The organism is Mesorhizobium sp. B2-7-1, assembly GCF_006440735.1.
Lineage (GTDB): Bacteria > Pseudomonadota > Alphaproteobacteria > Rhizobiales > Rhizobiaceae > Mesorhizobium.
On sequence record NZ_VFUA01000039.1, the window covers coordinates 1 to 51824 of the forward strand.

At 64.1% G+C, this 51824-nt stretch carries 45 protein-coding genes and 1 pseudogene; 25 read left to right on the forward strand and 21 right to left on the reverse strand.

The window, feature by feature from the left end; genetic code table 11:
• Positions 1 to 962: inorganic phosphate transporter (locus FJ471_RS16315; RefSeq protein ID WP_140804730.1), on the forward strand; the 962-nt coding region annotated here is incomplete at its 5' end.
• An 84-nt stretch (positions 963 to 1046) separates the two neighbouring features.
• Positions 1047 to 2075: a transporter gene (locus FJ471_RS16320; protein WP_140804733.1), complete on the forward strand. Its 1029-nt coding sequence runs from the start codon at positions 1047 to 1049 to the stop codon at positions 2073 to 2075.
• A gap of 98 nt (positions 2076 to 2173) precedes the next feature.
• Here FJ471_RS16320 and FJ471_RS16325 read toward each other — a convergent pair whose 3' ends face one another.
• From FJ471_RS16325 to FJ471_RS16335, 3 genes are all read right to left on the reverse strand, one after another.
• A complete protein-coding gene (locus FJ471_RS16325; RefSeq protein ID WP_140804735.1) occupies positions 2174 to 3181 on the reverse strand; it encodes an ABC transporter permease in 1008 nt (335 codons plus the stop codon).
• Positions 3178 to 4677, reverse strand: coding sequence for a sugar ABC transporter ATP-binding protein (locus FJ471_RS16330; RefSeq protein ID WP_140804737.1), 1500 nt, complete (start codon positions 4675 to 4677; stop codon positions 3178 to 3180). The genes FJ471_RS16325 and FJ471_RS16330 overlap by 4 nt, the downstream gene beginning before the upstream one ends.
• 139 nt (positions 4678 to 4816) lie before the next feature.
• Positions 4817 to 5782 carry a sugar ABC transporter substrate-binding protein gene (locus FJ471_RS16335; RefSeq protein WP_140804739.1) on the reverse strand — a complete coding sequence of 322 codons (966 nt, stop codon included), beginning with the start codon at positions 5780 to 5782 and terminating at the stop codon, positions 4817 to 4819.
• Positions 5783 to 6035: 253 nt separating this feature from the next.
• On the opposite strand from FJ471_RS16335, the gene FJ471_RS16340 reads away from it, so the two are divergent.
• Genes FJ471_RS16340 through FJ471_RS16350 form a run of 3 tightly spaced genes read left to right on the forward strand, consistent with a single transcriptional unit; the run spans position 6036 to position 9666 of the window.
• A complete protein-coding gene (locus FJ471_RS16340) occupies positions 6036 to 6401 on the forward strand; it encodes a hypothetical protein (protein ID WP_140804741.1) in 366 nt (121 codons plus the stop codon).
• The gene (locus tag FJ471_RS16345) at positions 6401 to 8473 is read left to right on the forward strand and encodes a hypothetical protein (protein ID WP_140804743.1); all 2073 of its coding nucleotides are present in this window, start codon (positions 6401 to 6403) and stop codon (positions 8471 to 8473) included. The genes FJ471_RS16340 and FJ471_RS16345 overlap by 1 nt, the downstream gene beginning before the upstream one ends.
• Positions 8470 to 9666: a BREX system ATP-binding domain-containing protein gene (locus tag FJ471_RS16350; protein WP_140804745.1), complete on the forward strand. Its 1197-nt coding sequence runs from the start codon at positions 8470 to 8472 to the stop codon at positions 9664 to 9666. Before FJ471_RS16345 ends, FJ471_RS16350 begins: the two co-directional genes overlap by 4 nt.
• Positions 9667 to 9709: 43 nt before the next feature.
• Here the strand turns inward: FJ471_RS16350 and FJ471_RS16355 are convergent, their stop codons facing one another.
• Positions 9710 to 10729: an LLM class flavin-dependent oxidoreductase gene (locus tag FJ471_RS16355; RefSeq protein ID WP_140804747.1), complete on the reverse strand. Its 1020-nt coding sequence runs from the start codon at positions 10727 to 10729 to the stop codon at positions 9710 to 9712.
• A gap of 241 nt (positions 10730 to 10970) precedes the next feature.
• Here FJ471_RS16355 and FJ471_RS16360 point away from each other — a divergent pair, with 241 nt between their 5' ends.
• From FJ471_RS16360 to FJ471_RS16385, 6 genes are all read left to right on the forward strand, one after another.
• Positions 10971 to 11873 carry a MurR/RpiR family transcriptional regulator gene (locus FJ471_RS16360; protein WP_140804749.1) on the forward strand — a complete coding sequence of 301 codons (903 nt, stop codon included), beginning with the start codon at positions 10971 to 10973 and terminating at the stop codon, positions 11871 to 11873.
• An 85-nt stretch (positions 11874 to 11958) separates the two neighbouring features.
• Complete coding sequence (locus FJ471_RS16365; protein WP_140804751.1) at positions 11959 to 12963, forward strand: extracellular solute-binding protein; 1005 nt, start codon at positions 11959 to 11961, stop codon at positions 12961 to 12963.
• A gap of 16 nt (positions 12964 to 12979) precedes the next feature.
• Positions 12980 to 14770 (forward strand): iron ABC transporter permease, encoded by a 1791-nt coding sequence (locus FJ471_RS16370; protein WP_140804753.1) that lies wholly within the window; start codon positions 12980 to 12982, stop codon positions 14768 to 14770.
• The gene (locus tag FJ471_RS16375; protein WP_181179458.1) at positions 14767 to 15810 is read left to right on the forward strand and encodes an ABC transporter ATP-binding protein; all 1044 of its coding nucleotides are present in this window, start codon (positions 14767 to 14769) and stop codon (positions 15808 to 15810) included. Before FJ471_RS16370 ends, FJ471_RS16375 begins: the two co-directional genes overlap by 4 nt.
• Before the next feature lie 25 nt (positions 15811 to 15835).
• Entirely contained in the window at positions 15836 to 16591 is a 756-nt protein-coding gene (locus tag FJ471_RS16380) for a COG4280 domain-containing protein (protein WP_140804755.1), read from the forward strand.
• Positions 16588 to 16803, forward strand: a complete 216-nt coding sequence (locus tag FJ471_RS16385) for a hypothetical protein (protein WP_140804757.1) — start codon at positions 16588 to 16590, stop codon at positions 16801 to 16803. Before FJ471_RS16380 ends, FJ471_RS16385 begins: the two co-directional genes overlap by 4 nt.
• A gap of 201 nt (positions 16804 to 17004) precedes the next feature.
• Here the strand turns inward: FJ471_RS16385 and FJ471_RS16390 are convergent, their stop codons facing one another.
• Positions 17005 to 17637, reverse strand: coding sequence for an isoprenylcysteine carboxylmethyltransferase family protein (locus tag FJ471_RS16390; RefSeq protein ID WP_140804759.1), 633 nt, complete (start codon positions 17635 to 17637; stop codon positions 17005 to 17007).
• Positions 17638 to 17846: 209 nt separating this feature from the next.
• On the opposite strand from FJ471_RS16390, the gene FJ471_RS16395 reads away from it, so the two are divergent.
• From FJ471_RS16395 to FJ471_RS16415, 5 genes are all read left to right on the forward strand, one after another.
• A complete protein-coding gene (locus FJ471_RS16395; RefSeq protein ID WP_140804761.1) occupies positions 17847 to 18104 on the forward strand; it encodes a hypothetical protein in 258 nt (85 codons plus the stop codon).
• Between the two features lie 30 nt (positions 18105 to 18134).
• Entirely contained in the window at positions 18135 to 18920 is a 786-nt protein-coding gene (locus FJ471_RS16400) for a hypothetical protein (protein WP_140804763.1), read from the forward strand.
• 188 nt (positions 18921 to 19108) lie between these two features.
• Positions 19109 to 19786, forward strand: coding sequence for a winged helix-turn-helix domain-containing protein (locus FJ471_RS16405; RefSeq protein ID WP_140804765.1), 678 nt, complete (start codon positions 19109 to 19111; stop codon positions 19784 to 19786).
• Positions 19787 to 19825: 39 nt separating this feature from the next.
• Positions 19826 to 21202, forward strand: coding sequence for a HAMP domain-containing sensor histidine kinase (locus FJ471_RS16410; protein WP_140804767.1), 1377 nt, complete (start codon positions 19826 to 19828; stop codon positions 21200 to 21202).
• Between the two features lie 158 nt (positions 21203 to 21360).
• Positions 21361 to 21615, forward strand: a complete 255-nt coding sequence (locus tag FJ471_RS16415; RefSeq protein ID WP_140804769.1) for a DUF1344 domain-containing protein — start codon at positions 21361 to 21363, stop codon at positions 21613 to 21615.
• Between the two features lie 53 nt (positions 21616 to 21668).
• Here the strand turns inward: FJ471_RS16415 and FJ471_RS16420 are convergent, their stop codons facing one another.
• Entirely contained in the window at positions 21669 to 22538 is an 870-nt protein-coding gene (locus FJ471_RS16420; RefSeq protein WP_140804771.1) for a helix-turn-helix domain-containing protein, read from the reverse strand.
• Between the two features lie 106 nt (positions 22539 to 22644).
• Between FJ471_RS16420 and FJ471_RS16425 the strand changes: the two genes are divergently transcribed.
• The 5 genes from FJ471_RS16425 (at position 22645) to FJ471_RS16445 (ending at position 29014) form a co-directional block, all read left to right on the forward strand.
• The gene (locus tag FJ471_RS16425; RefSeq protein ID WP_140804773.1) at positions 22645 to 23913 is read left to right on the forward strand and encodes an ABC transporter substrate-binding protein; all 1269 of its coding nucleotides are present in this window, start codon (positions 22645 to 22647) and stop codon (positions 23911 to 23913) included.
• 214 nt (positions 23914 to 24127) lie between these two features.
• Positions 24128 to 24988: a sugar ABC transporter permease gene (locus FJ471_RS16430; RefSeq protein ID WP_140804775.1), complete on the forward strand. Its 861-nt coding sequence runs from the start codon at positions 24128 to 24130 to the stop codon at positions 24986 to 24988.
• 31 nt (positions 24989 to 25019) lie between these two features.
• Positions 25020 to 25856 (forward strand): carbohydrate ABC transporter permease, encoded by an 837-nt coding sequence (locus FJ471_RS16435; RefSeq protein ID WP_140804777.1) that lies wholly within the window; start codon positions 25020 to 25022, stop codon positions 25854 to 25856.
• 12 nt (positions 25857 to 25868) lie between these two features.
• Positions 25869 to 26948, forward strand: a complete 1080-nt coding sequence (gene ugpC, locus FJ471_RS16440; RefSeq protein WP_140804779.1) for a sn-glycerol-3-phosphate ABC transporter ATP-binding protein UgpC — start codon at positions 25869 to 25871, stop codon at positions 26946 to 26948.
• A 35-nt stretch (positions 26949 to 26983) separates the two neighbouring features.
• The gene (locus FJ471_RS16445; protein WP_140804781.1) at positions 26984 to 29014 is read left to right on the forward strand and encodes an aldo/keto reductase; all 2031 of its coding nucleotides are present in this window, start codon (positions 26984 to 26986) and stop codon (positions 29012 to 29014) included.
• A 218-nt stretch (positions 29015 to 29232) separates the two neighbouring features.
• Here the strand turns inward: FJ471_RS16445 and FJ471_RS16455 are convergent, their stop codons facing one another.
• Positions 29233 to 29661: an Lrp/AsnC family transcriptional regulator gene (locus tag FJ471_RS16455; protein ID WP_140804783.1), complete on the reverse strand. Its 429-nt coding sequence runs from the start codon at positions 29659 to 29661 to the stop codon at positions 29233 to 29235.
• Here FJ471_RS16455 and FJ471_RS16460 point away from each other — a divergent pair.
• Entirely contained in the window at positions 29654 to 30895 is a 1242-nt protein-coding gene (locus FJ471_RS16460) for a saccharopine dehydrogenase family protein (protein WP_281408537.1), read from the forward strand. The genes FJ471_RS16455 and FJ471_RS16460 overlap by 8 nt on opposite strands.
• A gap of 40 nt (positions 30896 to 30935) precedes the next feature.
• Here FJ471_RS16460 and lpdA read toward each other — a convergent pair whose 3' ends face one another.
• The 4 genes from lpdA to FJ471_RS16480 form a co-directional block, all read right to left on the reverse strand.
• On the reverse strand, positions 30936 to 32333 hold the full coding sequence (gene lpdA, locus FJ471_RS16465; protein ID WP_140804787.1) for a dihydrolipoyl dehydrogenase: 1398 nt from the start codon (positions 32331 to 32333) through the stop codon (positions 30936 to 30938).
• Between the two features lie 198 nt (positions 32334 to 32531).
• Complete coding sequence (locus FJ471_RS16470) at positions 32532 to 33827, reverse strand: dihydrolipoamide acetyltransferase family protein (protein ID WP_140804789.1); 1296 nt, start codon at positions 33825 to 33827, stop codon at positions 32532 to 32534.
• A 17-nt stretch (positions 33828 to 33844) separates the two neighbouring features.
• Entirely contained in the window at positions 33845 to 34858 is a 1014-nt protein-coding gene (locus FJ471_RS16475) for an alpha-ketoacid dehydrogenase subunit beta (protein WP_140804791.1), read from the reverse strand.
• Positions 34859 to 34860: 2 nt separating this feature from the next.
• The gene (locus tag FJ471_RS16480) at positions 34861 to 36093 is read right to left on the reverse strand and encodes a 3-methyl-2-oxobutanoate dehydrogenase (2-methylpropanoyl-transferring) subunit alpha (RefSeq protein WP_140804793.1); all 1233 of its coding nucleotides are present in this window, start codon (positions 36091 to 36093) and stop codon (positions 34861 to 34863) included.
• Between the two features lie 465 nt (positions 36094 to 36558).
• On the opposite strand from FJ471_RS16480, the gene holA reads away from it, so the two are divergent.
• Positions 36559 to 37602, forward strand: coding sequence for a DNA polymerase III subunit delta (holA, locus tag FJ471_RS16485; RefSeq protein WP_140804795.1), 1044 nt, complete (start codon positions 36559 to 36561; stop codon positions 37600 to 37602).
• Positions 37603 to 37703: 101 nt separating this feature from the next.
• Here the strand turns inward: holA and FJ471_RS16490 are convergent, their stop codons facing one another.
• The 7 genes from FJ471_RS16490 to mnmE all read right to left on the reverse strand — a co-directional run bounded on the left by FJ471_RS16490 (position 37704) and on the right by mnmE (position 45291).
• Positions 37704 to 38486 (reverse strand): DUF2182 domain-containing protein, encoded by a 783-nt coding sequence (locus FJ471_RS16490; RefSeq protein WP_140804797.1) that lies wholly within the window; start codon positions 38484 to 38486, stop codon positions 37704 to 37706.
• Between the two features lie 31 nt (positions 38487 to 38517).
• Positions 38518 to 39144, reverse strand: coding sequence for a DUF1326 domain-containing protein (locus FJ471_RS16495; RefSeq protein ID WP_140804799.1), 627 nt, complete (start codon positions 39142 to 39144; stop codon positions 38518 to 38520).
• A gap of 391 nt (positions 39145 to 39535) precedes the next feature.
• Positions 39536 to 40423, reverse strand: coding sequence for a ParB/RepB/Spo0J family partition protein (locus tag FJ471_RS16500; protein ID WP_140804801.1), 888 nt, complete (start codon positions 40421 to 40423; stop codon positions 39536 to 39538).
• A 62-nt stretch (positions 40424 to 40485) separates the two neighbouring features.
• Complete coding sequence (locus FJ471_RS16505) at positions 40486 to 41283, reverse strand: ParA family protein (protein WP_112098354.1); 798 nt, start codon at positions 41281 to 41283, stop codon at positions 40486 to 40488.
• A gap of 4 nt (positions 41284 to 41287) precedes the next feature.
• Positions 41288 to 41935 (reverse strand): 16S rRNA (guanine(527)-N(7))-methyltransferase RsmG, encoded by a 648-nt coding sequence (gene rsmG / locus FJ471_RS16510; RefSeq protein WP_140804815.1) that lies wholly within the window; start codon positions 41933 to 41935, stop codon positions 41288 to 41290.
• A 5-nt stretch (positions 41936 to 41940) separates the two neighbouring features.
• The gene (gene mnmG / locus FJ471_RS16515) at positions 41941 to 43815 is read right to left on the reverse strand and encodes a tRNA uridine-5-carboxymethylaminomethyl(34) synthesis enzyme MnmG (protein ID WP_140804803.1); all 1875 of its coding nucleotides are present in this window, start codon (positions 43813 to 43815) and stop codon (positions 41941 to 41943) included.
• A gap of 168 nt (positions 43816 to 43983) precedes the next feature.
• Positions 43984 to 45291, reverse strand: a complete 1308-nt coding sequence (gene mnmE, locus FJ471_RS16520; RefSeq protein ID WP_140804805.1) for a tRNA uridine-5-carboxymethylaminomethyl(34) synthesis GTPase MnmE — start codon at positions 45289 to 45291, stop codon at positions 43984 to 43986.
• 77 nt (positions 45292 to 45368) lie between these two features.
• On the opposite strand from mnmE, the gene FJ471_RS16525 reads away from it, so the two are divergent.
• Positions 45369 to 47384 (forward strand): thioredoxin domain-containing protein, encoded by a 2016-nt coding sequence (locus FJ471_RS16525; protein WP_140804807.1) that lies wholly within the window; start codon positions 45369 to 45371, stop codon positions 47382 to 47384.
• 190 nt (positions 47385 to 47574) lie between these two features.
• On the opposite strand, the gene rho is transcribed toward FJ471_RS16525, so the two are convergent.
• The 3 genes from rho to hemE form a co-directional block, all read right to left on the reverse strand.
• Positions 47575 to 48840 (reverse strand): transcription termination factor Rho, encoded by a 1266-nt coding sequence (rho, locus tag FJ471_RS16530; RefSeq protein WP_140804809.1) that lies wholly within the window; start codon positions 48838 to 48840, stop codon positions 47575 to 47577.
• A 256-nt stretch (positions 48841 to 49096) separates the two neighbouring features.
• Positions 49097 to 49633, reverse strand: coding sequence for a protoporphyrinogen oxidase HemJ (hemJ, locus tag FJ471_RS16535; protein ID WP_140804811.1), 537 nt, complete (start codon positions 49631 to 49633; stop codon positions 49097 to 49099).
• Positions 49630 to 50658 carry a uroporphyrinogen decarboxylase gene (gene hemE / locus FJ471_RS16540; RefSeq protein WP_140804813.1) on the reverse strand — a complete coding sequence of 343 codons (1029 nt, stop codon included), beginning with the start codon at positions 50656 to 50658 and terminating at the stop codon, positions 49630 to 49632. The genes hemJ and hemE overlap by 4 nt, the downstream gene beginning before the upstream one ends.
• A gap of 403 nt (positions 50659 to 51061) precedes the next feature.
• Between hemE and FJ471_RS16545 the strand changes: the two are divergent.
• Positions 51062 to 51712 (forward strand): annotated as a pseudogene (locus FJ471_RS16545) (pyruvate, water dikinase regulatory protein); the annotation flags it as partial.
• Positions 51713 to 51824 lie beyond the last annotated feature (112 nt).

Consider the following 51824-nt stretch of genomic DNA (forward strand, 5'->3'; position numbering starts at 1 on the left):
TCATCCTGCTTTATGCGATGAAGCTCCTGGTTCGCAACAAGGCTCTCTACGAGGCGCCGAAGGGCAACACGCCGCCGCCATGGTGGATCCGCGCGCTGCTGATCTTCACCTGCACCGGCGTCAGCTTCGCGCACGGCTCCAATGACGGCCAGAAGGGCATGGGCCTGATCATGCTGATCCTGATCGGCGTCGTGCCGACGGCTTACGCGCTCAACCGCACGCCCGACATCAACTATCTCGACGCCTACAAGACGGCTTCGGTCGGGGTGGAGACGGCTTTGGCCAAATACGCCAAGCCCGGCGTCACCGTCGCGGACGCCAATGCCGCAAAGGCGGCCGTGCAGGAAGCCGTGCGCACCAAGACGTGGAACGATCAGACGACGATCGCGCTGCAGACCTACATCCACAACACCACCGCCGAACTGGGGCCTTACCCCACGGTCGAGAAGGTGCCGACCGACCTGGTCAGCAACGCGCGCAACGACATCTACCTGATCGGCGAGGCGCTGAAGCTGATCGACAAGAAGCAGCTGCTGCCGATGCAGCCCGACGACCTCAAGGCCGTGACCGACTACCACAAGGCGGTCGACAACGCGACAAAGTTCATCCCGCTCTGGGTGAAGGTTGCCGTGGCGCTGGCGCTGGGGCTCGGCACCATGGTCGGCTGGAAGCGCATCGTCGTCACCGTCGGCGAGAAGATCGGCAAGAGCCACCTCACCTACGGCCAGGGCGCCGCGGCAGAGCTGGTGGCGATGGTCACCATCGGCATGGCCGATCGTTTCGGCTTGCCGGTGTCAACCACCCATGTGCTGTCTTCGGGCGTCGCCGGCACGATGGCGGCCAACGGCTCCGGCCTGCAGTGGTCGACCGTGCGCAACCTGCTGCTGGCCTGGGTGCTGACGCTGCCTTGCTCGATCGCCTTGGCTTTCGTGCTGTTCATCATCTTCCGCCAGGTGTTCTGAGCGGCGGTCGATGCACCGGTAACAACGATGACGGCGCCTGTTCTGGCGCCGTCTGCTTTTTCGGCATGAGCAGGGGCGGCGGCGATGAATGACGCATCACATCCGGCATTGCTTGCCTGGGACGACAGCCGCCATCATGCGCCGGGACTGATCTGGGCTTATCGCGGCGGCGTCGGCATGCCGACCGAGCCGATCGCTCCGAAGGATATCGAGGCAGCGCTTGGCGAGCCGGACGGTTGGGTGTGGCTGCATGTCGACCTGATCGACCAGCGGGCGCATTCCTGGATCAGCCACACCTGCGCGCTGCCGCAATCGGCGCATGCCATCCTCGAAGGCCATGAGGACAGCATGGCGCTGGCGCATGAGAGGGGCGTCGTGCACGGTATCGCCGCCGATCTGCATGGCGAGATCGGGCGCAGGTCAACCACTATCGGCAGGCTGCATTTCGCCGTGACGGACCGGTTGCTGGTGACAGGCCGGCGCCACCCGCTGGCAGCCGTGGAAGCGGTGAACAAGGCGCTTTCGGAAGGTTTTGGGCCGTCGACAGGGTTCGAGCTGTTCGGTGCGATCGTGCAGGCATTCTGCAAAAGCGCGAGCGCACGGCTGGCGCTGGCGACGAAGCAACTGGATGAGGTCGAGGACCACCTCGTCACTGAACGCCTCGCCGACGAACGAAGGCGGATCAAGCAAGTGCGCCGCCTGGGAGTCTCGCTGCACCGGCCGATCTCGGCGCAGGCCGCGCTGTTCCTGGAGGAGAACCGGGCCGGGTGGGAGCTGTCGGCAGGCGCGCATGACATCCTTTCGCAACTGTCGGCCCGCCTCAAAAGGCTCGACCGCGAAGTTGTCATGGTCAATGACCGGGCAAGGCTGCTGCAGGAAGAGGTGGCGGCGGAACTCGCGGACGAATCCAACCGCAGCCTGAAGGCGCTGGCGGTGATGAGCGCGCTGCTTTTGCCGGGAACGCTGATCGTCGGCATTTTCGGCATGAACACCGAGGGACTGCCGCTGACGCACACGCATGGCGGCTTCCTGCTGGCGATGCTCTTGGCGGGAGGCGCGACCGGGCTGTTCTACTGGCTGCTGCTGCGGGCCGGCGCCGATCTCAAATTCTAGAGCATTTCACCGTTTCACGGAAACGGCGAACCGCTCTATCTCTTTGTTTTTACGCAATTCCGGACGGAAAACCGTGTGATACTTTTCCTGGAATTGCTCTAGCGAATCTTCCGCAACAGCCTCTCCCGGTACGCGTCTAGGATGACCGCGAGCACGATGACAAGGCCGATTACGATGGGTTTGAAATTGTCGCCGACGCCGAGCAGCTGCAATCCGGTGGAAAGCACCTGCAGGATGCAGGCGCCGACCAGCGTGCCGATGATCGAGCCCTTGCCGCCGATGAGGCTGGTGCCGCCGATGATGACGGCGGCGATCGCGTTGAGCTCGTAGCCGACGCCGGCGATCGGACTGCCGATGTTGAGGCGCAACAGATAGACCATGGCCGCGATGCCGGCGGTGAGCCCGCTGATGGTGAAGGCGGCGACCTTGTAGAAGTCCGGATTGTGGCCTGACAGCCGCACCGCCTCGTCATTGGTGCCGACGGCGAAGATCATGCGGCCGAAGACGGTGAAGCGCAGCACGAACCAGCCGGCCGCGATCACCAGCACCGCCACCAGGAAGATCGACGGCAGGAAGCCGCCGATGATCAAATTGCCGAAATCGACGAAACTCTGCGGCAGGCCGGTGATGGTCGAATTGTCGCTGACGACGCGCGCCGCGCCCGCCGCCATGTTGAGCATGCCGAGCGTGACGATGAAGGACGGGATCTTCCAGCGCGTCGAGATCCAGCCATTGAGGAAGCCGCAGACGGCGCCCGTCGCCATGCAGGCCAGAAGCGCCAGCGTGATCGCGACGGCCGGCGACAGGTTCTCGTCGATCATCACGGTGGCGCCGACGACGGTGCAGAGCGCCAGCACCGAGCCGACCGAAAGATCGATGCCGCCGGTCAGGATGACGAAGGTCATGCCGGCCGCCAGCACCGTGTTGATGGCGATCTGCACGAAGATCTTCAGCGCGTTGCCGGATGTGGCGAAATAGGGAGCGGTGACCGAGAAGAACAGGGTGATCAGCACCAGCGCGAGCAGCACGCCGGCGTCGCGCACCAGGAAGCGCAGGAATTTTGCCCTTCCGGGAGAAACGGGCGCGGAAACGGTCGTCTCGCTCATGGTCGCACATACTCCTGATAGGCGAGCGACAGGATGCGCTCCTGGTCGAAGTCGGATCGCGGCACCTCGCCGACGATCCGGTTCTTGGAAAAGACGATGATGCGGTGGCACATGCCCATCAGCTCCGGCAGGTCCGACGACACCATGATGATGCCTTTCTGCTGCGCCGCCAGCATCCACAAGAGCTGGTAGATCTCGCGCCGCGCGCCGATATCGACGCCGCGCGTCGGCTCGTCGAGGATCAGCGTCGAGGTGCCGCGGAACAGCCATTTGGCCAGGACAACCTTCTGCTGGTTGCCGCCGGAGAGATTGCGCACCGCCTGCTCGATCGAGCTCGCCTTGACGCGCAGCTGGCCGACGAGATCGTTGGCGGCCGCGGCCTCGGCACGGCGGTTGAGCAGCCCGTTGCGCGAGACCTTGCTCAGATCGGTGATGGTGATGTTCTTGTCGACGGCCATGTCGAGCAGCAGGCCCTGGCCCTTGCGGTCCTCGGTGAGCAGGCTCAAGCCGTGCCGCACCGCGTCCTTGGGCGCGGCGATCGCCACCGGCTTGCCGTCGATCTCGACCACGCCGTCGAGCTTCGGATCGGCGCCGAACAAAGCGCGCATGGCCTCGGTGCGGCCGCTGCCGACCAGGCCGGCGACGCCGAGGATCTCGCCATGGCGCACGGCAAAGGAGATGTCCGGGGTGGAAGCGTCGCGCTTCAGATTGGCGACGCTGAGCGCGACCTTGCCCGGCACGACCCTCGCATCGAAGCCATATTCGTCGGCGATGTCGCGGCCGATCATCATGCGCACGAGGTCGGGCACGGCGAGGCCTTCGAGGTCACGTGTCGCGACCAGCCTGCCGTTGCGGAGCACCGTCACCCGGTTGCCGATCTCGAACACCTCGTGCAGCCGGTGCGAGATGTAGATGATGGTGACACCCCGGGCCTTGAGCCGCTTGATGATGGAAAACAGCCGCTCGATCTCGGGCGGCGTCAGCGTCGCCGTCGGCTCGTCCAGCACCAGAAGCTTCGAGTCGTAGCTCAGCGCCTTGGCGATCTCGACCAGCTGCATCTGCGCCACGCCCAGCGCCTCGACGCGGGTGCGCGGATCGATGTCGAGGCCGACTTCCTCGAGCAGCGCCACGGCGCGGCTGTTGAGCGCCTTGCGGTCGACGACGCCGAAGGCGCGCCGCGGCAGGCTTTCCAGCATCAGGTTCTCGGCGATGCTGAGATAGGGCAGCAGGTTGAGTTCCTGATGCACGATGCGGATGCCGCTCTGCTGCGCGTCATGCGGCGTCTTCGGCTGGTAGGGCTGGCCGTTGAAGGCGATCGCGCCCGAGTCCGGCTGGTAGATGCCGGCGAGCAGCTTGATCAGCGTCGACTTGCCGGCGCCGTTCTCGCCCAGGATGATGTGGGTCTCGCCACGCGCGATCGACAGCGACACGTCGCTCAGCGCGACGGCGCCGGGAAAGATCTTTCCGACCCCTTCAAGGGAGAGAATCGCGTCCATGGGCGATAGAATCCTAAACCGCGCTCGTCCACCGCGATAGCGGCGCGGCGCGGCGCATCGTCACCGCCGCCGGCACTGTGCCGACGGCGATGGTGAGACAAGCAGGATGCCGGAGGGAGTCCCGGCGCCCCGGCTCGCCTCAGGCGGTGATCAGCTTGATGTCGGTCTTGACCCAGCCGGAGAATTTCTCGCCGGCCATCTCGCGCAGGCCGTAGTCGATGCCCATGGCCGCCATCTGCGCGCCATACTGCTCGACGGTTGCGAGCATCTTGCCGGCCTTCAGCAGCGGACCGACGGCCGGGATGTTGTCGAAGCCGACGACCTTGATCTGGCCCGACTTGCCGGCCGCGTCGATCGCCTTGACGACGCCGAGCGCCATGGAATCGTTGGCCGCCATCACGCCCTGGATGTCGGGATGCTGGGTGAGGAAGTTGGTCATCAGCGTGTTGGCTTCCTCGGTCTCCCAATGCGCCGTCTTGGAATCGAGCAGATCGAGGCCGTTTTCCTTCACCGCGTCGTCGAAGCCCAGCTTGCGTTCCTTGGCGTTGTCGGCCTCCGGATTGCCTTCGAGGATCACGACCTTGCCGCCCTTGCCCAGCGCCTTGCCGAGCGCGTCGCCGGCGAGCTTGGCGCCAGCGCGGTTGTCCGGGCCGAAGAAGGCGAGGTCGATGCCGGCCTTCTTCTTGGCCTCCTCGTCGAGCGAGACGTCGATGTTGATGACCTTGATGCCGGCCTTCAGCGCCTTGGCGATCGGCGTCACCATGGCCTTCGAATCGGCCGGCGCCACGACGATGATGTTGTAGTTCTGGGTGATGAAGTTCTCGATCGCGTCGACCTGGGCGGCGAAGTCGCGCTCGTCCTTCATGCCGACGGCGGCGAAGTCGAACTTGTCCTTGTTCTTGGCCGCATAGTCCTCCGCGCCGGCCTGCATCTGCTTGAAGAACTCGTTGGCCAGCGATTTCATGACCAGGCCGACCTTCGGCTTGTCGGCGGCGAGAACCGGGCCGAGCGGCAAAGCGAGCGCGCCGGCGGCCAAGGCGCTGGTCTTCAGGAACTGGCGGCGCGAGAACGGACCAAACCCGTGCGTGTTCGAAATCTTGCTCATTAGTCTCCTCCACTTGATTGAGCCGTAATCGGTTACGTAACCGATTACGCGACAAAGTAGAACCTGAATTTGCCAAGTGTCAACATTGCATCGGCTCGCTTGCGGGTTGGACCTGCGAGTGGGGTGTCACAAATGCGGCTGAGCCATCAACTGGCGTCGAGAGCTATCCTTCCGACGCCTGATCCATTGCATGCAAACAGACCTTGGCAAATTTTCAACAATCATCCATCATTTTAGGAGGTGGGGGAACGAAATGCGCGTGATCATCCGGGGCGGCGACTTCTCGCCCGAGACCGACTTACAACCAACAGGAGAGGAATTTTGGACTGGCGGCGCTGACGACCTTCCAGCGGCAGTACTTGCCGCCATGGATGCTAATTTTGAGCTAGGAACTTGGTATGCGACCAAAGAGTTCGAAAATATCGTGAGCGGCATGAAGCCGCTGCCGGCTAAAGAGGAAGTTTCAAGCACAATACCTGCCGAGCAGGCCGGCGTTGGGGGAAAGTGGCAAGCGCAAATGGAGATAGGACAAAGCCAAGCCGCCCTGATGGTCTGCAGAGCGCTGTGCGACTACATACGTCGGTACCAGGAAGAGTTGCGTTGGATTCGGGTGGAGTGATGGCAGAACATTTCACTCTGAACCGCTGCCGAAAAGAGGGCAAGCTACACGGCCTGGCGGCCGGCAAGTACCTCGTTGAATACAATGATACAACGCACCTCGACGACAACCAGTGGATTAGGTTAGCAGAGATCGATGTTCGTTCCACGGCGGTACCGGCAGGCGAAGAAGATACGGAACAGTTCTATACAATTCGCAAAGACATTAGCGGGCTACCAAAAGAAGAAATTAAGAACGATAAAAGCGGCAAGAATGCTGACGATTCATCCAAGCGAAACACCCGCGCGCTGGAAGACGCTCTATCTCTTTCGCTAGCTCGTGCCGGAATACTGTCACCGGACATTACTGAAGAGCTTTTTGCTGAACTTGTTGCGCTCGGCACAGAGGACGGCATTGTCGTAGTGCCGGATACTAACGCTCTGCACAACGGTGCGTTGCATTGGCTGCTGAAGATATTGCATCGCCCTCCAATTTGGATATTGCCCCTAGCGGCATCATTAACGACGGTGCAACAGCGCGACGCAATGGTAAAGGCGCTGGTAGGAAAACATAACCTCTCGAACCTATCAAAGGCGGTTCGTTCACGTGGATTAGTCAACGGAGCGTTGGGCCTCCTCATTCGCAACCGCGGACGGAGTCAAGTCGTCGAGCTCGACCATTCGTTGCTCCGATATCAAAAGACTGCGTCAACCAGCGGTGCCGACCCTGACCACAGCGATGTCTTAGAGGATCGACTCATTATTGAAGGCATCCACAGCGTCCTGCGCACGATGAGGACCCGAAGCACTCGAAGGGTAATCACTTCCGACGTTAACATGGCTCGTGTGCTTGAAGCCGAAGGAATCGATACGCTTTTTGTGCCGTCGATCAGTATGGGAGCGACCGCTGTCGAATGTGTGAGATATGACGCCCTCGCCCGAGCGTTTATAGGCGCGCCTCTGTGCGCTACCATTTGGGAACTGGTTCATACGTTCGGATCAATCCGCCTGATGAAGGGAAAAGCCGAAGTCGCAAATTTGAATTGCTTCTGGCCGAGCAAATCGCCCGCTCATTGGTCCAGCGAAACTTTGTTATGCACGTTTGACGATGAGGCGACGAAATCGAAGCGTCGAGGAACCCGTGAGCAGGAACCGTTGGATTCTACGGCGGACGCAGACAGAAACGGTCGAAAAAGCAACAGTTCGGAACCTACGGACCGTGGACCCGGCGATCGGGGGGAGACGGCCCTACCAGCGGAATCCCCAGCTCGAATGCCTCGGAATGCATCAATAGATTCGGTGAGGCCCGTGGCGGTTCTGCCAAGGGCCTCACTGCCCCAAGCGCTTAAACTCTTAGGCTTGGTGAAGCGTCTGCAGAGGGCGACTCCGGCGCAGGCCGCAGATGCAAGTCTGGGAACCACGGCGGACACTGTCCGCCGTGCATTCGATCTCCTTCGACGTACTGACCTTTTGGAGGAGCACGCCGCGAGTTTCAGCGCCACGGCAGATGCTGACCTCGTGGATAGAGCGCTGAAAGAGGAAGACTTGGACGCCGTGAGCCTGATTTTCCAGCGCTTCGAACCATATGCGGCTTTCCTGGGGCTTTTGCAGAGCTTAGGAGAAATGCGTCGAGCGGAGGTGTTTCCGGCTCTCCAACGGCGATTCGGACTGATCGGTTCGGAGGAAGCAACCCGCCTTCCACGTTTTCACTCTCTGTTGGGACAAGCTTGGACAGATGGAGATACAATCAGGGATGGTTCCCGTCGCCTGACGGATAGGGATGCAACAGAAGCTTTTCACAGAGCGTATGCCGCTACGTCCATTGACGGGCTCTCGAAAGTGATCGAACTCTTACCCCATTTGTGTAGAGCCCAACGCATCAGCCCCTGGGCCGCGAAAAAGCAGGTCGAGCGCTTCATCAGGGAAGGGTTGCTGCCAGAATATCGCTTTGAACCGTCGGCTGGCGGCAAACCAGTCACACGAGATGAAACCATCAGCGGACAACTCGGAGATATCGTAGTCAAGCCAGTTGTAATTGATCGGTTGCACATCGGCGACAGACCAGTTTTCACCATAGGAGGACCCTCCAGGTGACATCGATTCTTGGTGGGCTACTGCAGGATGTGGCAGAACGACGCGAAGACGGCGGAGCGTTCCTCGCTCGGTATGGTATGCTTAGAAATCCTTTCCCGCCTGCGCGGACGATCTATCCCGAGGTTATATACAACCAGGAAAAAGCAGTTCACCTATTTGCAGATGGTGTGAAAGCAATACTGGGGGCAGATATCGCTCGGCGCACAATGGCCGTGATAGGCGGTACGGGCCAAGGGAAATCACATTTTCAACGCCACTGCCAATACGAGGTCAAGCATCTAAAACTCCCTGTCGTAGCAGTCGAGTTCCTTGCCGGCACTAGTTCTGCAGCTAACTTGGTGCGGGAAATATTTAGAGCTGCTGACGAGCATGTCAGGGAGTTGGGCGAGCAGGATCTGTTGTCTGCAATTGTCGGCAAGGTCGGCGACGGCGATTTAGGGCCAGTGCGCCAAACGGACCTCAAGAATGCCTTGTTGACTCTCGTTAGATCGCAAAAAAAAGGTTTTCAACCGGAAGACATGCATCAACGCTTTACTTCCGAGGTATTACTAGACACGTGTCGGCGCTGGGTGGTTGGGGAGACACTCTCACAGACAGAGAAGCGATATTTGCGTGTTTCGAGTCGGCTGGCTACTGCTTCGCTTATGATTCGAGTTATGACCGAATTGTTTTCGCTGGCGCGGCAGCAGGGATTCTTCAAAGGCGTTATGCTATGCCTCGATGAGGTCGAAGCACTCTTTTTTAGCGGCGTTTCCGCATCTAGGATTCAAGCGTTCCTGCAAGATCTTCGATATCTCTTTGACGAGGCTCACGGCCAAAGCTCTGGGTATTCACTTTTGGTTGTTGCGGGCTCGACTTTGCGAGGAGTTCAGGACTTACGAGAATACAACTATCCTCTATTTCAGCGGCTTGGGTTCGATACGGAGGCCCGTATCCAACTACACGAAGTCAAGGACTTGGATGAAGCGCGAAGCTTTGCAGAAGTCTACATTGAGTTCGAAAGGGATCGCTACAACGCGGAACGAAAGCCCAGTGTATCTTCGGAACGCGCTCGATCACTAATTAGCGACGACGATCTAAAAAGCGCCTTTCTTGGCGACCCCAAGACCGGTGATACGCGCAATCAAGCAAGGCTTCTCGAAGGTCTACATAGGATCGTCGAGGCGAAAAAAGCTGCAGCCGAAAAGCACTGATGGCTGTCGTCCCGAAAGACAGAGCATAAGCTAACGGCGGACATCACCGCCACCCGAGCGCCGGCGCGACGTGCTTCAGGATCGACTCGATGACATGGGCGTTGTAGTCGACACCCAGCTGATTGGGCACGGTGAGCAGCAGCGTGTCGGCCTCGGCGATCGCCTCGTCCTCCTTGAGCTGCTCGACCAGTCTGTCCGGTTCGGCGGCATAGGAGCGGCCGAACACGGCGCGCTTTTCCGGCTCGATATAGCCAAAGTGGTCCTGGCCCTCGCTGCCGCCGAAATAGGCGCGGTCCATGTCGTTGACGAGCGCGAAGATGCTGCGGCTGACCGAGACGCGCGGCTCCCGCGTATGGCCAGCTTCCTTCCAGGCGGCGCGGTAGGCCCTGATCTGCTTGGCCTGCTGGACATGCAGCGGCTCGCCGCTCTCGTCGAATTTCAGCGTCGAGCTCTGCAGGTTCATGCCGAGCTTGGCCGCCCACACCGCGGTGGCGTCGGTGGCGGCGCCCCACCAGATGCGCTCGCGCAAGCCGGCCGAGAAGGGTTCCAGCCTCAGCAGCCCAGGCGGGTTGGGGAACATCGGGCGGGGATTGGGCTGCGCAAAACCTTCGCCGCGCAGCAGGTCGAGGAAGATCTCCGAGTGCCGGCGCGCCATGTCGGCGTCGCTCTTGCCCTCTTCCGGCACGTAGCCGAAATAGCGCCAGCCATCGATCACCTGCTCGGGCGAGCCGCGGCTGATGCCCAGCTGCAAACGCCCGCCGGCGATGAGGTCGGCCGCGCCCGCATCCTCGGCCATGTAGAGCGGGTTCTCGTAACGCATGTCGATGACGGCGGTGCCGAGCTCGATTCGCTTGGTCTTGGCGCCCGCCGCGGCAAGCAGCGGAAACGGCGAGGCGAGCTGGCGGGCAAAATGGTGAACGCGGTAGTAGGCGCCGTCGGCGCCCAGTTCCTCGGCCGCGACCGCGAGGTCGATCGACTGCAAGAGCGCGTCGGCGCCGGAGCGCGTGCCCGATTGCGGCGAGGGCGACCAATGCCCGAACGACAGAAATCCGATCTTCTTCATGGCTCCATTCCTGCTAGGGCGGCCCATCGACCGCTCAAACTCCTTGTTGCTCCAGCAGATAGCCAGGGCAGTGCCGCGATACAACGGACACCGAATGGATACAGACCGTCAATCAGGAAGCCCAGCGCGCCGATAGGTCCCGCGATCCAAGGTCGGTGCTGTCACATGGATGTAATGAACATTTCGGAATGTCGGCACCGTAGCGCTTGCTACAGACCCTCCTGGCGAACGGCCGACCACCATGACACCCGACGACCCCGAAGACAGGCAGAGCGCTTTCGACGATCGCGTCGAGGCGGCATTGGAAACCCTGCCGCCGGCCGAGCAGCGCATGGCGCGTTTCTTCGTCGGCCAGAAGCAGGCGGTGCTGCTAGGATCGGCGGCCGAGATCGCCGCCCTTGCCGGCGCCAGCGACGCGACCGTGGTGCGCACCGCGCGCTCGCTCGGCTTCGAAAGCCTGTCGGCGCTGCGCCAGGTGCTGCTCGCGGATCTGACCGGAACGGCCTCGCCGGGCAGGCGGCTCGCTCGCACCTTGCAGGAGACGGGCAACGACAGCGCCTCGGCGCTGCGCCATGTCGTCGGCCTGCATGAGACCGCGCTCGAGGCGCTGAAGCAGCCCGGAATGGAAGCGGCCTTCGCCTGCGCCATCGACATCCTGGCGGCGGCCCGCCGCCGTCACATCTTCGGCATCGGCCCGTCGGGCGCCATGGCCGAATACGCGGCGCTGCAATTCAACAGGATCGGCCTGCCGAGCAGCGCGCTGTCGGCTTCCGGCGTCGCGCTTGCCGACCGTCTCTTGTGGCTGGAAAGCGGCGACGCCGTGCTGATGATGGCCTACGCGCCGCTTTACCGCGAGGTCGAGATCGTCCTCGACCAGGCCGGCCTGCATGACGTGCCGGTGGTGCTGATCAGCGACAATCTCGGGCCGCTCGTCTCCGACAAGGTGGCTGCGACGCTGCCGGTCCCGCGCGGCAAAGCCGACCACCTCGCCACCCATGGCGGCACCATGGTGCTCATCGAGGCAATGATCATCGCCCTGGCTGCCAAGGCCGGCGAGACCGCCTTCGACAGCCTGGATCGGCTGAGCGGCCTGCGCGGCGCAATCGACAAGGCATGGATAAAACGCGGCACGCGCAAGAAGTAATCGCCACAGACATAAAAGTGTCAGCACAAATAACATAATATAAAATTGGCATTACTTTGCCTTCTCGAAACAACAGGAGAGCGAGATGACTATAAAGACAACGCTTGGGCTTGCGTTGAGTTTGACGGTTCTATCCATCGCCGCGCCGGCTTGCGCCGCGGATCTGGTGCTCTATGACGCGCTCGACTTCGCCGGACCGGTCGCCAAGGCCTTCGAGGCCAAGACCGGGCTGACCGTCGACATCGTCGAGCCCGGCAGCACCGGCGAGACGCTGGGCAAGATCGCCGCCGAGGGCAATAACCCGCAATTCGACATCGTCTGGCTCGACGGTTCGGCCGTGATGGAGCGCATGGCCGCCGACCACGTGCTGCAACCGGTGCCGGCCGAGGCCTATGACAAGGTCGCCTGGACCGATCTCGGCAAGTCGCTGATCCCGCAAAACCACGCCTTCCTGCCGACCGGCACGAGCACGACCGCGATCGAGGTCAACACCAAGAAGGTCAAGGCCGACAAGATGCCGAAATCCTGGGCCGACCTGCAGGGCTTCGCCGGCAGCGTCGCCGCCAAGGACCCGAACCTTTCCGGCCCGGCCTATCAGTGGCTGGCAGGCCTGTTCCAGACCAATGGCGTCGGTGCCGGCAAGGAGCTGCTCGCCAGGACGCTGACCAACAAGTCGCTCTCGGGACTCTCCAGCGGCGGCAAGGTCAACAAGGCCGTGCTCACCGGCGACGCCTCGGTCGGCATCAACCAGGACAGCGCCATCTTCTCCAAGATCGCCGCCGGCGAGCCTGTCGTCGCCGTCTATCCGAGCGAGGGCTCGGTCTCGCTGCCGCAAGGCCTCGGCATCAGCGCCAGGACGCAGCATATGGATGCCGCAAAGAAGTTCATCGAGTTCGTCACCAGCGCCGATGGCCAGGCCGCCATGCAGAACGGCGACGACACCGACTTTTTCTACATCCCGGTCATCAAGGGCGTGAACCCGAAACCCGGCCGCGAGACCAACATCGCCTACACCCATCTCGACGACGCGACCGCCTCGACGCACGAGACGGAGTGGAAGCAGTGGTACAAGGAAAAGTTCGTCCAGTGACCGCCCGGCAATGACGATGGTGCAGAAATTCGATGCCGCCGCCGGCGGCATCGGCTCGAGCGGGTGGGCGCGTAGACGCCTGCCCGCGCTGGCGCGCCTTGGCGGACCGCTGGCCGTCTATGCCGTCTTCGCGCTGCTGATCGGCCTGCCGCTGGCGCTGGTCCTGCTCCAGGCCGTCATGCCTGGACTGTTCGCGGCCGATGGCGCGCAAGCTTTCGTCAGCGCCGAGCCGCTGGCGCGCATCCTTTCCTCGCCCTCCGTCACCGGCTCGATCCTGCATTCGCTGGAGCTCGGCCTGGTTGCGGCCCTGACGACGACCATTCTCGGCGGCGCCTTCGCCGTGCTGGTGCAGCGTTGCGACATCCCGCTGCGCGGCGCGATTTCGCTGCTGCCGTGGCTGGTGTTCCTGACGCCGTCCTATCTGAAGGCGCTGGCCTGGGTGCTTTTGATGTCGTCGGGCGGCTATCTGGCGCAGCTCGGCCTTTTGCCGCCGTGGCTCGGCGCGTCCTTCTTCGGGCTGGGCGGCCTGGTCTTCGTGCACACGCTGAGCCTCTTCCCGCTGGCCGCATTCATCATCGGCAGCGCGCTGGCGGGACTGGGCAGCGAGATGGAGGACGCGGCGCGCCTGTCAGGCGCCGGGCCGCTCAGGATCTGGCTGCGCGTCAACGGCCCGTTGCTGGCGCCGGCGATCGTGCTGAGCTTCATCGCCACCTTCGCCGAAGTGCTCTCCGATTTCGGCCTGGCTTCGACGATTGCCAGGATGTCGAGCTTCGGCGTGGTGACCTATGGCATCTATGCGGCGGCAAGCGACTATCCGGTCGACTTCCCGGCCGCCGGCGCCCAGGCCCTCGTGCTGCTGGCGCTGGTTCTGCTCGTCGTCATGGCCGACAGGCTGCTCCGCCGCCGCGCCGATCCGCAGCTGATTTCCGGACGCGCCAGGCCAGCCCGGCGCTATCGGCTCGGCGCCTGGCGCTGGCTCGCTTTTGCGATCGCGCTGCTGGTCGCCTTCCTGGCGCTGATCTTGCCGCTCGGCGCGATCGCGGCGCGGGCGCTCACCAGCACGCTCGGCAACGGTCTGGCGCCGGGTAATTTCACGCTCGCCAATATCGGCGCGGCGCTGAGCCTGAACACACCGGCCAATGACGGTCTGATGCGCAGCCTTTTCTACGCCGGCCTCAGCGCCGTCATCGCCAGCACGCTGGCCTTGCTGCTGTCGGCCCAGCTCGATCGTTCGAGCCCCGTCATGCGCACCGCGGTGCTTGGCCTCTCGCTTGGCGCCGTCGCGATTCCCGGCATCGTGCTCGGCTTCGGCTATATCCTGGTCTGGAACCGGCTGCCCGGCTTTCGCGACTGGCCTTTCCCGCATTATGGCGACGGCTCGCTGCTGGTCATGGGCTATGTCGCGGCGGCGCTGCCCTATTGCCTGGTGGTCATCCTCTCGGCCATCGGCCAGCTGGCGCCGAGCCTCACCGACGCCGCGCGGATCTCCGGCGTCGGCGCGGTCCGGCGTCTCATCTCGGTGACCTTGCCGCTGATCCTGCTCAGCGTCGTCACGGCCTTCCTGCTCACCTTCATCCGCACCGTGTTCGAATTGCCGATGTCGCAGATGCTCATTCCGCAAAGCGGTCCACCGGCGCCTACGCTGATCCTGAAATTGTTCAGCCATGACCGCGACGGGCTGGCCTGCGCCATCGCGCTCGCCGCCATGGCCGCCGCAGGCGGCGCGGCGGCGCTGATCTGGTATCCGCTCAAGCGCGTCATTGCCTTCGGCCGGCAGCAACGCATCCCGTCGGGAGAGCCGTCATGACCGCTTCGCTCCATTGCGCCGGCATCTCGAAATGGCTCGGCGGGCGCGCCGTGCTCGATAAGCTCGATCTCGCCATCAGGGCCGGCGAGGTGGTCTCGCTGCTCGGCCCGAGCGGTTCCGGCAAGACCACGCTGTTGCGCAGCATCGCCGGACTGGTCGACCCCGACAGCGGCACGATCGCGGTCGGCGGCCGTGTCGTCTGGAGCGAAAAGACGGTCCTGCCGGCGGAAAAGCGCAGGATCGGCATGGTGTTCCAGGACTACGCGCTGTGGCCGCATATGACGGTGGCGCGCAATCTGTCGTTCGGGCTGCGGGCGCAGCGGCTCGCCGAACTGGAGATCGCCGCCCGCGTCGGCCATGCGCTGGAGGTCGCGCGGCTCGCGCCCTATCGCGACCGCTACCCTTCCGAGCTGTCGGGCGGACAGCAGCAGCGCGTCGCCATCGCCCGCTGCCTCGCGGCGCGGCCGGCCCTGATGCTGTTCGACGAGCCGCTCAGCAATCTCGATGCGGCACTTCGCGAGGACATGCGCATCGAGATGATGGAGCTGGTGCGGCGCGAGGCCGCGACCGTGATCTATGTGACGCATGACCAGGCCGAAGCCATGGCCGTTTCGGATCGCATCGCGGTGATGCGCGACGGCCGCATCGCGCAGTTCGACACGCCGCGGGCGATCTACGAGGCGCCGGCCGATTCCTTCGTCGCCGGTTTCATTGGCGGCTTTTCGGTGGTGCCGGGCACCGTGCGCGACGGGCTGTTCAGCGTGCGGGGCGCCGCAGCCGACAGCTTGCGCACGCCCGGCGCCAAACCCGGCGACGGCATGCTTGTCGTGCGTCCGGAGGATGCCCGGCCGGCCGAGGCGCATCCCGGCAACCGGCTGCGGGGCAAAGTGCTGTCGAGCGCCTTCCAGGGCCGCTGCTGGCGGCTGGCGGTGGAGCTTGGTCCGCAGCGTGTTCGCCTCGACTGGCCGGAAGCGCCGCCGGTCGGCTCCTCGCTGGCGTTCTCGCTGCCGCCGGAGCGTTGTATCGTCCTCGCCAACTGATGATTTTGAACTGTAGGATGCCTGCATGCATGGCCTGACACCCATACTTTCCACCGTGACCGCCTCTTTCCTGGCCTCCTTCGTCGAAGTGGTCGAAGCCTTCACCATCGTGCTCGCCGTCGGCGTGACGCGCAGCTGGCGCCCCGCATTGACAGGCGCTGCACTGGCGCTCGCCGTGCTGGCGGCGTTGGTGCTGGCCTTCGGGCCGCTGCTGGCGCTCGTCCCCATCGCCGTCCTGCAATTCGTCGTCGGCGTGCTCTTGATCCTGTTCGGCATGCGCTGGCTGAGGAAGGCGATCCTGCGCAGCGTCGGCGTCATCGCGCTGCATGACGAGGAGCAAGCCTTTTCCAAGGAGACGGCCGCCTTGCAGCGGCAGGCCAATGACCGCCGCGCCGACTATCTGGCGGCCGTCGCGTCGTTCAAGGCGGTGCTGCTCGAGGGCGTCGAAGTGGTGTTCATCGTCATCGCCGTCGGCGCCGCGCACGGCCAGACGCTTTATGCCAGCCTCGGCGCGCTGGCCGCCTTCGTGCTGGTGATGCTGATCGGCCTTGCCGTGCACCGGCCTCTGGCGCGCGTGCCCGAGAATTCGCTGAAATTCGTCGTCGGGCTGATGCTGACCAGCTTCGGCGTGTTCTGGACCGGCGAAGGCCTCGGCGCTGACTGGCCGGGCGCCGATCTCGCTTTGCTCGCCATCTTCGCCATCATTGCCGCCGCATCCTTCGCCATCGTGCGCTGGCTGCGCAGCGCCTATCCGGCGCCCGCCGCAGGAGTTGCCCGATGACCATGATCCGCCTCGTTCTCAAGGAGCTCGTCGGCATGTTCGTCGACGACGGCAGTCTGGCGTTGCTGGCGCTGGTCCTCATTGCGCTGATCACCGCCGCGGTGAAACTGATTGCGCTGCCGCCGCTCATCGGCGGCTTGCTGCTTCTCGCCGGCTGCCTGGCCATTCTTCTGCAGAGCGCGCGCCGCGCCGCGCGCGACAAGGCGCGCTGATCAGCGTTTATTTCGTGAAATCAGCGCAAATGCTGGAGATTGGGGCGGAAGCCGCCCCCTGCCTCGTCATCCACGGGCGGGGCGACGCGAAGCGGCGCGCAGACCCGAGGATCCATTCCGTGACCTTGGCCAAGGAACGCAGCGGAGCAGAATTCTGCACTGCGGCAGCGCTCGGAAGTCACGGAATGGATCGCGATGGAACTAATAAACCGTGAAAAGCGTCGGCAGGTCACCGCTGAGGCGGAAATACTCGACCGTCTCGATAAGCGGAAACATCGCCAGGAAATAGAGCCCGTCGCGGAACGTCCTCCGCAGCGCGCCCGTCGAAAACAGCCACTGGTCCTCGTCGCGGTAGAGCAGCGGGTTCGGCCAAAAGCGCGGCGTGCGTTCGGCATAGGCCGTGTGGACGGCGCCGAACTTGCCAGCGAGATACTCGGCCTCCTTGCGCGCCGTGAAGCGGAAGACCAGGAAGCTGCCCAGGCCGAGCATCGCGGCCGCCAGCACCGAGCCGAACATCAGCCCGATACCGGCCGAGCCGACGGTCGAGAAGAAATAGAGCGGGTTCTGGGTCATCGAGAACGGGCCGGACACGACCAGCTCGTCATTCTTCCTGCCGCCGACGAAGAGGATGCTCCACAGCCGGCCCAAAAAGCAGGTCAGAACCATCACAAAGCCGATCGTCTCCAAGGCTTCGTGCCCGTTCGATCCTTCGGCCAGCACCGGCTTGCTGAACAGGAGGAGGATGACGGCAAGCACCGCGGCCGCCTGCACCACGATCAGGCGCTTATGCTGGTCGAACGCCTTCGGCGCCGATTTGAGGGACGTGTAGGCCATTCTTCCTCACCGCTCCGGCGCCAACGGGGGCGCCAAGGCTTCTCTAGCTGTTCCGCCGCGCGATGACGAGGCCCGCCCGGTATTTTTGGCCGATCTTACGAATTTGTAAGCGGCCGGACAGGCTGCGGTGAATTCGCCTGCCTAGGCTGACGATCGCCGCCAAACGCGATTTCGGGCGGCGAATGGATCATCAACCTCGGGATAATGTCATGAACAAATTTGCCGCTGCTTTCGCCTTTGCCGCTACCGCGATCATCGTTCCCTTGGCTTCCGCCGTTGCCGCTCCGACGCCTTGCGAGACCGCGTTGAAGGACCTGCGCGCCGCCGAGGCCAAGGCGACGCCCAACGATGCCGACAAGAACAAGGTTTCCGAACTGGAGACGAAGGGCATCGAGCGTTGCAACGCCGACGACGACAAGCGCGCCGACGACTTCTTCGCCCAGGCCATGAAGATTCTTGAAAAGTAATCGTCGGAGAGACCGGAAATGGACATCGCCATGACCGCAACGATCCTTGAACGAGACTCCGAATTGAACCGGGTCCCGGACGTCACCCTCGATTTCTGGCTGATCAAGATCATGGCGGTGACCATGGGCGAGACGGCGGCCGATTATCTGGCCGTCAATCTCGGCCTCGGCCTTACCGTCACATCCTTGATCATGAGCGGCATCCTGATCGTCGCGCTTGTCCTGCAATTCGCGCAGAAGCGCTACGTGCCCTGGGCCTACTGGCTGGCCGTCGTGCTGATCAGCGTCGTCGGCACGCTGGTCACCGACAACCTCGTCGACAATTTCGGCGTGCGGCTGGAGACGACGACGATCGTCTTCTCGGTCGCCCTCGCCCTGACTTTCGCGGCCTGGTACGCCAGCGAAAGGACGCTCTCGATCCACACCATCTTCACCACCAGGCGCGAGATCTTCTACTGGCTGGCGATCCTGTTCACCTTCTCGCTCGGCACGGCCGCCGGCGACCTGGTGGCCGAGCGCTTCGACATGGGCTATCTCACCACCGGCGTCATCTTCGGCGGCGTCATCGCGGCGATCACGCTTGCCTGGTTCTTCCTCGGCCTGAACGGCATCCTCGCCTTCTGGCTCGCCTATATCCTGACCCGGCCGTTCGGCGCTTCCTTCGGCGACCTGCTCTCGCAGCCGGTCGAATATGGCGGCATGGGCTTCGGCACCACCTTCACCAGCCTGACCTTCCTCGGCGCCATCGTGGTCATCGTCCTCTATATGACACTGACGAGATTGATCGACGAAGACGAGCAGGCCCTGCTCGACTAAAGTGCTTCTCGCAAAAATGTGTTGCGGCCTTCGCCCCGGCAGCGCGTAAAAACAGATGGTTAGAGCAAGTGATGCCGCGATTTCCGTTTGAAGCCGCGTCAGACGAAGAGATAGTGACCGGCCAAGAAAAAGCCGCAGCCGGCACTACCATGCCGGTGAGGTTGAGGCGGCAAGGACAGCACGGGGCGATGCGACTTCTGCTTGTTGAAGACGATCCGAGAACCGCCGACTATGTCGTCAGGGGACTGACCGAGGCCGGCCATGTCTGCGATTTGCTGCGCGACGGCCATGACGGCCTCTTCGCCGCGACCCGCAACGCCTATGACGTGATCGTCGCCGACCGCATGGTTCCCGGCCTCGACGGCCTGTCGATGATCAAGGCGGTGCGCGCCGCCGGTATCCGCACGCCGGCCATTTTCCTGACCTCCATCGGCGGCGTCGACGACCGCGTCGAGGGCCTGGAAGCGGGCGGCGACGACTATCTGGTCAAGCCCTTCGCCTTTTCCGAGCTGCTCGCCCGCATCCATGCGCTCGGCCGCCGGCCGGCGGCGCAGGAGCAGAAGACGGCGCTGCGCGTCGCCGACCTCGAAATGGACCTGATCCTGCGCCGCGTGACCAGGCAGGGCCAGCCGATCGACCTGCAGCCGCGCGAGTTCAGCCTGCTCGAGGTGCTGATGCGCGGCGAGGGCCGCGTCATCACCCGCACCATGCTTCTGGAGCGCGTCTGGGATTTTCATTTCGACCCCAAGACCAGCGTCGTCGAAACGCATATCAGCCGGCTAAGGGCCAAGGTCGACAGGCCGTTCGACGTGCCGCTGATCCACACCGTGCGCAACACCGGCTACAGCCTGCATGTTCCGGCCTGATCTCGTGGCCGCACGTGCGGGGCGACCCACCGCGGTCGCATGAGCGAGACACGCTCCAATCTGCTGCGCAGCACGCCGTTCAGGTTGGCGCTGACCTTTGCCTTCCTGTTCCTGCTGGCCTTCATCCTGTCCGGCGCGATCGTCTATCAGTTGATGAGCGCCTCGCTCGCCAGGCAGCTCGATCAATCGATCAAGGAGACCTATTCGCTCATCGCCGCGACCTATGCCGAGAGCGACGAGGAGGATCTCGTCTCGACGGTCAGGGACCATGCCCAGTTCAGCCAGGACAAGGACGAGATCTTTTCCCTCACCGACAAGGACGGCAACCGCCTCGCCGGGGATTTCACCTCCAGCCTGCCGGATGGCTTTTCCATGTTCGCCGCCGACTTGCCGGGTGTGCCGCCCGACACCGAATACCGCGCCTATTCGGGCATGGTCGGCGACAACAATTTGACCGTCGCCTTCTCGCTTTCGGAAACCGAGGATCTCGAAAGGATCGTGCTGATGAGCTTCGGCTGGGGCACGCTGTTCATCACCGTCCTGGCGATCGGCGGCGGCGCGGTGCTCGCCTCGCGCGTCCAGCGGCGCCTCGACGGCATCGCCAGCACCATGGTCGACGTCTCGCATGGGCGGCTCGATGCGCGCATCCCGCTGATCGGCAATGGCGACGACATCGACGCCGTCTCCGCCCAGGTGAATGCGGCGCTGGAGCGCCTGTCGGCCCTGGTCGACGGCATGCGGGAAGTGAGCGCCAACATCGCGCATGATCTCAAGACGCCGCTCAACCGGCTGCAGATGATCCTGGAATCCGCCGCCGACAAGACGGTGTCGGGTGAGGATGTCTCGACCGAGCTGACCGATGCCCGCGCCGAGAGCCAGCAGATCAACAGCACCTTCGACGCGCTTCTGCGCATCGCCCAGATCGAAGCCGGCGCCCGCAAGGCGCGCTTCGTCGATCTCGATGTCGGCCCGGTCGTCGAGACCATCGGCGATGTCTATGCCGATGTCGCCGAGGACGATGGCAAGTCCCTGTCGACAACGATCATTCCGGATACGAAATGGTATATTCACGGCGACAGAGACCTGCTGATGCAGATGCTCGCCAATCTGGTCGAGAACGCGCTCAGGCATTGCCCGCCGGGCACCGCGATCGAGCTGTCGGTGACCAGGGGCGGCAGCCACGTCCTCGTCCATGTCCGCGACAATGGCCCGGGGATTCCGGCCGAGGAACGCGAAAAGGTGTTCCGCCGGCTCTACCGGCTGGATGCGAGCCGCACGACGCCAGGCAGCGGCCTGGGCCTGAGCCTCGTCAAGGCGGTTGCCGACCTGCATGGCGCGGCCATAACGCTCGAGGACCGCAATCCGGGTCTCGGCGTGACAATCAGCCTTCCGGCCGTGCGGACTACCGTGACCTGAGGCGGGCCGGAGCCCGCACCCCGGCCGCCTTACCCATTTGTATAGCCCCCGCCAGCCGCACGAAAACTGCGGTCTCTAGGCTTGCGCTGTTCCCGCCGGATCGGGAGCGCGACCCGACGAGGTTCGGGTCGGCAACCTCAAAGAAGAAAGGAAAGAAGATGAAAAAATCCGTCATCGCAGTCGCGGCGATCGTGGCTCTCGCCTCAGCGACCGGGGCTTATGCCAAGGCTGCCAGCGGCACCATCGCCAGCGTCGACAAGAAGGGCGATTCCTTCACGCTGAGCGACGGCAAGACTTTCGCGCTGCCCGAGAACATCGAGGTCGAGACGCTGAAGGTCGGCGAAAAGGTCACCGTCACCTATTCCGCCAAGGCCGGCAAGCTCATGGTGTCGGCCATCCAGCCGGCCAACTGAGCGGGCAATCAAGGCACGCCGGCAGGGGTCTCCTGCCGGCGGCGCGCGTTCGGCTACCGCGCGGCGCCCGCCCGGCGGAAATCGGAAGGCGACATGCCGGCGAGCTTGCGGAACGATTTGTTGAAGGCGCTGAGCGAGCCGAAGCCGGATTCCATGGCGACCCTCAACACATTGGCGTCCTCATGCATGAGCAGCGCCTGCGCGTAGCTCAGGCGCAGCAGGTTGACATATTCGTTGAGCGTCATGCCGGTCGATTTCTTGAACAGGCTCATCGCATATTTGGGATGGATGTCGGCGGCCGAAGCGATGGTGACGCAGTCGATGTCGTAGAGGAAATTCTCGGCGATGAAATCGCACATGCGCCCGACATTGCGCGAGGACTGCTGGTCGAAGGCATTGCCGGCGCCTTGCCCGGCCAACCTTTCCGGCACCAGCCGGTAAGGCTCGAAGCGCACCCGCTCGAGCCGAAGCAGCAGCTCGTTGACGGCGTGCTCGGTTTTGGCCGGATCGCCCGAGCGCGCATACTCGTTCCAGCGCTTGAAATTGTCGTTGTCCGACTGGTCCGTCGCGTCGGTCACCAGCGTCGCGCCGGTCATCAGCCGGTGGCGTATGTCGGCCGGCAGATGCAGGCGGAAGAAATGCACCAGCGGCAGATGCGCGCCGGCATAGACGGCGTCGTCGGAGAGGTCGTCCATCTGGTGCGGCAGGCCGCCCCAGAACAGGCACATCTCGCCGGCCGACAGCGAGATTTCGTGCTCGGCCATGCGGTAATGCACGCGGCCCTGTACGATGAAATTCACCTCCACCTGGGCATGCCAGTGCGGCTTCAGCATCACCAACGGGTGGTTGTGGAACATCTGCAGCATGAGCGGCAGTCCTTCGACGCTGCTCGCGCCAGGCTGGTAGAACGGACGCTCCGGCATCTTACTTTCCGCCAACTTCTTATTCCCTTCGACGGGGACAAGCCTTCCGCGCCGCATAGTCTAGCCACGCTCACAGTGAGAGAGCAAATGAAATGGGAGGATTTCAATGCGCACTACACTGACCTGCGCTGCGCTTATGCTTGCCCTGGGCTCCGGCCCGGCCCTGGCGCAGTCCGGCGAAATCACCATCTGGAGCTGGAACATCGCCGCCTCGTCGCTGAAGGCGACGGTCGAGGGCTTCAACAAGAAATACCCCGACATCAAGGTCACGGTCCAGGACCTCGGCAACCAGCCGACCTATGACAAATCGATCGCCGGCTGCGCCGCCGGCGGCGTCGGCTTGCCCGATATCGTCTCGATCGAGAATGGCGAGGCGGAGAACTACTGGAGCCAGTTCCCGGATTGCTTCGTCGACCTGCACACGCTGGGCTACAGCGCCGAGGACCAGAAGAAATTCCCCGATTTCAAGCGCACCGAGCTCGAGGTCGGCGACAAGGCCTATGCCATGCCCTGGGATTCCGGCCCCGTGGCCGTCTTCTACCGCCGTGACTTCTATGAGAAGGGAGGCGTCGATCCGGCCTCGATCAAGACCTGGGACGATTTCATCGCCGCCGGCAAGAAGATCCAGGCCGCAAATCCCGGGGTGTCGATGACCAATGCCGATTTCAACGGCGACACCGAATTCTTCCGCATGATCTCCAACGAACAGGGCTGCGGCTACTTCGCCGAGGACGGCCAGTCGATCACCGTGGCCGAGCCGAAATGCGTCGACGCCCTGACCAAGGTCAAGGAGATGAAGGACGCCGGCATCGTGTCGTCGGCCGACTGGTCGACCAAGATCACCAACAACACCGCCGGCACCGTCGCCAGCCAGGTCTATGGCGGCTGGTATGAAGGCACGATCCGCACCGAATCGCCGAAGGAAAGCGGCAAGTGGGGCGTCTACCTGATGCCGAGCCTGACCGCCAACGGCCCGCGCGCCGCCAATCTCGGCGGCTCGTCTTTGGCCATCACCTCGGCCTCGAAGAACAAGGAAGCGGCTTACGCCTACCTGAAATACACGCTGGAGACCAATGACGGCCAGATCACCATGCTGAAGGATTTCGGCCTGGTGCCGTCGCTGATCTCGGCGCTCGACGACCCCTATGTCGCGCAGGGACAGCCCTATTGGGGCGACCAGGCGGTGTGGAAGGATATCCTGGCGACGCTGCCCAAGGTGGTGCCGAGCCGCGGCACGCAGTTCCAGAGCGACGCCGAGATCATCCTGCGCGCCGTGCAGACCAAATATCTGGCCAACGGCTATCCCGACGCCAAGGCCGCGCTCGACGACGCCGCCAAGCAGATCGCCGCCGCGACCGGTTTGCCGGTGAAGTAGCGCCTCTTCCTTCTCCCCTTGTGGGGTCCGAAGGACGGGGCGAGACCCGCGGCTCGCCCCCGGGTGGTGGATTGGCGCGCAGCGCCAAGACGGATGAGCGGGTGCTCCAGCGGAGTGAGACGTCGGCTTTCCCTGGAACACCCATCATCCGGCCGCTGCGCGGCCACCTTCTCCCACAAGGGGAGAAGGGAAAGACAGAGAAAGGAGGAAGCCAATGCGCACGCAGAACGCCACCGCGTACCGCTTCCTCACGCCCTACCTTCTGGTCTTCGCCGTCTTCTGGATCTGGCCGATCGTCTCTTCGTTCCTGATCTCCTTCCAGGCGACGCGCACCGTGCCGTGGCGCTTCGCGCCGACCTTCAACTGGGGCCGCCTGATCGGCGACCCCGCCTTCTACAACGCGCTGAAGAACACGCTGCTGATCCTGGTCATCCAAGTGCCGGTGATGATCTCGCTGGCGATCGTCATGGCGGTGCTTCTGAACTCGCCGCTGTTGAAGGCGCGCGGCCTCTACCGCTTCGCCTTCTTCGCCCCGGTCGTGGTCGGCGAGGTCGCCTATTCGGCCGTCTTCCGGCTGATGTTCAGCCTCGATTTCGGCATCGTCAACAAGCTCCTGGAGAGCGTCGGCCTGGCCAAGATCGACTGGTTCTCCAACGTCACCCCGGCCATGGCGCTGATCATGATCGCCGTGACCTGGCGCTGGGCCGGCTATAACGCCATCCTCATCCTGGCCGGCCTGCAGTCGATTCCCGAGGATGTCTACGAAGCGGCGACGCTGGACCGCGTCAGCAAGCTGAAGCAATTCCTCTACATCACCTTGCCGCTGTTGAAGCCGGTCATCGTCTTTTGCGCCGTGCTGTCGATCATCGGCACCATGCAGCTCTTCACCGAGCCTTTCCTGATCACCGAGCGCGGCGGGCCGGGCGGCGGTACCGAGACGCTCGGCCTCCTGCTCTACCGCCAGGGTTTCCGCTCGCTCAATTTCGGCTACGCCTCCGCCGTCGCCTACACCATGGCGGGGCTGGCGATCGCCATCACCCTGGTGCAGCTCTGGCTGACGAGGGAGCCGAAGTGATGGCGGAGCCGAAGTGAGGGGGGGAACCAAAATGACCTCGCGTTCCCAGGCCAGGCTCGGCCGCAGCGTCCTGCTGCATCTGTTCCTGACGCCGCTGGCGCTGGTCTGGCTGTTCCCGCTGTGGATGATGGTGGTGTTCTCCACCATGCCCGACAACGGCATCTTCAGCCCGGGCATCGAGCTCCTGCCACACGACAATTTCCTCGACAATGTCGCCAACCTGCAGCGCGACACCAATTTCATCGGCGCCATCGGCATCTCGGTCGCGGTCGCGGTGACCTACACCGTGCTTTCGGTGCTGCTGACCTCGATGGCCGGCTGGGCGCTGGCGCGCTACGAATTCCACGGCAAGGGCGCTGTGGTGGCGATCATTTTCGGCACCATCACGCTTCCTTACGCGGTGGTGCTCATCCCGCAATTCATCATGGTGGCGCGCGACTTCGCCCTGGCCAACACCTGGATCGCGCTGATCGTGCCGCCGCTGTTCAATTCGCTGGGCGTGCTCTTCATGCGCCAGGCCTTCTCGATGATGCCTGCCGAGTTGTTCGATGCGGCGCGCGTCGAAGGCGTCAAGGAATGGCGCATCTTCCTGTTCGTGGCGCTGCCGCTGGCCCGGCCGATGCTGGCGGCGCTGGCGATCATCCTCTTCCTCGCCTCGTGGAACAACTATCTCTGGCCGCTTTTGATCAACAGCCAGCCCGGCGCGATGACCGCGCCGGTGGCGCTCGGCACGCTGATCGGCCTGACCAAGGTTTCCTGGGGCGGCATCATGGCCGGCGCCGTCATGCTGACCGTGCCGATGCTCATCGTCTTCGTGCTGTTGCAGCGCCATTTCATCGCCGGCATCGCCGCCGGCGCGGTCAAATAGGTCAGGAGCGCAATGGCGGCCGTTACTCTCACCAATGTCGTCAAGCGCTTCGGCGTCTTCGAGGTCGTCCATGGCGCCAACATCGACATCGCCGACGGCGAGTTCGTCGTCTTCGTCGGCCCGTCGGGATGCGGCAAGTCGACCCTGCTCAGGATGATCGCCGGGCTGGAGGACATCAGCGGCGGCGACATCGCCATCGGCGGCAAGGTGATGAACGACGTCGAGCCGGCCGACCGCGGCATCGCCATGGTGTTCCAGTCCTACGCGCTCTACCCGCATATGACCGTCGAGCAGAACCTCTCCTTCGGGCTGCGCATGAACGGCAACCCGAAACCCGACACCGAGCGTCGGGTGAAACGCGCCGCCGAGATCCTGCGCATCGACGAATTGATGCAGCGGCGCCCGAAACAATTGTCGGGCGGCCAGCGCCAGCGCGTCGCCATCGGCCGCGCCATCGTGCGCGAGCCGCAGGTGTTCCTGTTCGACGAGCCGCTTTCGAACCTCGATGCCGAGCTGAGAGTGCAGATGCGCGTCGAGATCTCGCGTCTGCACAAGGAGCTCGGCGTCACCATGATCTATGTGACGCACGACCAGACCGAGGCGATGACGCTGGCCGACCGCATCGTGGTGCTGAAAGGTGGCAATGTCGAGCAGATCGGCCGGCCGCTCGACCTCTACAACGACCCGACCAACCGTTTCGTAGCCGGCTTCATCGGCTCGCCGAAGATGAATTTCATCAAGGCGCGCATTGTCGGGCGCGACGCGCGTGGCGTCGTGGTCGAACTGGCCGGCGAGGAGAAGACCCGCATCGTGCAGCCTCTGGCGGGCGCCGCGCCCGAGCCGGGAAGCAAGGTTGTCGTCGGCGTACGGCCCGAGCATTTCGGCAATGCCGGGGAAGGCGACGCCGACATCGCCGTTGCCATCGACGTCGTCGAGCATCTGGGCGGCACGAGTTTTCTCTACGCCAAGACGGCCAATGGCGAGGACGTGGTGATCCAGCGCGACGCGGCAAAGGTGCCCGACACGTCCGAAATCATCGTGTCCATCCGCAAATCCTACCTGTTCGACGAAAAAGGCCTGCGGCTGCGCTGAACGGCGGCCGCGCCCCAGCTCTCAAGGAGAATGACATGACCGCAACCACGCCCATCCGCTGGGGCATCCTCGGGCCAGGCAGCATCGCCAAATCCTTTGCCGGCGGCGTGGCCGGCTCGCGAAACGGAAAGCTGGTCGCGCTCGGCGCCCGCAATCCCGCCAAGCCTGGCCTCGCCGAGACCTTTCCGGGCGCGCGCATCCTCGACGGCTATGACGCGCTGCTCGCCGACAAGGAGGTGGACGCCATCTACATTTCGATCCCGCATCCCGGCCACGCCGAATGGGCGATCAAGGCGGCCGAAGCCGGCAAGCATGTCCTGTGCGAAAAGCCGCTGGCCCTGACCGCCTTCGAGGCCGACGCCATGATGCACGCCGCGCGCAAGGCAGGCACGTTTCTCGGCGAAGCCTTCATGTACCGGCTGCATCCGCAGACCCGGCAGCTGGTCGAGCTGATCAAGTCCGGCGCCATCGGCGAGGTGCGCATGATCAAGTCGAGCTTCGGCTTCGCCATGCCGGGCTTCTTGGCCGACCATCGGCTCTATGCCAACGACATGGCCGGCGGCGGCATCCTCGATGTCGGCGGCTATCCGGTGTCGATGGCGCGGCTGATCGCGGGCGCCGCCACGGGCCAGCCTTTCCTCGAGCCGGACAAGGTCGTGGGCGCTGCCCATCTCGGCCAGTCCGGCGTCGACGAATGGGCTTCCGCCTTGCTGCACTTCCCCGGCGGCATCGTCGCCGAGGTCTCCTGCAGCATCTCGCTCGACCAGGACAATGTGCTGCGCATCCTCGGCACCAAGGGCCGCATCGAAGTGCCCGATTTCTGGTTCGCCGGTGGCAACCGCGATGTCGGACCGGGCCGGATCGAGGTGATCCGGTCCGGGGCGGCTCGCGAGGTCATCAGCCTCAACGAGACCCGGCACGTCTATTCTTTCGAGGTCGATGCCGCCGGCGAGGCGATCCTCACTGGCCGCCAGGAGTTCGCCTGGCCGGGCATGTCCTGGGCCGACAGCCTCGGCACGTTGCGCGTGCTCGACAAATGGCGCGCCGCCGTCGGCCTCGAATATGAGATCGAAAAGCCGGCTAAGCGCGTCAACACGCTCTCCGGCCGGCCGCTGCAAACCAACGGCACCGCCATCGGCAAGCGCGCCATTCCCGGCCTGCCGCGCCAGGCGTCCCGGCTGGCGCTCGGCTTCGAGGATTTCCGCAGCTTCTCCTCCGGCTCGATCCTGCTCGACGCCTATTTCGAGGCCGGCGGCAATCTGTTCGATACCGGTTTTGTCTATGGCGCCGGCTACACCGAGGCGCTGCTCGGCCAATGGCTGAGGAATCGCGGCGTGCGCGAGCAGTCGGTCATCATCGCCAAGGGCGCGCATTCGCCGCTCTGCTATCCCGATGTCATCGGCAAGCAGCTGGCCCAGTCGCTCGACCGTCTGCAGACCGACCATGTCGACATCTATTTCATGCATCGCGACAATCCGGACGTGCCGGTTGGCGAGTTCGTCGACGCCATGGACGCGGAGGCCAAGGCTGGCCGCATCCGCGGCCTGTTCGGCGGCTCCAACTGGACGATGGAGCGCATGGACGCGGCCATTGCCTATGCCGAGAAGAACGGCAGGCAGAAGCCCGGCGCGCTCTCCAACAATTTCTCGCTGGCCGAGATGCTGGAGCCGATCTGGGCCGGCTGCGTCACCTCGTCCACCGATGCGTGGAAAGCCTGGCTGGCGGCAAGGCAGATGCCGAACTTCGCCTGGTCGAGCCAGGGCCGCGGCTTCTTCACCGACCGCGCCGGCCGCGACCGGACCGACAATGAGGAGCTGGTGCGCGTCTGGTATTCGGAAAAGAATTTCGGCCGGCGCGACCGGGCGATCGAGCTGGCGCGAAAGCTCGGCAAGAGCCCGATCCATGTCGCGCTGGCCTACGTGCTGGCGCAACCCTTCCCGTCGGTCCCGCTGATCGGCCCGCGCACGCTGGACGAGCTTGAGGACAGCCTGAAGGCATTGGATATCAAGCTGACTCCGGAAGATGTGGCGTGGCTGGACGAGGGGCCGGAGAGGAGGAGGGCTTAGGGGCAGAAGTCAGAGGCGTCGCGTTCCTTCGCCCCCTCTCTGCCCTGCCGGGCATCTCCCCCTCGAGGGGGGAGATTGGCAGCTCCGATGCCGGCGCCCGTTCTGCAACATTGGTGATTGGCGAAAGCCGACATCTGATCTCCCCCTCGAGGGGGAGATGTCCGGCAGGACAGAAAGGGGGGCCTCGCGCCGGCGCGTTGAAATGAGCGGCAGTCCCCTCACCGATCCACCCGCGTCGACAAAATGATCGACGACGACGTCCGCTCAACCCCGTCCATCGCCCCGATCCGGTCGAGCAGCGCATCGAGATCCCGGATCGACGGCGCGTCAACGATGACGATCATGTCGAAATTGCCGCTGACCGAGTGCACTGTCCTGACCGGCGGCATCGCCTCCAGGCTGCGCACCACCTTGTCGGCGAGTTTCGGGGTGACGGTGAGCAGCACATGCGCCTTGACCAGCCCCTGCTCATAGTCGGGCGACAGCCTGACCCCATAGCCGGCGATGATGCCGCGCTGCTCCAGCCGCTCGATCCGGCTCTGCACCGTGGTGCGCGACACACCGAGCTGCCGCGCCAGCTCCGCAGTCGAAGCGCGGGCGTCGGCGCGCAGCAGCGTAAGCAGGGCTTGTTCGGCTTCCGTGATCATTTCGACGAAACCTTTCGGCAGATCGCTTAAAGTTCAGCTTCATATTGCCAGATTCCACGCTTCCTTTCGACAGGCAAGCTGCGATGATTCCCGTCAAATTGGCCCAACTCGAAATTGCGGGGAATTGATCATGAAGAACATCGTTGTCGTCGGCGCCGGCAAGATCGGCTCGACCATCGCCGAAATGCTGAACGCCACGGGCGACTACCACGTCACGCTCGTCGACCGCTCGGCCGCCCAGCTTGCCGCCGCCGAACTGCCGGCCGGCGTCGAGACGCAGGAGCTCGACATCGCCGCCACGGGCGAGCTCGAAAAAGTGCTCGCCGGCAAGTTCGCCGTGCTGAGCGCAGCGCCCTTCCACCTCACCACCCGCATCGCCGAAGCGGCCGCCGCCACCGGCGTCCATTATCTCGACCTCACCGAGGACGTCGTCTCGACCCGCCGCGTCAAGGAACTGGCGCGCGACGCCAACAGCGCCTTCATCCCGCAATGCGGCCTGGCGCCAGGCTTCATCTCGATCGTCGCCAACGATCTCGCCAGCCGCTTCGACACGCTGGAAAGCGTGCGCATGCGCGTCGGCGCGCTGCCGCAATATCCATCCAACGCGCTGAACTACAACCTGACCTGGAGCACGGACGGCGTCATCAACGAATATTGCGAACCTTGCGAGGCGATCGTCGAGGGCGAGCTGATCGAGGTGCCGCCGCTGGAGGAGCGCGAGGAATTCTCGCTCGACGGCGTCACCTACGAGGCCTTCAACACCTCCGGCGGCCTCGGCACCTTGGCCGAGACGTTGAAAGGCAAGGTGCGCACGCTGAACTACCGCACCATCCGTTACCCCGGCCACGCCGCGATCATGAAGGCGCTGCTCAACGACCTCGGCCTGCGCCACCGCCGCGACGTGCTGAAGGACATTTTCGAGAGCGCCCTGCCTTCGACGCTGCAGGACGTGGTCATCGTCTTCGTCACCGTCTCGGGCCGCCGCAATGGCCGCCTGCTGCAGGAGACCTACGCCAACAAGATCTATTCGCAGCGCGTCGGCAGCCTGGTGCGCAGCGCCATCCAGATCACCACCGCCTCCGGCATCTGCGCCGTGCTCGACATGCTGGCCGACGGCTCGCTGCCGGCGAAGGGTTTCGTGCGCCAGGAAGACATTGCGCTCGACGCCTTCCTCGCCAACCGCTTCGGCCGCGCCTACGCCCAGCACGAGATGGTGAGCCGGCTGGCGATCTGAGCTGTGTAGTCTCCTCCCTTGAGGGGGAGATTACGCTCCCCTAAATATGCAGCGCGTGGCCGAGCGCCTTCAGCGCCGCTTCCTGGAAACCCTCGCCCTGCGTCGGATGCGCGTGGATGGTGCCGGCGATATCCTCCAGCCGCGCGCCCATCTCCAGCGCGAGACCAAAGGCCGCCGCCAGTTCCGACACGCCTTGCCCGACCGCCTGGATGCCCAGCACCAGATGATTGTCCGCGCGCGCCACGACCCGTACAAAACCGTCCTCGCCCTGCTTGGTCATGGCGCGGCCGTTGGCGGCGAACGGGAACTGGCCGATCTTGATCTCGCCGGCCAGCGCCTTCGCCTCTTCCGGTGACAGGCCAGCGGTGACCAGCTCCGGGTCGGTGAAGCAGATCGCGGGAATGGCGCGCTTGTCCCAGCTTCTTTTGTGGCCGGCGACGATCTCGGCCACCATCTCGCCCTGCGCCATCGCGCGATGCGCCAGCATCGGCTCGCCGGTGACATCGCCGATGGCAAAGATGCCGCGCATCGAGCTGCGGCACTGGTCGTCGATGCGGATGAATTTTCCGACCCTGTCGAGGTCGATCTGCTCCAGCCCCCAGCCCTCGGTGAGCGGCTTGCGGCCGACGGTGACTAGAATCTTGTCGGCGGCGATCTTGGCGCTCTTGCCGTCGGCCGTCTCGACCAGCAGCGCATCGCCCTTGGTCGACAGGCCTTTGGCCTTGGCGCCAGTCATCACCTCGACGCCAAGCTCGCCGAGCCGCTTCAGCACCGGCCGGGTCAGCTCGGCGTCATATTGCGCCAGCACCCGCGGCAGCGCTTCGACGACCGTCACCTTGGCGCCCATCCTGGCGAAGGCCATGCCGAGCTCGAGCCCGATATAACCGCCGCCGACGACCGCGAGCTTCTTCGGCAGCTCGCCGAGCGCCAGCGCTTCCGTCGACGAAATGACCTGGCCGCCGAACGGCAGGAACGGCAATTCGACCGGCGCCGAGCCGGTAGCGATCACCACCGTTTCGGCTCGGATCACCTGCGTGCCGGTCTCGGTCTCGACCTCGACCGTCTTGCCGTCGCGGAACGTTGCCCAGCCCTGCACGGTCTTGACCTTGGCCTTTTTCAGCAGCCCGGCAACGCCACTGTTGAGCCGGCTAACGATACCGTCCTTCCAGGCGACGGTCTTTGCGAGTTCCAGTGTCGGTGCGGCAACCTTGATGCCCAGCGGATCCTTGCCGGAAGCCATATGCGCGATCTTTTCGAATTCTTCCGCCGCGTGGATCAGCGCCTTGGACGGAATGCAGCCGACATTGAGGCAGGTGCCGCCCGGCTTGCCCGCCTCGACGATGACCGTATCGACACCGAGCTGTCCGGCGCGGATGGCGCAGACATAGCCGCCCGGACCGGCCCCGATGACGAGCAGCTTGCAGGAGATTTCTTTCATGGGGTCACACTGTTTTGGTTGGAGGAGCCCCCCTCATCCGGCCGCTTCGCGGCCACCTTCTCCCCTAGGGGAGAAGAGGACAGCGGAGGGGCCAGTCGCCTCCTCTCCCCTCGGGGAGAGGTCGGATTGCCCCGAATTGCCCTTCGCAATTCGGCTGGCAATCCGGGTGAGGGGGTCTTTGCGACCATTTTCATTTTTTCAATCCACGAAGATCAGCGCCGGCGTCTCGAGCAGCGCCTTGATGCGCTGCACGAACACCGCGGCATCCCAGCCGTCGATGACGCGATGGTCGAAGCTGGACGACAGGTTCATCATCTTGCGCGGGATGAACTGGGTGCCGTCCCACACCGGCCGCACCATGATCTTGTTGACGCCGACAATCGCCACTTCCGGGTAGTTGATAACCGGCGTGGTCGCGACGCCGCCCATGGCGCCGAGCGAGGTGATGGTGATGGTCGAGCCGGAAAGCTCCTCGCGGCTCGCCGTGCCGGCCTTCGCAGCATCGGCCAGCCGGTTGACCTCGACAGCGCTGTTCCACAGATCGCGCGCCTCGGCATGTTTGACCACCGGCACCACCAGCCCGTTGGGCGTCTGCGCGGCGATGCCGATATGGATGCCTTCATGCTGGTGGATGATGCCGGCATCGTCGTCGAACAGCGCGTTGAGGTTGGGCTGCTCGCCGATCGCCTTGACCATCGCCCGCATCAGGAAGGGCAGCAGCGTCAGCTTGGGACGATCCGCGCGCTTCTCCTTGTTCAACGTCGCGCGCAATTCCTCCAGCGCGGTGACGTCGATCTCCTCGACATAGGTGATATGCGGGATGCGCGATTTCGCCAGCGACATCTTTTCGGCGATCTTGCGCCTGAGACCCACGACCTTGATGTCCTCGACGCCGTCCTTCTGCGCAAGCCCGGTGGCGCGGGCAATCTGCGGACCGCGCGCCACGAACGCATCGATGTCCTCATGGCCGATGCGCCCGGCCGGCCCGCTGCCCGGGACCTGGCGCAGATCGATGCCGGCTTCCTTCGCCCGCAGCCTGACGGCGGGTGACGCCAATGGTTTCTCACCCTCCGCACGCGGCGCGCCGGAAGCAGAGGCGGGGTGCGCGGCCTTCGGAGCAGCGGCAGCTTTCGGCGGTTCCGCCGGCTTCGGCGCCGGTTTCGGTGCGGCCGGCGCCGGTTTTGTCTCGACCGGCGCAACCGGCGCTTTTGCCTCGGGCGCTGCCTCGGCGGCGGCCTTCACATTGCCTTCGCCGGCTACCTTCAGCCGCACGATCGGCGAGCCGATCGCCACCGTGTCGCCGATCTCGGCGCCGAGCCAGAGAATCTCGCCATCGACCGGCGAGGGGATCTCGACGGTTGCCTTGTCGGTCATGACGGCGGCGAGAACCGTGTCCTCCCGCACGAGGTCGCCGACCTTGACGTGCCATTCGACAAGCTCGGCCTCGGCGACGCCTTCGCCGACATCGGGCAGCTTGATGACGTGTTCGCCCATCTCAGGCCTCCCCCACTCTAAGCTTCCAATGTTTCGACGAGCGCGCGGCCGACCCGCGCCGGACCGGGGAAATAGTCCCATTCCTGCGCATGCGGATAGGGCGTGTCCCAGCCGGCGACCCGCGCCACCGGCGCCTCCAGATGGTAGAAGCAGTTCTCCTGCACCAGCGCGGCCAGTTCGGCACCGAAGCCGGAAGTCAGCGTCGCCTCGTGCACGACCACGCAGCGTCCGGTCTTCTTCACCGAGGCGACGATGGTGTCGAGGTCGAGCGGCAGAAGCGTCCTGAGGTCGATGATCTCGGCGTCGATGCCGGTCTCTTCGGCCGCGGCCTGCGCGACATAGACCATCGTGCCATAGGCAAGCACCGTGACTGCCGAGCCTTGCCGGCGGATCGCCGCCTTGCCGAGCGGGATCGAGTAGTGACCGTCGGCAACCTCGCCGAGCTCATGCTTCGACCACGGCGTCACCGGACGGTCGTGATGGCCGTCGAACGGACCGTTGTAGAGCCGTTTCGGCTCCAGGAAGATCACCGGATCCGGATCCTCGATCGCCGCGATCAGCAGCCCCTTGGCGTCATGCGGGTTGGACGGCACCACCGTCTTCAGGCCCGAGACATGGGTGAACAGCGCTTCCGGGCTCTGGCTGTGCGTCTGCCCGCCGAAGATGCCGCCGCCGGTCGGCATGCGCACCACGATCGGGCAGGTGAAATCGCCATTGGAACGATAGCGCAGCCGCGCCGCCTCCTGCGTCAGCTGGTCGTAGGCCGGGTACATGTAGTCGGCAAACTGGATCTCGACACAGGGCTTCAGCCCATAGGCGGCCATGCCGATGGCGGAGCCGACGATGCCGGATTCGTTGATCGGCGCGTCGAAGCAGCGGCTGCGGCCATATTTGGCCTGCAGGCCTTGCGTGGCGCGGAAGACGCCGCCGAAGAATCCGACATCCTCGCCATAGACGATAACGCGCTCGTCGCGCCCCATCGAGACGTCGAGCGCGTCGCGGATCGCCTCGATCATGGTCTTCCTGGGCATGGTCAGACTCCCGCCTGCTGGCGCTGGCGTCTCAGATGCGGCGGCATTTCTTCATAGAGCCCTTCGAACATGTCGCGGGTCGACGGCTTGCCGCCGGCATGCAGCGTGCCATGCCCCTCGGCCTCCTTCTGCGCGGCGATCACCGTTTCGAGGATCTCTGCCTCCGCCTGGGTGTGGCGATCCTCGGACCAGGCGCCTTTGTGGATCAAATGGTTCTTCAGCCGGATGACCGGGTCGCCGAGCGGCCAGGCGTCGGATTCCGCCTTGGGCCGGTAGGCCGACGGATCGTCGGAGGTCGAATGCGCGCCGGCGCGGTAGGTGACGTATTCGACCAGCGTCGGCCCGAGATTGGCCCGCGCCCGCTCCGCCGCCCATTTGGCCACGGCATGGACGGCGAGATAGTCATTGCCGTCGACGCGCAGCGCGGGGATGCCGAAGCCCAGCCCGCGCGCGGCGAACGTGCCGGAGCCGCCGCGCGCAATGCCCTGGAAGGTCGAGATCGCCCACTGGTTGTTGACCACGTTGAGGATGACCGGCGCCTTGTAGGTCGAGGCGAACACCAGGGCGGAGTGGAAATCGGACTCCGCCGTCGAGCCGTCGCCGATCCAGGCTGCGGCGATGCGCGAATCGTTCGAGATCGCCGAGGCCATCGCCCAGCCGACCGCCTGGATATATTGCGTGGCGAGATTGCCGGAGATCGAGAAGAAGCCGTGCTCCTTCGAGGAATACATGACCGGCAGCTGCCGGCCCTTCAGGGGATCGGCCTCGTTGGAATAAATCTGGTTCATCATCGTGACCATCGGATAGCCGTCGGCGACGAGAAGGCCGGCTTGCCGGTAGGTCGGGAAGTTCATATCGCCCGGCTTGAGCGCCTTGCGGAAGGCCGAGCTCACCGCCTCTTCGCCAAGATGCTGCATGTAGAAGGAGGTCTTGCCCTGGCGCTGCGCCATCTGCATGCGCGCGTCGAAGGTTCTGAGCGTCATCATATGGCGCAGGCCTTCAAGCAGCTCCTCGTCGTTGAGCAGCCCGGCCCATGGCCCGACGGCCTCGCCGGCGCGGTTCAGCACCCGGATGATGGAGAAAGCCATGTCGCGGATGGTGCGCGGATCGACATCGATCTCGGGACGCGGCACCGAGCCCGCCTTGGGAATGGTCACATTCGAGAAGTCGGGCGTGCCCCCGGGCCGCACCTCGGGCTCGGGCACATGAAAGCGCAACATTCCAGCATCGGCCATGAGCTCACATCCTCCAATGTTGCCGGTGCGATCTTTGCACATCCGCGCCGCCAGACCAGTGCCATTTCGCCGGGTCTGGGCACGGCTTTCCTCCCCGGCCGCCGGCCTGGGGAAGCCGATGCGGCACGCAGGCGCCAAGATGCAGATATGGCGACGAAATTTCTTGTCGATGTTTTTGCGCTGTGCGCAATTTGGCGGAAGTTTGCGGGGCGATTGCCGCCAGAAAATGCAATTGGGGCTGCGGTCAGGCGCGGCCTCCCCTTCTCACCCTTGTGGGAGAAGGTGTCGCCGAAGGCGACGGACGAGGGGGGCTCCAGATGCCACCAACGTCTCACTCCGCTGGAACACCCTCATCCGTCTCGGCGCTGTCGCGCCGATCCACCTTCTTCCACAAGGGGAGAAGGTGGAGACGCTGGCGCCGCTTCTCCGTTCACTCCGTCTCCACCCCGTGCTAACTCACCCCGCATGGCACAAAAAAAGGGATACGAGGTCGATTCGTGGCTGGCGAGGCCCGATCCCTCCATGGCGATCGTCCTGCTTTACGGCCCCGATCGCGGCCTCGTCGCCGAGCGGGCAAAAGCCTTCGCCGCCAAGACGGGCCTGCCGCTCGACGACCCCTTCTCGGTGGTGAAGCTCGACGGCGCGGAAGTCGACCGCGACGAAGGCCGCCTGCTCGACGAAGCCCGCACCGTGCCGATGTTTTCCGACCGGCGGCTGCTCTGGGTGCGCAACGCCAGCGGCCAGAAGGCACTGGCCGACGACATCAAGGCGCTCACCGCCGAGCCTGCACGCGACGCCATCGTCCTGATCGAGGCTGGCGATCTGAAGAAGGGCACCGGCCTCAGGGCCATCGTCGAGGCCGCCGGCAACGCCATCGCCTTGCCCTGCTACGCCGACGAGGCCCGCGACCTGGATACGGTGATCGACGACGAATTGCGCAAGGCCGGCATGTCGATGACCTTGGACGCCAGGCAGGCGTTGCGCCGCAATCTCGGCGGCGACCGGCTCGCCTCGCGCGGCGAGATCGAGAAGCTGGTGCTTTATGCGCACGGCCGGAAGGAGATCGACGTCGACGACGTCAACGCGCTGTCGGGCGATGTCTCCGGCGTCTCCTTCGACGCCGCGGTCGACGCCATGCTGGACGGCAAGGTCGGCGACTTCGACATCGCCTTCAACCGTCACTGCCAGTCCGGCGGCCACCCTTTCCTTGTGCTGTCCTCGGCGATGCGGCAATTGCAGGCGATCCAGGTGATGCGCGGCCAGATGGAATCAGGCGGCCGCAATGCCGCCTCGGTCGTCGCCGGCGCCCGCCCGCCGGTCTTCTTCTCGCGCCGCAGGCTGGTGGAAAAGACGCTCGAGCGCTGGAATGTCGAAGCGCTCGGCCGGGCGCTCGGCCGCCTGCAGACGGCCGTGCTGCAGACGCGCAAGCGGCCGGACCTGTCGGAAGCGCTGGCCAGACAGGCGCTGCTCGGCATCGCGATCGAAAGCGCGAGATTGGGGCAGCGGTAAACATCCTTCATCATTCTAGGGCGGAGCAAGGAGCGAAGCGACGCGCGCAGACCCTGGAATGACAAAGGGTAGGAGCGCGATCCGAGAGCCGCCTTCGCCGCTCAGTTCATCGTCATCGCGTCGGTCGCCTGGAAGGTCGGCAGCGCCTGTGGGAAGACCAGAACCGCCGCGCCGTAAAGGAGGAGAGCCGCTCCCGACACCTTGGCTATCCGATCTCCCGAAGGGAGGGTCTTTTCCGCAAAGATCAGCAAGGTGACCACCGCCATTGCGGCGACATTCATGATCCCGAGAGGAAAGAGGGCGAGAAACAGCAGCCAGCAGCAGCCAAGACAAAAGGCTCCATGCTCTACCCCCATGCGTGCCGCACCCCAGCGGCCGTCGCGCCATGAGGTCAGGATGAAACCCATCGGCGTGCGGCATTTGGCCAGGCAAAGATCCTTCAACGGCGAGAGCTGATAGGCGCCCGCGACGCCTAGCAGCACGCCGCCGATGCGCGCGGCGGTCGCGGTGGACATTTCCGTTCGCTCGCCAAGCATCTCCACACCTGCCGCGCCGGCAAAGGCGAGAACGCCGATCGCGCTCCAGACCAGCATATAGCCGGCCACGAACACCCAGGTGGAGACGAAGGTCCCGCCGCGGCCCCGCTTGGCCGCTTGAACCTGGTGAAACGTCAGGATCATCGGGGCGGCGGTCGGAAACATCATGGCGATCATCATGACGATCCAGACGGCAAGAAACAGCGGCGCCGTCATGCCCATGGTGGGCGAGTGGATTTCCATATCCGCGCCCATGCCGATCTGCTGCCGGATGAGCACGGCCCACGACGCCGCGGCGCTCGCAATCAGCAGCGCGAGAATGATGTTTCGCTGCACTGTCAGCGTCATGGGCGAGCCCGTCCGGCCATGCGGGCAGGGTCTACTGCTGGCCCGACCAATTGATCGGGGCGTAATGCGCGTTTCGGCGGGAATTGTCCCAACTCATGCCATGGTCGCTGAAGGTGTTGCCTTCCGCGCCCATCGCCAGGCCGAGCCAGTCCGGATTGACGGGATGGCCGGTGGCCGCCCACATCTCACCGTCTTCGCGCATTGTCGGCAGCGGTTCGATCGCCAGCTGCATCACCCCGGCAACCTCCACCGACCGTTTCTTGTCGTGGACCTGGTATCTGATCGGCGCCTTCCTGGCCCCGAGATTGGTGCTGATCATCGGCGCGAAGGCAGCCATCGGCCCACCCGCGGCGCCGGTGAAGATGGCGCCCAGCGCCTCCGTTTGCCGGTCGTCCGCACGGTCGTCGATATAGGCCGCCGCCGTCCAATTGCCCTCCGCCATCGGACCGGGCGTATGCGCGATCATCGCCACATTGAGCCCATCCAATCGAATGTCGGCGTAATTGCCCTTATCGATGTGAAAGACCAAGGCGACGTCGCAAACCCCTTTCGTCGGCCTCGATGTCAGCTGCGCTTTGGTGGACATCAGGCAAGGACATACGACATCGCAGCTACAATTCTCGAAGTAGCTGCCAGACAATTGCCAACTGACTGCCATTTGCACCTCCCGTTCGTCAGGCGCGTCGGCATGTCGCTTCGCGAGCCGTTCACGAGCATTGCAGGAACGGCAGGTGGCCCGCGCAGCGACTGTTCGGCACGCCAGGGCGTTTATTTAAGCTACACCTAATTTTAGGTTACGCCCTTGCCCGGCACTGTCAAGCCGCAGGCATCACGCGTGAAGCGGCGACGTATCCTTCGTCACCGAACGTGGTCTTCCCGCTCCCTGTGCGTTGCGCGCATCTCTCCCGAGAGAGGCCGTCTCAGAACAACCACCAACAAAACGGGCCGGCACAGCGCCAGCCCTTCTTGCCTATCACCGATATATCAGGCGTATCCAGCCTTGAGCCAAATTCTCAACCACAGTCGAATACCGTTTACGCCGCAACCGCCTACCGCTCGTCCTTCAGCCGCCGGCACAGCTCATCGAGCTGATCCAGCGAGCGATAGCTGACCTTCAGCGCGCCGCCCTTGCCCTTGTGCTCGATGCTGACGATCATGCCGAGCGTGTCGGTCATCAGCTTCTCCAGCGCCAGCGTGTCGGGATCCTTGTCCGAAGTGCCTGCCTTGGTCTTGGCTGGCGTCGGACCGGCGGGCATCTGCGCCAGCGCTTCCGCCTGGCGCACCGAAAGCCCTTCCTTGACGATCCGTTTGGCGAGCCCGGCCGGGTCTTCCGCCGTCACCAGCGTGCGGGCATGACCGGCCGACAGATCCCCGTCGACCAGCATCGAGTGGATGACGGGAGGCAGCTTCAAGAGCCGCAGCGTGTTGGCGACATGGCTGCGGCTCTTGCCGATGACCTGGCCGAGATCAGCCTGCGTGTAGCCATGCTCGTCGATGAGCTGCTGGTAGCCTTGCGCCTCCTCGACCGGATTGAGATCGGCGCGCTGCACGTTCTCGATGATCGCCAGTTCCAGCGCGGTGCGGTCGTTGACGTCGCGCACGATCAGCGGGATCTCGGTCAGGCCGGCGCGCTGCGCCGCCCGCCAGCGCCGCTCGCCGGCGATGATCTCGTAGCGGCCAGGCTGCGACGGCGAGGGGCGCGCTACGACCGGCTGCACCACGCCATGCTCGCGGATCGATTGGGCAAGATCGGTGAGCTCGGCGTCGCCGAAATGCCGGCGCGGATTCTTCGGGTTTGGGCTGACGAACTCGATCGGCACCTTGCCGTCGGCCGCGACCATCGCGTTCGGCTTTTCCGGCGCCGCCGGACGGTCGATTTCGCCGATCAGCGCCGCGAGGCCACGGCCCAGTCTTTTTCTTGATTGGTCTTCGCTCATTGGTTTGTCCAGATCGTTTCGGAATCGAATCGGCTAATTAACCAAGCCGCCGCATTGATTGCTCAGGCGGCGCGCAGCTTGCGCTCGCGGCGGATCACCTCGGAGGCGAGCTGCAGATAGGCCTGGCTGCCCGAGCACTTCAGGTCATAAAGGATCGCCGGCTTGCCGTAGGACGGCGCCTCGGACACGCGCACATTGCGCGGAATGATCGTCTCGTAGACCTTGTCGCCCATATGGGTGCGCACATCCTGCACCACCTGGTTGGCGAGGTTGTTGCGCCCATCATACATGGTGAGCACGATGCCCTGGATGGTGAGATCCGGATTGATCGTATTGCGCACCTGCTCGACGGTCTCGAGCAACTGGCTGAGACCTTCCAGCGCGAAGAACTCGCATTGCAGCGGCACGAGAACGGAATCGGCCGCCGCCATTGAATTCAAAGTCAAAAGATTGAGCGAGGGTGGGCAATCGATCAGCACGTAGCCGAACGGCGCCGAACGCTCGGCGGCGGCGCGCAGCGCGTTGCGCAGCTTGAGCACCCGGTCCGGCGCCGAGGCGATCTCCATCTCGATGCCGAGCAGGTCGAGCGTGGAGGGGATGATCGACAGTCCGGGCACCGCCGTCGGCACAGCGGCGGCTTCCAGTTCGAGCTCACCGGTCAGCACGTCATAAGACGACGTGGTGCGGTCCTTGCGGTCGATACCTAGCCCGGTGCTGGCATTGCCCTGGGGGTCGAGGTCGACGATCAGCACGCGCTCGCCGATCGCGGCCAGCGCCGTGGCCAGGTTGATGGCCGTCGTCGTCTTGCCGACGCCGCCTTTCTGGTTGGCGACAGTGATGATACGCGGTGCTGTGCTCATGGGCCTATGCCAGTAATTCATTTGCGGGTCGCCGGCGCAATTCGGTGATTTCGAGGATGACGCCTTCGGCGTCGGTCATGCTCGAATGTTCTACCAGATCGAAGCTCCAGCGGTGAGTGCTTTCTTCCACCTCGGCGCGGTAATCCCGGCCTTTGTGGAACAGCGCGCGCCCCCCCTTGGTCAGCCAGGGCGCCGATAGATCGAGCAGATCCGGCAGCGCCGCCAGCGCCCTAGCCGTAACGATTTCCGGTGCGGAAACAAGCCCATAGCTGTCGTCGATGCGCCTGGCCACGACACGCGCCGGCAGATCGAACTGGCCGATGACGGTTTGCAGGAACGAAGCCTTCTTGCGGTTGCTTTCGACCAGGGCGATCGACGCCCCGGGGCGCTCCGTGAGCAGAAAACCCAGCACCAGCCCGGGAAATCCGCCGCCCGATCCGAGGTCGACCCAGCGCGTTGCGGCGGGCGCGATTCGGGCGAGCTGGGCGCTGTCCAGGACATGGCGGCGCCAGACGTCATCCAGCGTCGACGGGGCCGCCAGATTGATGCTGCGGTTCCATTTCAGGAACAACTGTTCGAAGGCCTGCAGCCGCTCGAATGTTTCACGTGAAACCGGACCCGCCGCCTTTTGCAGATCGTCCCAAGCGCTCACACCGCTCACGCCACGTCCCTTCGCGCGGCGAGCTCAACATTGCGGACATGCGCCACGATGATCGCCAGCGCCGCCGGCGTCATGCCTTCCATGCGCTGCGCATCCGCGACAGAGCGCGGCTGGCGCATCTTCATCTTTTGCTTCAACTCGTTCGAGAGCCCGGGGACATCGGAAAAGTCGATCGTCTCCGGGATAAGCCGTGATTCCTCGCGCCTGATCTGCGCGACGTCGGCTTGCTGGCGATCGAGGTAAACCGAATATTTCGCTTCCGTTTCGAGCCGCTCCGCAGTCTTGGCGTCGAGCGCCGCGAAGCGCGGCTCAATCCTCGTCAGCCAGGCCATGTCGACGCCCGGACGCGCCAAAAGCTCGTAGGCCGAACGGCGCACGCCATCCTTGTTGATCTCCAGCCCGTGCCGCGCCGCCTCCTTCGGCGTCAGCGTCACCGACTTTGCCAGCGCACGGGCTTGATCGAGCTTCAGTGCGATCGCGCCGAACCTCTGCATCCGCGGCGAGGCCACGATCCCCAGCTTGTCGGCCAGCGGCGTCAGCCGCTCGTCGGCATTGTCGGCGCGCAGCGACAGTCTGAATTCTGCCCGCGAGGTGAACATGCGATAGGGCTCCGCGATGCCGCGGCTGGTCAGGTCGTCGACCATCACGCCGATATAGGCTTCGGTGCGGCTGAGCACGACCGGATCGCCGGCGGAAGCCTTGCGCGCCGCATTGATGCCGGCGAGCAGCCCTTGCGCGCCGGCCTCCTCATAGCCCGTCGTGCCATTGATCTGTCCGGCCAGGAACAGGCGGTCGACGCGCTTCGTCTCCAGCGTCGTCTTCAGCTCGCGCGGATCCACATGGTCGTATTCGATGGCGTAACCCGGCTGCAGCATCGTCGCCTTTTCCAGCCCGGGGATGGTCTTCAGGATCTCCAGCTGCACGTCTTCAGGCAACGAGGTCGAAATGCCGTTCGGGTAGACGGTGTCGTCGTCGAGGCCTTCCGGCTCGAGGAAAATCTGATGACCTTCGCGGTCCCCGAACTTGACGATCTTATCCTCGATCGACGGGCAGTAGCGCGGTCCGACGCCTTCGATCGAACCGGAATACATCGCCGAGCGGCCGAGATTGGCGCGGATCAGATCATGCGTCGCCGGCATGGTCCGGGTGATGCCGCAATGGATCTGCGGATTGACGATGGCGTCCGTCATCAGCGAGAACGGCACCGGATCCTCGTCCGCCGCTTGGGCGTCCAGTGAGGCCCAGTCGATGGTGCGGCCGTCGAGGCGAGGGGGCGTCCCGGTCTTCAAGCGCCCCAGCTTGAAACCCGCACGCGCCATGGTCGCCGACAGGCCTATGCTTGCCTGCTCGTTCATGCGGCCGGCGACGATCTTCCTCTCGCCGATATGGATCAGCCCGCGCAGGAAGGTGCCGGTGGTGAGCACCACGGCACCGCAGGCCAAGCGTCGATCGCCGGAAACCGCCACGGCCACCACGCGGCCGTCTTCGATCGCAAGATCGAGAACTTCGCCCTCGATCACGTCGAGATTGTTCTGGAGCCGAATCGCTTCCTGCATCGCCAGGCGATAAAGCTTGCGGTCGGCTTGGGTGCGGGGGCCTCGCACGGCCGGACCCTTTCGGCGGTTGAGCAGCCGGAACTGGATGCCGGCCGCGTCCGCAATGCGGCCCATCAGTCCGTCCATGGCGTCGATCTCGCGCACGAGATGGCCCTTGCCGAGACCGCCGATCGCAGGATTGCAGGACATGACGCCGATCGTGTCGAAGCGCAGCGTCACCAGCGCGGTCCTCGCGCCGGCGCGCGCGGCAGCGCTCGCCGCCTCGCAGCCGGCATGGCCGCCGCCCACCACCACCACATCATAGTGATTGGTCATTTTCCAAGAATCCGCTTTCAGAGATTGCCCGACACATGTCCCCACCGCCGCGTGCTGTCAAGCACGAAGACCCGGACTCGTTTCACGTGAAACATGGATCATGGCCTTCCATCAGTGTTTCACGTGGGTCATCGCCGGGCAGAGGTCGCCCCTTGTGTTTCACGTGAATCACTTACCGATGCAGAACTGCGAAAAGATGACGTCGAGCAGGTCCTCGACGTCGACCGCGCCGATGATCCGCCCGAGACGATCCGCCGCCAGTCGCAACTCCTCGGCCCTCAACTCCTGGCTATGTCCGGACAGCGCCGCCCGCAGGAAGCCCATCGTCTCTTTGAGCAGCTCGACGTGCCGCAGCCTCGACGGGAGGACTTCGCTCGCATCGCCGGCTGCCCTGGCGGCACGAGTCCCGATCTCGTCGAGAAGAGAACCGAGCCCGGTGCCCTCCCGGGCAGAGATCACCAGGTCATATGCGTCCGGGCCGACAGTTCCAATATCCGACTTCGTCCCGACCCGTAGCAGCGGCGCCTCGCTTGCAACCTCACCGACGGGAACAGGGTCTGCCATATCCTCCAGCAACAGGATCAAATCCGTGTCGCCGGCCTTGGCCCTGGCGCGCTCTATGCCGATCGACTCGACTTTGCCCGCGGCGTCGCGCAGGCCGGCCGTATCGACGATGCGAACCTTCAGCCCGTTAAGGTCCATGACGACTTCGAGCAGATCGCGCGTTGTGCCCGGTTCGTCGGTGACGATAGCCGCTTCCCGCCTGGCCAACGCATTGAACAGGCTGGACTTGCCGGCATTCGGCGCGCCGAGGATGACGACCTCGAAACCGTCGCGGATGATCTCCGCCGCCTTGAACCCGTCAATATGCCGCCCGATCTCGCCGATCATTGCCGCCACGTCGGACCAGACCGTATCCGAAACGGAGCTTGGCACATCCTCTTCATCGGCGAAGTCGATTTCCGCTTCGATCATGGCCCGCGCATGGATCAGCCGGCGGCGCCAGCTCGAATAAAGCGCGCTCTGCGCGCCTTCCGCGTTGCGCAAGGCGAAGCGGCGCTGCGCTTCCGTCTCGGCATTGACGAGGTCGGCGAGCGCCTCGGTCTCGACCAGGTCGAACTTGCCGTTGAGAAAGGCGCGCCGGGTGAATTCGCCAGGTTCGGCATGCCTCACGCCTTCAAACTGCGTGATAGTCTCCAGCATCTTGGCCGCGACGGCGCGGCTGCCATGAACCTGGAACTCGGCGACATCCTCGCCGGTAAAGCTGCCGGGACCCGCAAAGAACAGCACAAGGCCTTGGTCGATGATCGAACCGTCCGCCGCCCTGAGCTTCCGGAACGTGGTAAACCGATCCTTAACGGCGCCCGCAATCGTTTCGACCACGAATCGAGTCCTCGGGCCGGACATGCGGATGACGGCGACGCCTGCCGGCAAACGGCCGCTCGAGAGAGCGACGATCGAATCCTTCTTGTTCATTGGGGAAACCATTTGCCGGACCTGCCGAACCGCCCTAGCCTTTGCCCTATCAAACCCAAGATATCGAGCCGCCCATCGTGACCTTGCCCGCGCGAAACCTGCTTGCCGAAGAGGCCAGCCCCTATTTGCAGCAACACAGCGACAATCCTGTCCATTGGCGCGGCTGGTCGCCCGCTGCCCTTGCCGAAGCGAAGGAGCTTGGGCGGCCGATCCTGCTCTCCATCGGCTACGCCGCCTGCCACTGGTGCCATGTCATGGCGCATGAGAGCTTCGAGAACGACGCCGTGGCGGCCGTCATGAACCGGCTCTACGTGAATATCAAGGTCGATCGCGAGGAGCGGCCCGACATCGACCAGATCTATATGGCCGCGCTCCACGCCATGGGCGAGCAGGGAGGCTGGCCGCTGACAATGTTCCTGACGCCGGACGGCAAGCCTTTCTGGGGCGGCACCTATTTTCCGCGCGAGGCGCGCTATGGAAGGCCGGGCTTCATCCAGGTGCTGGAAGCGGTCGACAAGGCCTGGTGCGAAAAGCGCCAGAGTCTCGCCGAAAGCGCGGATGGGCTGACCACCCATGTCGAGCAGCGGCTGGCCGGCACGCGAGGCAAGGCTATCCTCGACCGCGATACGCTCGCCGATCTCGCCGGCCGCATCGACGGCATGGTCGACCGCGATCTCGGCGGCTTGAAGGGCGCGCCGAAATTCCCCAACGCACCCTTCATGCACGCGCTTTGGCTGTCCTGGCTGCGTGATGGCCAGGCCGCGCATCGCGACGCGGTGCTCACCAGCCTGGAAAAGATGCTCGCCGGCGGCATCTACGATCATGTCGGCGGCGGCCTCAGCCGCTATTCGACCGACGCCGAATGGCTGGTGCCGCATTTCGAGAAGATGCTTTACGACAACGCCCAGCTCATCCGCCTGTGCAACTGGGCCTATGCCGCCACAGGTAACGGCTTGTTCCGGGTACGAATCGAAGAAACCGTCGGCTGGCTGCTGCGCGAGATGCAGGTCGAAGGCGGCGCCTTCGCCGCCAGCCTCGATGCCGACAGCGATGGCGAGGAGGGGCTTTTCTACACCTGGAACCGTGATGAGGTCGAAGCCACGCTCGGCGACAACGCGACGGTCTTCTTCCGGTACTTTGATTTGGCTGCCCCGCATGGCTGGGAAGGCAAGCCGATCATTCGCCAAAGCGAGGCACAGCAAAGTCAGGGCATCGCCGACGACACTGTGCTTAGGCCCCTGAAGGCGACGCTGCTCGCCGCCCGCGAACAGCGCGTCAGGCCCGGCCGCGACGGCAAGGCGCTCACCGACTGGAACGGGCTGATGATCGCCGCACTTGCCGAGGGCGGCCGCTCGCTTGGCCGGCGCGACTGGGTCGACGCCGCGGCCAAGGCCTTCGCCCATATCGTCGGGGCCAGCCAGGACGGCCGCCTGCCGCATTCCATGCTCGGCGCGAAGAAGCTCTTCCCGGCTCTGTCGAGCGATTACGCCGCCATGACCAATGCGGCGGTCGCGCTGTTCGAGGCGACCGGCGATCCGGCCTATTCGAACCGCGCCAGGCAGTTCATCGGCGAGCTCGACCGCTGGCACCAGGACGCCGACAGGACCGGCTACTGGCTGACGGCGTCTGACAGCGGCGACGTCCCGATCCGCATCCGCGGCGATGTCGACGAGGCAATTCCGTCGGCCACCAGCCAGATCGTCGAGGCGCTGGTGCGGCTCTCCTCGCTCACCGGCGATCTCGATCTCTGGCAAAAAGCCTGGGCCACCGCCGAGCATGCCATGGGCCGCGCTTCACAGCAGGCCTATGGTCAAGCCGGCATCGTCAACGCATGCGCGCTGGCGCTCGAGCCATTGAAGCTCGCCATCATAGATAGGCCTGAGTCTTCAAGCCTCGTTCCGGTTGCGAATCGGAATCCCGACCCACGCCGGGTCGATATCGTCGTGTCGATTGGTTCGGAAGCGAATCGACCGCTCTTGCCGGGCGGCGTGCTGCCACCGACGGACAAGCCAGGCGCCTGGTTCTGCAGCGGACAGCTGTGCCTGCCGGTGGTGACGGATGCGGGCGAGTTGGAGAAGCTGTTGCGGCAATAGCGCCCTTCTCCCCTTGTGGGTGAAGCTGGATCGGCGCGCAGCGCTGAGACGGATGAGGGGTGTTCCAGCGGAGTGAGACGCTGGCGTTCTCTGGAGCCCCCGTCGCCTTTGGCGACACCTTCTCCCACAGGGGTGAGAAGGGGGAGCGCTTCGCGACCCGCGCCCTCCCACTACGGGGAGGGCGGCCCAATCACGTATTCATCGAATCGAAGAAGTCGGCGTTGGTCTTGGTCTGCTTGAGCTTGTCGATGAGGAACTCGATCGCGTCGGTGGTGCCCATCGGCGCCAGGATGCGGCGCAGCACGAAGATCTTCTGCAGGTCCGCGCGCGGCACAAGCAGGTCTTCCTTGCGGGTGCCCGACTTGAGGATGTCCATCGCCGGGTAGATGCGCTTGTCGGCCACCTTGCGGTCGAGCTGGATTTCGCAGTTGCCGGTGCCCTTGAACTCTTCGAAGATGACTTCGTCCATGCGGCTGCCCGTATCGATCAGCGCAGTCGCTATGATGGTCAGCGAGCCGCCTTCCTCGATGTTGCGGGCGGCGCCGAAGAAACGCTTCGGGCGCTGCAGCGCGTTGGCGTCGACACCGCCGGTCAGCACCTTGCCGGATGACGGCACGACGGTGTTGTAGGCACGGCCGAGCCGGGTGATCGAATCAAGCAGGATGACCACGTCGCGGCCGTGCTCGACCAGGCGCTTGGCCTTCTCGATCACCATTTCGGCGACCTGAACGTGGCGCACCGCCGGCTCGTCGAAGGTCGAGGAGATCACCTCGCCCTTCACCGAGCGCTGCATGTCGGTCACTTCCTCCGGACGCTCGTCGATCAGAAGCACGATCAGGTAGCATTCCGGATGGTTGGCGGTGATCGAATGGGCGATGTTCTGCATCAGCACCGTCTTGCCGGTGCGCGGCTGCGCGTTGATCAGCGCGCGCTGTCCCTTGCCGATCGGCGCGACCAGGTCGATCACGCGCGGCGAGATGTCCTTCGAGGTCGGATTGTCCACCTCCATCTTCAGTCGCTTGGTCGGATAGAGCGGCGTCAGATTGTCGAAGTGGATCTTGTGACGGATCTTTTCGGGATCGTCGAAATTGATGGTGTTGACCTTGAGCAGCGCGAAATAGCGCTCGCCCTCTTTCGGGCTGCGGATCGGCCCTTCGACCGTATCGCCGGTCTTGAGCGAAAAGCGCCTGATCTGCGACGGCGAGATATAGATGTCGTCGGGACCCGGCAGATAGTTGGCGTTGGCCGAGCGCAGGAAGCCGAAACCGTCCTGCAGCACCTCGACAACGCCGTCGCCGATGATTTCGATGTCCTGGGCGGCGAGCTTCTTCAGGATTGCGAACATCAGCTCCTGCTTGCGCATGACGCTGGCGTTCTCCACCTCGAGCGTTTCGGCATAAGCGATCAGCTCTGGCGGTTTCTTGTTCTTGAACTCTGCGAGTTTCATTTCTTGCATTAGATAGACTCTGGGTAGGCTTTGGGGAGAAAAATCGGCTGAATACGACAAATGCCGGGCGCGGCCGAAAGCGAATGAAAGGGGCGGCGCATGACGGGAAGGAAGACCCGTCTTTTATCGTCGGTCGCCTGAAAGAGCAAGCCGCCTTTTGCGGATCCTGGCTGGGGTCAGGGAAGCCTAAAGCATGATCCTGAACCGGAGGTCAGCGTAAGCAAAAAAGTGCGAACCGGTTTTCGGAAAAGATCATGCGTCTCATCTAGAACGGCTTCACGATGACCAGGATGACGATGACGATCATCAGCAATGTGGGGATCTCGTTGACGATCCGCCAGTGCTTCGCCGGTTTTTCGTTCTTGTCCTCGGCAAATTTCCTGACCGCCGCGGCGAGATAGCCATGCAGCCCCGACAAGATGAGCACCAGCGCGATCTTGGCGTGCAGCCAGCCGCCTTCGAAGTGGAAGATCTTCCAGGCCATCCACAGGCCGAACACCCAGGTCACGATCATCGCCGGGTTGATGATGCCCCGCAGCAGCCGGCGCTCCATCACCTTGAAGGTCTCGGACTGCACCGAGCCTTTCTCTGCATCGACATGATAGACGAACAGCCGCGGCAGATAGAGCATGCCGGCCATCCAGGCGATGACCGCGATCACATGGATCGCCTTGGCCCACGGATAAAAACCTTCGCCGGCAACGAAATAGAGCAGCGCGGTCGCCACGACGAGCACCGCAATACCGATCGCCATGCGTTTCATCGCCTGACTGGTGCTGTTTTCGTTGCTCACATTGCTCATCGATGGCTCCTCACCATTTTGACCATCGCCTCGACATGCGCCACCGGCGTTTCCGGCGTGATGCCGTGGCCGAGATTGAAGATCAGCGGCCCACCGCCCAAAGTCCTCAGGATTGCATCGACGCCGTCGGCCAGCGCCTTGCCGCCGGCCACAAGGCGCAGCGGATCGAGATTGCCTTGCACCGCTCCGCCGCGCTGCAGCTCCTTCGCCATCGACAGCGGCACGGTCCAGTCGAGGCCGAGACCGGTGATGCCGGTCTTTCCTCTGTAGTCGCGATAGCGCTCGCCGGCGCCCTTCGGAAAACCGATCACCGGCACGTCGGGATGAGCCGCCTTCACCTGCCGGACGATCTCGGCCACCGGCTCGACGCAGAAGGCCTCGAAGGACGGTTCGTCCAGCACGCCCGACCAGGAATCGAAAATCTGCACCGCATCGGCTCCGGCCTCGATCTGGCGGATCAGATAGGCGGCCGAATGGCCGGCCAGCACCTTCAGAAGCCGCTCGAAGGCCTCGGGCTCGCGATAGGCGAAAAGCCGGGCAGGGCCCTGGTCGGGCGTGCCGTGCCCGGCGATCATATAGGTCGCCACCGTCCAGGGCGCGCCGCAGAAGCCGAGCAGCGTCGTCTTGTCGGGCAGTTTCGCGCGCAGCCGGCGCACGGTCTCGTAGACCGGTTCGAGATTCACGTGAAACATATCGCCGTTCAGCGCCGAGACCTCGGCTGCCGTGATCGGCTTCAGGACCGGTCCACGTCCCTCTTCGAAGCGGACATCCCGCCCGAGCGCATTGGGTACCACGAGAATGTCGGAGAACAGGATCGAGGCATCGAAGCCGAAACGCTCGATCGGCTGCAGCGTCACCTCGACGGCAAGGTCCGGATCGTAGCAGAGATCGAGGAAGGATCCCGCCCGCTTTCTGGTCTCGCGATATTCGGGAAGATAGCGGCCCGCCTGACGCATCATCCAGAGCGGCGGCGGTGAAACCGTCTCGCCCTTGAGGACGTCCAGCACGATCCGTTTCCCAGCCATCCGGCGCCGTCCTCTCTCCAGTCTCTCTAAATCAAATATCTATTTTAAAAGAGTCTTCTGATTCTAAGAGTCTGTTGGTTGTGATGATTGCGACCTGTCCAGCCTGCGGCCTGAAAAGGCCAGTCAGCATATTGTCGCGTACTTGCTTTCGCAATTTGGAGGGATCTGGGGACGAAGCGGATTCAGGCTTTGGAGTCAAAAGCTTGGGCTTTCCGTTCCGAACGCCGCGCTGTGGACGAAACCGGCCAAGAAAAGTTGATCCCCGGTTTTGTCCCCAGCGCCGCGACAAAGCCTACAGCGGGTCGAATTGTGGACAAGCGGCCATCTGATACAGTCGCTTCCTTACCCGAGGCCGGCCCATCCGGCCTTGTCCACAATTGCCCACAGCCTGGACCCATCCCCTGTGAACAAACCTCAGAGCTTCTTCCACCTGCATCTGATCTCCGACGCCACCGGCGAAACGCTGCTGGCGGCTGGCCGCGCTGCGTCGGCGCAATACAAGGATGCGCGCGCCATCGAGCATATCTATCCGCTGATCCGCACGGAAAAGCAGATCGCAAAAGTCTTCGAGGATATCGAGGAGGAGCCCGGCATCATTCTTTATACGGTGGTCGACCAGAAGCTGGCGCACTCGATCGACGAGCGCTGCGCGGCGATGGGCCTGCCTTGCGTCTCGGTGCTGGAGCCGGTGCTGGCGGTCTTCCAATCCTATCTCGGCACACCGGCCGGCCGCCGCGTCGGCGCCCAGCACGTGCTCGATGCCGAATATTTCCGCCGCATCGATGCGCTGAACTTCACCATGGAACATGATGACGGCCAGCTGCCGGCCAACATGGACGATGCCGATGTCGTGCTGATCGGCATCTCGCGCACCTCGAAGACGCCGACCTCGATCTATCTCGCCAATCGCGGCATCAAGACCGCCAACATCCCGATCGTGCTCGGCGTGCCGCTGCCCGAAAGCCTGATCGCCGCCAGGACGCCGCTTGTCGTCGGGCTGATCGCCACGGCCGAGCGCATCTCGCATGTGAGGCAAAACCGCATCCTCGGCAACAGCGCCGCCTTCGTGCCGACCGACTATGTCGACCGCGCCGCGATGAAAATCGCGTGAAGCGACGACTTTTCCCGGAAGATCGATTATGATGCGATCGTTCTTGAAGTGGCAG

Coding starts and splice junctions, on each gene's coding strand:
- FJ471_RS16380 (WP_140804755.1), top strand. CDS start 15,836: ATGCATGGCCTGACACCCATACTTTCCACCGTGACCGCCTCTTTCCTG.
- FJ471_RS16395 (WP_140804761.1), top strand. CDS start 17,847: ATGAACAAATTTGCCGCTGCTTTCGCCTTTGCCGCTACCGCGATCATC.
- FJ471_RS16425 (WP_140804773.1), top strand. CDS start 22,645: ATGCGCACTACACTGACCTGCGCTGCGCTTATGCTTGCCCTGGGCTCC.
- hemJ (WP_140804811.1), bottom strand. CDS start 49,633: ATGAGCAATGTGAGCAACGAAAACAGCACCAGTCAGGCGATGAAACGC.
- FJ471_RS16435 (WP_140804777.1), top strand. CDS start 25,020: ATGACCTCGCGTTCCCAGGCCAGGCTCGGCCGCAGCGTCCTGCTGCAT.
- FJ471_RS16340 (WP_140804741.1), top strand. CDS start 6,036: ATGCGCGTGATCATCCGGGGCGGCGACTTCTCGCCCGAGACCGACTTA.
- rho (WP_140804809.1), bottom strand. CDS start 48,840: ATGCAAGAAATGAAACTCGCAGAGTTCAAGAACAAGAAACCGCCAGAG.
- FJ471_RS16385 (WP_140804757.1), top strand. CDS start 16,588: ATGACCATGATCCGCCTCGTTCTCAAGGAGCTCGTCGGCATGTTCGTC.
- FJ471_RS16505 (WP_112098354.1), bottom strand. CDS start 41,283: ATGAGCACAGCACCGCGTATCATCACTGTCGCCAACCAGAAAGGCGGC.
- FJ471_RS16420 (WP_140804771.1), bottom strand. CDS start 22,538: ATGCCGGAGCGTCCGTTCTACCAGCCTGGCGCGAGCAGCGTCGAAGGA.
- mnmG (WP_140804803.1), bottom strand. CDS start 43,815: ATGACCAATCACTATGATGTGGTGGTGGTGGGCGGCGGCCATGCCGGC.
- FJ471_RS16360 (WP_140804749.1), top strand. CDS start 10,971: ATGACACCCGACGACCCCGAAGACAGGCAGAGCGCTTTCGACGATCGC.
- FJ471_RS16405 (WP_140804765.1), top strand. CDS start 19,109: ATGCGACTTCTGCTTGTTGAAGACGATCCGAGAACCGCCGACTATGTC.
- FJ471_RS16455 (WP_140804783.1), bottom strand. CDS start 29,661: ATGATCACGGAAGCCGAACAAGCCCTGCTTACGCTGCTGCGCGCCGAC.
- FJ471_RS16365 (WP_140804751.1), top strand. CDS start 11,959: ATGACTATAAAGACAACGCTTGGGCTTGCGTTGAGTTTGACGGTTCTA.
- lpdA (WP_140804787.1), bottom strand. CDS start 32,333: ATGAAAGAAATCTCCTGCAAGCTGCTCGTCATCGGGGCCGGTCCGGGC.
- FJ471_RS16320 (WP_140804733.1), top strand. CDS start 1,047: ATGAATGACGCATCACATCCGGCATTGCTTGCCTGGGACGACAGCCGC.
- FJ471_RS16500 (WP_140804801.1), bottom strand. CDS start 40,423: ATGAGCGAAGACCAATCAAGAAAAAGACTGGGCCGTGGCCTCGCGGCG.
- hemE (WP_140804813.1), bottom strand. CDS start 50,658: ATGGCTGGGAAACGGATCGTGCTGGACGTCCTCAAGGGCGAGACGGTT.
- FJ471_RS16475 (WP_140804791.1), bottom strand. CDS start 34,858: ATGCCCAGGAAGACCATGATCGAGGCGATCCGCGACGCGCTCGACGTC.
- FJ471_RS16490 (WP_140804797.1), bottom strand. CDS start 38,486: ATGACGCTGACAGTGCAGCGAAACATCATTCTCGCGCTGCTGATTGCG.
- FJ471_RS16390 (WP_140804759.1), bottom strand. CDS start 17,637: ATGGCCTACACGTCCCTCAAATCGGCGCCGAAGGCGTTCGACCAGCAT.
- FJ471_RS16335 (WP_140804739.1), bottom strand. CDS start 5,782: ATGAGCAAGATTTCGAACACGCACGGGTTTGGTCCGTTCTCGCGCCGC.
- FJ471_RS16400 (WP_140804763.1), top strand. CDS start 18,135: ATGACCGCAACGATCCTTGAACGAGACTCCGAATTGAACCGGGTCCCG.
- FJ471_RS16330 (WP_140804737.1), bottom strand. CDS start 4,677: ATGGACGCGATTCTCTCCCTTGAAGGGGTCGGAAAGATCTTTCCCGGC.
- FJ471_RS16345 (WP_140804743.1), top strand. CDS start 6,401: ATGGCAGAACATTTCACTCTGAACCGCTGCCGAAAAGAGGGCAAGCTA.
- FJ471_RS16325 (WP_140804735.1), bottom strand. CDS start 3,181: ATGAGCGAGACGACCGTTTCCGCGCCCGTTTCTCCCGGAAGGGCAAAA.
- FJ471_RS16375 (WP_181179458.1), top strand. CDS start 14,767: ATGACCGCTTCGCTCCATTGCGCCGGCATCTCGAAATGGCTCGGCGGG.
- FJ471_RS16410 (WP_140804767.1), top strand. CDS start 19,826: ATGAGCGAGACACGCTCCAATCTGCTGCGCAGCACGCCGTTCAGGTTG.
- ugpC (WP_140804779.1), top strand. CDS start 25,869: ATGGCGGCCGTTACTCTCACCAATGTCGTCAAGCGCTTCGGCGTCTTC.
- FJ471_RS16355 (WP_140804747.1), bottom strand. CDS start 10,729: ATGAAGAAGATCGGATTTCTGTCGTTCGGGCATTGGTCGCCCTCGCCG.
- holA (WP_140804795.1), top strand. CDS start 36,559: ATGGCACAAAAAAAGGGATACGAGGTCGATTCGTGGCTGGCGAGGCCC.
- FJ471_RS16415 (WP_140804769.1), top strand. CDS start 21,361: ATGAAAAAATCCGTCATCGCAGTCGCGGCGATCGTGGCTCTCGCCTCA.
- FJ471_RS16370 (WP_140804753.1), top strand. CDS start 12,980: ATGGTGCAGAAATTCGATGCCGCCGCCGGCGGCATCGGCTCGAGCGGG.
- mnmE (WP_140804805.1), bottom strand. CDS start 45,291: ATGAACAAGAAGGATTCGATCGTCGCTCTCTCGAGCGGCCGTTTGCCG.
- FJ471_RS16445 (WP_140804781.1), top strand. CDS start 26,984: ATGACCGCAACCACGCCCATCCGCTGGGGCATCCTCGGGCCAGGCAGC.
- FJ471_RS16470 (WP_140804789.1), bottom strand. CDS start 33,827: ATGGGCGAACACGTCATCAAGCTGCCCGATGTCGGCGAAGGCGTCGCC.
- FJ471_RS16495 (WP_140804799.1), bottom strand. CDS start 39,144: ATGGCAGTCAGTTGGCAATTGTCTGGCAGCTACTTCGAGAATTGTAGC.
- FJ471_RS16480 (WP_140804793.1), bottom strand. CDS start 36,093: ATGGCCGATGCTGGAATGTTGCGCTTTCATGTGCCCGAGCCCGAGGTG.
- FJ471_RS16430 (WP_140804775.1), top strand. CDS start 24,128: ATGCGCACGCAGAACGCCACCGCGTACCGCTTCCTCACGCCCTACCTT.